Origin of the sequence: Pantoea sp. UBA5035 (assembly GCF_002415245.1) — a bacterium.
Taxonomy (GTDB): Bacteria; Pseudomonadota; Gammaproteobacteria; order Enterobacterales; family Enterobacteriaceae; genus Pantoea; species Pantoea septica.
Window position 1 is genome coordinate 1 of the sequence record NZ_DICD01000008.1, and the last position, 54,208, is coordinate 54,208.

Genomic DNA, 54,208 nt, shown 5'->3' on the forward strand with positions numbered 1-54,208 from the left:
GGTTCTCACTGCACGCTTACGATTTAATCCGTGGCTTCATGTGATCACCTGTCGAAGAACACGTAGCCAGACTTGGAAACCGTGATTGCTGATTTCACTGAGCTTGAGGCTGCAGCTGCCGGCTTGTCGTCCTGCCAGCGGCTGCCGTTGAGATAGGTTGCGGGATGGAGGTTGTCAAAACCGAACTGCTTGCCCTGCCGGCCGGCGATATCTTCTGCCAGCATCTGAGCAAACTGCTCCGGCGTTCCGCCTGACTCTTTCCGCCACTCCTGATACTTCGACCTGAAAGCTGACATAGCCTTCTGCTTGCCCTTTTTCACCATGCCTGCACACCAGAAGATTTTCTCGAATGCTTCGTCGGCTGCCTGATTCTTTCCTGCAGGCTTAGCGACCTTTTCGCATGTCGACCGAACCTGTTCGGGCAAAGTGTTTTTAATGTCTTTCTTGTCTTTTGTAATATTGTCTTTTGTGGTTACCCGATTCGGGTGAGAGCGATTACCTGATTCGGGTAAAGATTCCTTACCTGATTCGGGTAAATTTACCTGATTCGGGTGAACTGGTTTTTCCCAGTCTCCGATGACTTTGTTAATGCCAGTCAGCCTGCCGTTCTGGCTGAGGATATTACGCTTAACGAGAGCGCTTTTCGCTGCTGAACATTTGTGTGGCAACATCCCTGTCAGCTGTGACAGCTGCTCATTGCTGATCCAGTCAACCTTCTTGTTGAAGCCGTATGTTTTGCGCATGACGGCCATGAATACCAGAAGCTGATGTTGGGTTAGTCCTGCAAGCATGACGGCTTCGAGGAGTTCATTGGCGATGCGCGTGAATCCATCTTCAATATCTGCCACGCGACGCTCTCTTGCCTCGATGTGAGGCGTTAGATCATGTACTTCAGCCAGATTGCTCATTGCCCTTTCCCCTTCGCTTTGGCCTCTTCCAGAATGTGCTTCAGCTTCTCCGCGACAGTCGGGTTGAAGCCTTTGCAGAACTCGATGCGGGCAAGGTTTTTGCGCATTTCTGCCTGGCGTAAAACGTGTTTCTTTGGCATAATCATCTCCGGGATATGCATCGTGGTTGTTGCCCCACCCTACGCCTCAAAGAGTTCATTGCTCTTTGGGGCGTTTCCTTTTGCGAGAAGCTGCGCCACCTGCCGGGCTAAATGAGCCATCTCGTCATCCACGACACCCCATTCCAGTACTGCCAGAAGCATCGAGAACTTCGGTATCCAGTCTCGTTTCCAGCGGCTTATCTGCGCCTTATCGACACCAACAGCAGCTGCTGTCTTTTCAGTGCCTAACAGGGCGATTTTGTTGAGCAAGGCGCTTTCAATGCGCAATGCCTCGTTGCGTTTCTTTGCATGATCCATTTCGTATGATTCCTTGGTGATAAGTTGTTGTTCAGACGTGACAAAGCCGCAGCTATTGCCACGAACGTTTTGTTGTTTCGTTTGAGTTAGTCGCCACGTTCTCGGTGGCTTCCGTAGGACTTCATGTCCGTTGTAAAAAGAGCGGGTACTGCTAAGCGGCTTTACTTTTTGAAGGTGGGAAAACATCATCTAGAGAACAATGGCATCCCAGCTTCTTTAGGCCTTCAACAATCAGTCGACAATCGTTGAGTCCAGGGGTACGGATATTCAGCTCATAGTTGGCAATTCGTGACTGTCCCCAACCAATCGCCGAAGCAAGAACAGCCTGCGAAACTCCGATTTTCTTTCGCTGCTGTGCAATGTTGTTCATTGCGTTCTCCTTGGCGTTAAACAGAACACCATTACACACAAAATGTGATTAACAGTCAACCTCAATTCGTGTACGGAGTGCAATCACGAACCGTGGTAAATTTATTGGATGAAAACAATGCATGAATTAATCGGGGAAAGGATTAAGTCCCTGCGTGAAGCAAAAGGACTTAGCCAGGTACAGCTAGCCAAACTTTGCGGTTGGGCGGCTCCGTCTCGTCTGGGGAATTATGAGTTAGGCACACGTAAGGTAAGTGCTGACGACGCGGTAATCCTTGGTTCTGCCCTTGGCGTATCACCAGCCAAGATCATGTTTGGTGATGAGTCTGATTCAGTTTTCAAACAATATGAATATCCATTGTTCGCGCACGTCCAGGCTGGCCCATTTGCCGAGGTCGGCAGCTACACGGCCAGTGACGCTAAGGCATGGGTGCCAACGACGAAGAAAGCCAGTGAGAAAGCGTTCTGGCTTGAGGTAAAGGGACATTCAATGACGGCACCACAGGGTGTGCGCCCGAGCTTTCCTGAAGGGATGCTGATACTGATTGATCCGGCTGAACCGGTAGAGTCGGGTGATTTCTGTATTGCATCTGCGAACGGTGACTCAGAAGTAACGTTCAAGAAGTACGAGCTGGACAGTGGCGTTAGTTACCTGGTGCCGCTGAACCCTGCATACAGGATTCTGGACTGCGACCACAGTATCCGCATCATTGGCAAGGTGGTTAAGGCTCAGTGGCCGGAAGAGACGTTTGGGTGATGAAATGAAGATTGGATACATCTTCCCTGCTGTTTGTGGGATAGCAGGGATAGCACTCCTGGTATGGTTCATTGCCAGCGGCGCCTGGATGCCAGGTGCTTAGGCCGGAAGATACGTTTGGGTAAAATGAGGCTGAAGGGTTACAGGCCAATAAGCCTGATTGACTACAGCATCACTTGTATTCATAATCACACTTGAGATTACTAATTAGGTAGTCTGGGAGGTTGAGTATGTACAGCGAAAATAAAGCAGCTCAAATGGCTGGTTACCTACTGTTGAAACGTGGTGGGCGCATGGCATATATCAAACTCATGAAACTGCTTTACCTGGCTGATCGTGAGTATATGATCAGTTATGGCGACTCAATGACTGGTGACCGCGCAGTGTCCATGAACAATGGTCCTGTATTGTCACGAACCTATGACCTGCTTAAGTCAGGCAGCCCTCTTGAAGAATCACCTTGGGATGACTGGATAAAAGGTGAATCGAATTATGAGGTTTCAGTCAAAAAGCCAGTTCATGGGCTTGAAGACGATGATGCTTTCGATGAGCTAAGCCGAGCTGATATAAAAATTCTGGATAAAGTTTTCTCAGAGTTTGGTCATTATAAGCGCTTTGAGCTTTGTGAATTAACGCACCGAATTTGTTCTGAGTGGCAAGATCCTCACGGGTCGTCTGTTGCGATCAATCCAAAATCCATTTTCATGGCTGGCGGGAAATCTGAAGCGGAAGCCGAAGCTCTCCTTGATAGAATGAGAGCGCGCGACCAACTCAAAAAATTCAGCAGTGAGCTAGCATGACAGTTTACTCACCATACAGGAAAGGCACCGTATTGGCCCCTGTTGGTGGGTCTAAACATCTACATATCATTTGTAACGATCCAGTGTACCATCCTGTCCATGGTTGCGAATGCGTACTGGTCGTTAATATCACCACGGTATATCCGGCTCCAGTACACCACGATCCAGCATGTATTTTACGTGCTGGAGAGCACCCATTTGTGCATCATGACAGTTATGTTTTCTATGCCGATGCTATTGTATGGAAAGTCCCTAATGTGGTTTCTAGGGAAGAAAGCGGAGAATTGGAAAAACACGCTGATATGGAAGAAAGCGTTTTTCAGCGTGTACTATCAGGATTCGAATCTTCTGATTTTACACCTAACAAGGTGCTAAAGTTTTATCGCCAACACTGCAAATAAACCCGGCCACAGCGCCGGGTTTTTTATTGCGCCGATCCCCATATGACCGCCACCCTATCTCGTTGATATACCAGTAGAAGATCTCAATACCTTCAGTTTTGCCCGCCACACCGATCCCTATGGTTAACGATGTCATTAATGGTAAACGGTTTACCAATGGTGAACTCGTTGCCACTCCTGCACCCGCCACCGCACCGGGTTTTTCATGCCCACCCCTAAAGCTATCTCCTGCCGTGCCGATAACACTAATGTCCAGAGAGACACGGCCTCAGGGCCGGAACAAGCTGATTGTCCGCATCACTCTTGCCCGCCGTGTGCGGGCTTTTTTTGCCGCTTACGCTTGCAGGTAAAAAAATATCGGCCAATAATGAAAGTGAAATATATCCATCACTTTGCTTGTTGCTCGACAAGTTACCGCCAGCGCTGGTCTGGCGGTTTTTTTTGCCCGCAATCCTGACCTGCACCGTCAGTGCGTCGTCGACAGCAGAGCCAGCGCCATCTGCACTACTATGTCATCTGCTTTATCAGCATAAAGACCTGTTATCTTCTCCTTTATTGCCAGATTAGTTATCGCCCGCCCCTCCCTCAGCAGCTCCATAGTCCCCCTACCAAGAACCTCTCCCACCTCAGGCATCATCTTCCTGTGCAAGTCAGCCACATCTTTGTTTCTCATGCCACCAACCTCCTCCTGTTAAGCCATGAAATCTTAGCACTGAGTCGAGCGCTGTACGGGTTTTTTGCGGCTGTAGAAAAATAAATACACAAAAAAATCACACACATAGCGTGTCATATTAAATTTATACACAATTTGTGATTGACCATTAAATCACAATATGTGAATATCTCTCCATCAGCAGGACGCTGGCGCAGTACGAAACGGATAGCAGCTCTTTGTAACAACGAGCGGGAAGCTCTACGGAAGGTGCCGAGAACGCACCGAACTCAAACAGTGGTTACTGAGTGCATTGTTGCGACAGTGCAGCCAGTAACTAACCGGAGGATTTATGGCGAACATCGTCTATGGCAAATCACTTAACCCTGTTGGAAAAGATAACGCGAAGTCACGCCGCAACGCTCGCCGGGCTGAAGAGGCTATTAAGGCGCGTGAGATTGAAGCGATTCTGGCGAGCGCATTTAGTCAGGAAGCGCCGCAGCGTCGCGTGGAACTGAGCCGCGCTGAGATTGCCTGCAAACGGCCGGCAGCTGACCGCGTAGTTAAAGCGGTTGAAACCGAGACCGAATATCACAAGCAGATTCTGGCAGGCGCCGCGAAATACATGGGCGGTGAAGTACAGGACGGGATGTGCTTACCGCAAGTCGCTGTCTACGCAGCTGGCTATCGCAAATCTAAAGATATCGTAACTGCGAGGTGAGAAATGCTGGTTGTTGGCGGAAAATACCCAACCAAGAATGGGCTTACATTTGAAGTTCAGCGCGATGATTCGGAGCTATTCACCGTTTATCAGTTCTTTGGCGTCGTAACAAAACCAGATGGCCAACTAGACCGGATAGCCTTTTACACAGCAGGCGGTCGTTATAAGGAATCGCCCTGCGAATACGACTTAATTTTGAACTAACAGGCTGCCACCCGCAGCCTTTTTACTGGAGCCCACCATGATCAACATGGTGGCGGGTTATTTAGGAGGGTGAGATGAGTGAATTTAAGGGCACGCCGGGGCCTTGGATTGCCATTGAAAAATATATTGATGAGCCACTTAACATCACTGATAGCAATGGATTTAAGGTTGTATCAGCTGAGAGGGTAGCAATATTGGATGGATGGGATGAAAAGGGGTTTCAGCATTGGGGAGATATTGGCGGGCACCGTGAGTTGAACCCAACTGAATATAAAGCAAACTCGCACCTCATTGCCGCAGCACCTGAGCTTCTTGAGGCGCTGCAGGCAATGCTTAACAAGGCATACAAGCAGAACTGGAATGACCAATATCCAGATGAAATAGAGACGGCTCAGGCTGCTATAGCCCGAGCATTGGGCCAGTAACCACTACAGGAGAGAGAGTATGCAATGCATTGTTTTGCTCAACGTAGATGACCCTGAAGACGCGGAAATCGCTAAGGATGCATTCGGCGACAACCTGGTATTCGACAGTTACAACGAAGCTGATGACTGGTGCGCCCGAAATGCAGCAAGGACCTGGCTGAAAGTCATCAACCTTGATGACGACGACGACGATGACTGATAGCAGCGCAATGGCTTGTCACGACAGGCCATGACGGTGCTAGTCACCAACGCCTTTAGAGGGCTTGAGATAACCAGACAGTAACACTCCCTATGGGCACCGCAATGGTGCCCATCTTTTTGACACCAACCAAATTTAATGAGGTATCCCCATGCGTCTTTCTTTCGCAGGGGCAGCATCGGGCTGCCCACAAAACACTATGTTCGCATTCAAATTAACCGGCGCAGACGTTATGTCGTGGAAGCCGAAGAGCCGCTTACAGAAGCTGGTAGAGCGTCTGATTCAGTCAGTAACACAGCCGGGGAATCCGCAATGAACGCGCCGACAGCAGTTGAGCTGTACCGCAAGCAGCAGGAAGAGCTGGAGCGTCAGCGCCGGGAAGATGAGCGACTGACTGGCTTCGACTTCACCCGCATGCTCCTCCAGAAATTAGGCCTGAGGGCTAAGTGATGAAGCTGAAAATCGAGTGCGGCGAGTTGAAGACTCGCGCCGGATATCGCCCCGGCATGTTGGTTATCGAAGCTGATGAAGTGTCCCTTCTCGACTTCAACGGCAAGCAGCTACTCAACCAGATGGACATTAAAGACGTCATGGAGTGGCTTACAGAGCAGGGTTACACGATTCGTCAGGAGATAGCAGCATGATTGACCCGGATATGTATTTCATCGAGATGATGCAGGCCATTTTAGAGCCTGTGCTCGAGAAGATGACGCCAGAGCAAGCCGCACAGGAAGCGATTGCTGATTACCGTACGGAGCAGCAGGCAGCACAGATGGGGATTAACTGATGGGCACAGCAACGCTAGTTCTCGGCGATTCAGGCACGGGCAAATCGACAAGCCTGCGTAACCTGAATCCTGAAGAGGTCATTCTGGTGAAGGCGGTGGGCAAGCCCCTGCCGTTCAAGTCACGCGACTGGACGCCGTGGGATGCGGCGCAGAAGAAAGGCACGGTAGTTAACACAGATAAGTGGGAATTCATCGTCGGCGTTATCAAAAGGGCGCGCGAGTACGGAAAGCGGATCGTCATCATCGACGACTTCCAGTACGTGATGAGCAACGAGTTTATGCGCCGATCCGACGAGAAGTCATTCGACAAGTTTACGGAGATTGGCCGGCACGCATGGGAGGTTATCAAAGCCGCTCAGGACGCGCCTGATGACCTTCGCGTCTACTTCCTTGCCCACACAGAAGAGACGGCGATGGGTCGCGTGAAGATGAAGACGATCGGCAAAATGCTCGACGAAAAAATCACTGTCGAAGGCATGTTCACTATCGTTCTCCGAACCCTCACCCGCGATGACCAGTTCTTCTTCACCACCAAAAACAACGGCGCTGACACGGTTAAATCACCGATGGGCATGTTCGACGCCAACGAAATCGACAACGACCTGGCTTTCGTGGATGCAACCATCTGCGACTACTGGGGCTTATCCAATGTTCATAACCTGAAGGAATCAGCCGCATGAGTAATGTGATTTTCACCTACAACCACGAAGCAGCATTAACCGCCGGTCAGGGCGGTTTTATCAACGAGAGTGGCGCATACGTTCTCACCATCACCGAGGCGGCGCTCACCACCTCTTCAGGCGGCGCGAAGGCTATCGAGTTCTCTGGCGAATCCGATGATGGTCGCAAAGTGCAGTACCTGAGCGTCTATGTCAGCAAAAAAGACGGCAGCGAGAACACCTTCGGCGTGAATATGGTTCACGCAATCATGGGCTGCGCTGGCGTGAAGCAGCTCACCAACCAGATGAAAGCGGCCGGCCAGTTCGTTGCGCCTGAATTCGCAGGCAAGAAAGTCGGGCTGGTGCTGCAGAAAGTCCTCCGTAGCAAGAATGACGGCTCTGATACCTATGGACTGGAGATTCGCTTGCCGTTTATCGCACAAACTCGCCAGACGCTGCTGGAGAAGGCAGAAGGCAAGAACGCCGAAGCCGTTGACCGCATGGCTGCGGGACTGAAGGACAAAGACGAGCGCAAGAAAGGCTCTGCAAGCGGTAACACAGCAGGCTATCAAGACTACCCGCAGCACGACGACGGTTTCACTCCTTTCTGATTTAACCCTCCACTAAGGCACCTGTATGACTCTTACACCGCTTGAATCGGCGCATTACGCACGCCTGTCAGAAATACAAAAGGAAAGGTTTCTGTGGCGTACAGAGCAGATGACGCCGCATCAGAGGAAGTGTCAGCAGGTTGCCTTAGCCGCGGTAGAAGCAACGCAGGCGGCGAAACGTGGCGAGGAGCACGAGCGCAGGTTGACGCCGGAAAGGAAGATTCAGCTCATGGAAGAGCGCCGGTTGCGTCAGGTAGTCAGAGAGACGGCTGTGCGCCCTCCTCTTCCTCGTATCATCGTCACGAAGCCGGGCGTGCTGTGGATGGATTACCAGAATGAGAGGCGCGGAAGGTTTGGCGCTGTGGTGCAGGACTAACTATTTCGCCGCTCAGCGGCACAGGAGATGACAGATGAGTGGACACTGCGATAACTGCGGCTGCCGTAAGGTTTCCGGCTACTGCACTAATTGCCAGGAGGAAGCGTATATCGCTTTCGAGCAAGCGCCGGATATGGAGTTCAGCGAAGAATTTATGCAGAAGGCATGGGAACAGCAGAAGGAGATTTCCTGATGGGCGCTAAAAAAGTCTGGGATGGCCGTCAGCTGCCGGATGTTGGTGATGAGGTGCTGATTCACCTGGCCAGCGCTGATAGATGGGAACGTCGCGAGGTTTCTGGCTTTAAAATATGGCCTCATTTGGATGGCGACGGAGCTTATCACCGCATCTTCGTAAAAGTCTTCAACGTGCAGGATGGAAAGCGCATACCAAACGAGCGCCTTTTAAAAGATATTCGCCCAATTTTCTGGCGTGAAGGCGACGATTACAACCCAACAGCTGAAGGGGCCAAATGATGCAATTTACGGAAGAGCAGAGAGAGGTGCTTGCTGGGCTGTGCAGAATTGAGATTAAACGCTGGAAGGCTGCATCAGAATCGAATCCCAATATGCGCTACATGGTAGAGCTGATGGAGATCTCCCTGGCGGCGCTGGCGGCTGAGCCTGTCGCCTTCTTGGGCGAAGCAGATGGTGAGTTTGAGTATAACGGGTGTCGCTCATTTTCTTTCTGTCCAGAAAAGGTAACGGAGTTCTATTCAGCGCCGCCAGTTGCCGCGCTGAGGCTGCCGGTAGATGGGCTTCCAGACGTCAGCGAGGAAAGCTATGAATACCGTACCGGCTTCGCTATGGGCTGCGCCTGTTATGCAAAAAGAGTTATTGAGCTGAACGGCACCGCGCCCGCCATCAACCTTGCGGAGCTGGTTCCTGATGAGAATGAGATTGAGCGCATTTACTCCATCTACTGCACACAAACAGTCGGATCTAAAAACGCCCTGCGGCACATCCGCAACGAACTTCTGCGTAAAATTGAGGAGGTGAAATGATTAGTGATGAGAGGATTGAGTATATAGCGACAACGGGCAACGCCCGCGGTAAGGATTCGCAGGAAATGGCAAAGGAGCTGCTGGCGCATCGCAAGGCGCGCGAAGGCTGGAAGCTCGTGCCGGTCGAGCCGACAAAGGAAATGTGGGACGCATATGATGATGCGCCAGACGATATCGACAGTGAATGGGCCGCCATGCTGGCAGCAGCGCCGGAGCCCGAATGAAAAACTGCGAACCCATTAAGCAGCAGCATATGACCGCGTAATGCGGTTTTTTTACGCCCAAATTTCGGAGGTAAGCATGCACCTCTATCTCATCATCATCATGTTTCAGTCTGGCAGCTTAACTCATATCCCGTTTGATAACTCTGCCAGTTGTATCGAATCAGTTAAGACCATCAGCAAGCAAATTCCAGCCAATACAGGCTATGTGACATGCCTGGTAGATAAGGGGAAATGAGTATGAAAATTGATATCGGTGACAAGTACGTCCTGACCGCTGACCAGTTCCAGTTCATCGTACAGGAGAAGAAAATCGTCAAGGAAGGCAAGAACGCTGGCGGTGAATATCTCTCGCTGGTCGGTTACTTCCCGAAGCTCAGCCAGGCGATTGCCGGCCTGATTCATCTCGATGTGCAGATGTCAGATGTGCAGTCGCTGCAGGAGATGGAACAGCATATCCGCCGCGTATCTGAGCAGTGCGAACAGGCATTCAAGGAGGCGGTATGAATTTTCCAGATGCAGCAGATGAAGCAGCAGCAAGAGAGCAGCAGCTGATTGAGGTAGCGCTGGCGAACAGGCCGAAGCCGAGCATGACCTTTACCGGCGTATGCCATAACGGTGATTGCGGCGAGAAGATAGCGAAGGGTTTCTTTTGCTGTTGCGAATGCAGAGAGGACTTTGAGCGCGTGCTGTGGGCGCAGAAGCAGAGGAGCTTGGTATGAAGGTAACCCAGAGCACCATTCAACAGTTGGTTATCACCGACGCTGACAGGCTAGACCCGGTAAAAGTGATGATTGAAAACCTCCGCCCCGGCGCTGGCAGCATCACCATTACCTGCTTCGGCAAGTCATGGACGTCATACTGGGGCTCCATGTCTGACCGCACGATTCAAGAATTCTTCATCGACTGTAACGATTCATACCTTATCAACTGCCTTAGCCGTGGCATTCGATCAGCCATCGAGGGGGAAGATAACGAAGCCAATATTGAATTCGTTAAAAAGGAAATTTTAAAGCTTCGCCGTGAGAAGGAAATTGACCAATTTGAGGCCCGAGAATATTGGGATGAGGCTGATGGAGCGGATGATGTGAAAGACATGGTTTGCAACTGGCACAGCCATTCATCTCTTCGCAAGGTGTTTGGAGATGAACCTTGGCACGCCAGCTGGCCCACCGCACCAAATCCAGATTACGACTACCTCGAAAGAATCGTGCAGGCTGTTCGAGAAGCCATTAAGCAAACCACTGTCGTACCCGCCTAACCCCCAGCCCACCCTATTCACGATCGCGCTCTGCGTGAGGAGTTGTTATGTCTGATGAAGACGCTCTTGAGCTTGCCGCCAAGGCTGCGGGGCATCGCACATTCGGTTTCGACGAACAGGGAAACATACTTATCGACCCGGTGGTTTATACGCCGTGGAACCCTCTGAATAATGATGCAGACGCATTTCATCTGGCCCATCAGATGGACATGAATATCCACTACGGGCCGAAGGTAATTCTGGTGAGTGAACCGGCCGGCGCCTGCAGCTATACGGTCGATATCGATGGACCAGATATCATGAGCCATACGAGAAAGGCGATCACCTATCTCGCCGCCAGTGTTGGCGAATGGCTATGAACACCCTCAGCGACATCTCCCCCGGCGAGTTCACTCTGTGGCTCGCCGTTTTTATTTGCTTAGCCGCGGCCTGGATATGGCCGGATAAGGAGTAGATATGAGCCTTGATGTAATGCCCATTTCAGCATACTGCCAAACCACAGGAGAATCGGAGGAAGCCATTAACAAACGGATACAAAGGAAGATCTGGAGGATGGGGGTTCACGTATTAAAAGTGGACGGCGTCCGGGAGCGCTGGATTGATACAGAAGAGGTGAACCGATGGGCAAGAAGCAGCAAGGATCCGCTTTACCGCGCGGAATAACCGTGCGCCGCCATAAGACTGGCGAAACGCTGCAGCTGACATTTACGTTTAATGGCGTTCTGTGCAGAGAGCCATTGTCGGGAATGGAGGTGAATGCACGAAACATAAAGTATGCCGAGCGATATCTGGGAGAGATACAAAACCGCATCGCGTCGGGGGATTTTAACTACCTGCAGTACTTCCCCCGCTCAAAAAAGGCCGCACTGTTTGGGCATCAGAAGAAGAAAAAGACGGTAAAGGACTACCTCGAGGAGTACCTGGTCATCAGTGAAAACCGCAACCTGTCACCCTCTACTCTGGACGGCTACAGGAAGTGCCTGCGATCGCTGAGGTTGCTCCACAACATCTACGTGACGGAGCTGACGCCAGCTGCGCTTAAAAGCTGGGTATCGACACAGAAAACCAAGCTGAAGACCATCCGAAACCGGCTGTCGTTTTTGCGCAGTGCCATTGATGAAGCGGTGACGGATGGGCTTATCAGTGATAACCCAGTCGCGCACATCAGCGCATCTCGCTACTTCTCTGTTGAGTATGGAAACACAGAGGAATACGAGGTTGACCCATTCACTCCTGCGGAAATAAGCATCATCTATATGCACTGCCTCTATCCACAGTGGAAAGCGACATTCCAGTTTGCGCTGAACACTGGCGTGCGCCCTTCCGAGCTCTGCGCGCTTCGGTGGAGGGATATAGATTTCGAAAGGAAGACAGCGTTTGTGCAGAACGCCGTTGTTGAGGGTGTGGAGAAATCTACCAAGACGCGCGCCGGCACAAGGAAGATAGATTTGAACGAGGAGGCGATCGAGGCGCTCGGCATCATGAAGCAGTTCACGCAGCTTAAGAGCGAGTTTGTTTTCGAAGACCCGCGCACTGGCGAGCCGTGGGCAGGCTCTGATGCTATCCGGCAGAAGGCATGGCGCATCATCATGCGCGAGTCAAAGCTCAGGTATCGCAATCCGTATCAGACACGTCACACGTTTGCGACGATGCATATCAGCTCTGGTGCAAACCTGTTCTGGCTCTGTAAGCAAATGGGACATAAAGGACCGGACATGCTGTTCAGAAATTACGGCTCTTACCTGGTCGATTACGACGGACATCTGTCGAGGCCGGGGATCAAAACCGGAAGTGATTAATGGGGCAATTTGCAGAAAAATGCACGTGTAGTGCACGTGAAAAAGGATCCTTTTATGAAACCATTATCTATCATGAGGTTACGAAGATATGAACGCGGGTTCGAATCCCCCTCTCACCGCCATCATTTCAGAGAAAAGCCTGAACTTACGTTCAGGCTTTTTTCGTTTATATCTCTCAGTAAGAGGGGTATGAGACCCCCGCCGGGGTTCGACAACAGGCGCAGCCCGTTGGACAGCGGAGCCTGCGACGCTGCCCGCAGAGCGAGCGCAGCGAGTCAATCCCCCTCTCACCGCCACAAATTCAAGAAAATACAGGCACGAAATTTTATTGTTCATATTTTTTAATGAGTTTCATTTGTTCTTTTAAAACAGCATATTTTCTCAATTTTTTTGAAAAAGAAATTGCCCAAAAAAGAGATATGAAATTTTCAATAAAAATGTAAGCAAACCTTAAGATTACAATAATAATGATGAACATTAAAATTATTGTGGATATGTTTATAAAGTTCAAAGGGGAATGATAAAGGGTTAAAATTGAATTAAAAACGCTAATACTGTACCACGCCAAAAAAGCAAGAAATAGAGTATAAAAAAATATGTGGCCCGTCACTTTTTTTAATGAACAAACAGGCATTTCATCCCGTTTATAATTGAAAATCTGATTACAGTCAAGGAAAGATAAAAAACCTGTACTATTCATTCGAACATTATTATCATAAATGTAACTAAACAGAACCCTTAATACAGGTAGAGGATAAAATAAACCATACTGCCTAAGTTTTAGCTCCTTTATTAAAATATCATATTCCCCATCAACATCATTAATTTCACTAATTATCTTTAGCGCAATAACCTTATCGTCTACAGACAACCTAATAAAACCAGATGAAAGATTCATTTTGAAAATAAAGACAAAAGGGAAGCAAAGGCGTTTTATTAAGCGAGCCAGCCATAAAGCAGCAGCAACAAATAAAGGACCCGTAATAGCTTTCAAGTGGTCCTCGAACAACCAAGAATCTTTTATAGTATCTATTATATTCATTATATTCATTCCTTTATATTAAGAATCTCACCGCACAGACGTAGCTCCGGAGGCTCTGCCATTTTGATACGCCCAATGCGTACAGGTAACGTCCCCTCCCGCTGGCATAGATTCTTAATAGCGTGCCACTCTTCAGTTTCTGATTCCATATGTGTCGTAACCGAGTCGAAAGCACCCTCGGCAATAATGATGGCAGGCTCTTTATCTGATTCCTTGTCGGCCGTCACTACGTCATGTTCATCAGAAAGTTCGTCTTTCAGTTCAGCCAGACTGGCTTTAAGTTCATTAAGACTACTGGCGGCATCCTCCGGCGCATAAAAAAAGAGGCCGCTAATGAAAGTAGCTTCCATGACTTCCCTAAAACAAAAAGATGTGTCGCCATAAATGAAGCTGCTATGCCCTGCACTTTTCACACCTGATACATTTTTGTTCAGCAATTTATCTTTTGCGGAGTCAATCAATACCTGTTTATTATAAAGGATAACAGGCAGATTTTTAACTTCATGAATGTCGCCGCTAATGCTCCAGCGCTCTTTATCTCCCTTAATGAAGCCGGAAGCGCTACAGCTCGTTTCGATGTCAAACTCCTCGGTTGGGATGCGCTCACGGTTAAAATAGCTTGTAAGATCTTCTCCTTCTTCCATGTCCTGATATTGATAAGCGCGATAAACTGAACTATGGCGGTCAATTCCAATCCATTCGATATCCCAAGTGGCGGGTCCCGATGGTTTTCGGACCTCATCAATATAAGCGCCCACATCTCTGTCCAGATAAGCGGCTAACAACGCCTTCCAGGGTTCTATTGCCAGAAATATGCTTGCCAGCGCTGTTCCTTCCTCTATCAGAACATCGTGGTGGAAAAAACGAAGAAGAAAGAATGGATCGGTACTGGCTACTGCGTTCTGTATCGAGAGCAAGGGAACCGCTGTCGTTTCATCGTATGTGGATTGAAATCGCAATATGGCATCCGAACAGAAAATTAAGTTTCCTTCCATCGATCTCTATCTCCAGATGTTATCAGACCGGGCATTTTACCAAACCAGAAAGCGTTATCGCATACTGGTTTTGCCAGAGTGATGCCCTTGTAAAATAAAACAAGGTGCCATTTGGAAATGTCACCCATAAAAAAACCCGGCTTGCGCCGGGTTTTGCTTGCTACACAGACTTACTCAAATCAATCAACCATACGCATGCAGCGTGTGCTGACAGAGCGCCGAACGCACGCAGTCATCTTTGCCGAAGCGTACAATACCGACCATCTCGTCCTCTTCGAACCGCGCCAGCGCGTCCGCGAGACCGGAAGGCACCCCAGCGGGCAAGTCGCACTGGGTAATATCGCCGTTAACAATCACCGTGACGTTTTCGCCAAGGCGCGTCAGGAACATCTTCATCTGGGCCGCGGTCACGTTTTGCGCCTCATCGAGGATCACCACCGCGTTTTCAAAGGTACGACCGCGCATATAGGCGAAAGGCGCGATTTCCACCTTGCCGATTTCGGGTCGCAGACAGTACTGCATAAAGGAAGCGCCAAGACGTTTAACCAGAACGTCGTAGACCGGCCGGAAGTACGGAGCGAATTTTTCTGAGATATCCCCTGGCAGGAATCCCAGATCTTCATCGGCCTGTAGCACCGGACGTGTGACGATAATCCTGTCGATATCCTTATGTATCAGGGCCTCTGCCGCTTTCGCGGCGCTGATCCAGGTTTTACCGCATCCAGCTTCGCCGGTTGCAAAGATCAGCTGCTTCGATTCTATGGCCTGGAGATAGTGCGCCTGAGCATCGTTCCTGGCGGCGATCGGCGAACGGTCGCGCACATCGCGCGCCATACCGATTGCATCCAGCCCACCCATCTGCACCAGCGAAGTGACCGATTCTTCTTCGCGCTGACGATGACTGCGAGAGTCACTACGAAGCACCCTTCTGGCTTCACGACGCGCTTTGATCACTGCTTTCTGTCTTCCCATAGTCGCACCTTACAGTTGGTTTCATTTCCCGCGTTGGGCCGCTGCCCGCCACGATTAACTGAACGCTTTAGAGGTTTGATTGGCTTCCTTTCGAGCCATGACGTACCGTTGATAAAGATGTGTCGCCGCACCGAGGCGCAAAGGCACACCGGTAAAATCGAAGATAGAGAAACAATTTGATAAAGAAGAAGAGGCTGTCGAAGGCGCGCATGCCCTCGCTGAAGAGTGTGGAACCTGAGGTAAAGCTGTCTGTCCTGTAAAGGACCTTCCCATGCGCGACTCCAGTCTGCGATACAACACGCTTATCCATTAAACTGCACTAATTTTAACAGAGTTGGCAACATTAATTTTACGACCATCCCCAGAATTCAGAAATAACAGCAGCCGGCAGGCAGGCGAAAAAAAGCTTTCTTATAGCAATCAAAGGATTAGATTTTCAGGCGGGAAACAAATATTTTGCACGGCGCGCCGAAACCGCGCCGCCGATGCGGCGGCGCAGGTGTCGTCAGGCTTCCAGCAGCGGCTGCGCCAGATAGTGCTTAGCGTCGGGAACGCCCGGCAAAACAAAGAAGTAGCCGCCGCCGATGGGACGTACATACTCTTCCAGCGCTTCGCCGTTAAGCCGCTTCTGTACCGTGATAAAGCCTTTTTCCAGGTCGTGCTGATAGCAGACGAACAGCAGTCCCATATCGAGCTGCCCTGATGCGGTAGTGCCCGCCGAATAGCTGTATCCGCGGCGCAGCATCAGGCTGCTCTCTGTTTCGGGCGTGCGCGGATTGGCGAGGCGGATATGGGCGTCGAGCGCGATAACCTCGCCCTCCGGATCTTTCGTATAATCCGGCACGTCACGCTCGTGCTGCATGCCCAGCGGCGCGCCGCTCAGCTTGTCGCGGCCGAAGATGGCCTGCTGCTCGCCGAGCGGGGTGCGGTCCCACATCTCAACGCGGAAACGGATAATCCGCGCCGCCTGATAGCAGCCGCGGCGCGTCCATGCCGGCTCGTCCTGATCGGCCGTCACCCACAGCAGCTTATCCATCAGCGGCTTATCCTGCGTGTCGGGATTGGCCGTGCCGTCCTTGAAGCCCAGCAGGTTGATGGGCGTCTCTTTCCCCTGGCTGCGCGCGGCGTGATCGGCGATAAAGCCTTCGCGCCGCCAGCGCACGCCCAGCAGATCGGGCGTGTATTTCACGATATCGCGCAGCGCGTGGATCACCGTGTCCTGGGTGTTGGCGCAGATCTGCAGCAGCAGATCGCCATGGCACTGGGCGGCATCCAGCGAATCGTTGGGAAAGCGCGTCATGCTTTGCAGCTTCTTCGGCTTCAGCGTCTGCAGGCCAAAACGCTCGTCGAACAGCGACGCGCCTACCGAAACCGTCATCGTCAGATTGTCCGGCGCGATCTCCGCGCCCAGAATGCCTGAATCCATCGGCGGCAGCTTAGGATTGGTCACCGCCGGCGCCGGACCGCCGCTGGTCAGAAAGGCGATGCGCGCGGTGAGCAGCTGAAACAAGCGCACCAGATCGGCCTTATCGCTGGCCAGCACGTCGAAGGCGACCAGCATCATCGACGCCTGCTGCGGCGTGGTGATGCCCGCCTGATGCTCTCCATAGAAGGGTTGCACCTGGCGTCGCGCGTCGGGCGCAACCGTACCGGGAGAAAAGCTGTCGGCCGCCGCGTGGAACGGGCAGCCGCCGCTCAGGGCGGCCGCGCCGCCCAACAGCCCCAGCCCTTTTAACAGGCGTCGCCTTGCAGGCTGCGCCTCATCCTGTTGACGACTCATATCAATCGAGACCTAAAGTACCGCGCAGTAAAGAGAGATCTTCCGCCAGCGCGGTAACCGGGCCTTTCAGCGCATTGCGATCCGCGCTGGTGAGCTTCTCGTAGGAGGCGAAGCCCTCTCCTTCGCGATACTTGCCCAGAATGGCATCGACTTTTTTGAAGTTGCCGTCGACTTTCGCCAGCAGCTGCGGATTCGCCTGCTGCAGCTGTGGACGAAGCAGATCGACAATCTTTTGCGCGCCGTCGATGTTCGCCTGGAAATCCCACAGGTCGGTGCGGCTGTAGCGATCTTCTTCGCCGGAGATTTTACTGGAGGCGACCTCTTCGATCAGGCCGGCCGCGCCGCCGACCACTTTCACCGGCGGAAACGCCAGCTCGCTGATGCGAGTCTGCAGATCCTGCACGTCGCGGTTGAGCTGAGTAGCGTAGCCCTCCATGCCTTTGGTGCTGTTATCGCTGAACAGCGCTTTCTCCAGGCGGTGGAAACCGGTGAATTTCGGATCTTCCGCTTTCTTCTCGTAATCGTCTTCGCGCGCGTCGATGCTGCCGTCAAGATCGGAGAAAAGCTCGGCGATCGGCTCGATACGCTCGTAGTGCTGACGGGTCGGCGCATAGAGCGCTCTCGCTTTCTCGATATCGCCCGCTTTCACCGCATGGGTAAAGGCTTCGGTGCTCGCCACCAGCTGCGCCACTTCCTGCGTCACGTAAGCTTTATAGGCGGTGATGGGACCGGCCAGTGCCAGCACGTCGGGTTTGCCCGCTTTCGCGGCTGGCGACGCCTCGCCCTGCACGATGAGTTTGCCTTTCGGATTACTCAGCAGGCCGCAGGTCATCTCATACTCGCCCGGCTCAAGGTTAGCGGTGAGCTTCTGGCTGAAGCCCGGCGCGATATTTTCGCGCTCTTCCACCACCAGCACGCCTTTCAAAATCTCCCACTCCAGCGCTTTCTGACTGTTGTTCTTGATCAGAAACTGAGTTTTGCCTGGCTTGACCGTCAGCTGCATCGGTTCGCACTGGGTATCCGTCACGCTGACGGCGACCTGCGGAATATCGGCGGCCGCAGCGGTTCCCGTCAGCGCCAGCAGCGAAGCCAGCAGGGTTTTGCGGCGAAAGCGAATCATCATAGAGTTATCCCTGTTTAGTCGAGAGTTGGCGCGCCGGACGCGCCGGCAGTAAAAACAGCAGCAGCGCCGGAATAAGATAGAGAAAATAGGCCGCCACTTCGCTGACGCTCGGCGTCTCCTGATAGCCCAGCACGCCCTCAAGCAGCGTGCCCGCCAGCGAATGGGTGGAGAGCACGTTGCTCAGGTCGAAAGCGACCGTCTGAAAATGGTTCCACAGGCCCGCCTCATGAAAGGCGCGCACAGCGCCTGCCGCCAGCCCGGCGGCGACGAACAGAATAAACAGGCTGCTCCAGCGGAAGAAGTGCGCCATATTCAGGCGCACGCCGCCCCAGTAGAGCAGCATGCCCAGCACCACCGCCGTCGCCAGTCCGAGCACGGCGCCCACCGGCGGCGCGTAGCCGACATCCTGGGTAAAGGCCGCCAGCAGAAAGAACACCGACTCCAGCCCTTCACGCGCCACGGCGAGAAACACCATCAGCACCAGCGCCAGCCCGCCGCGTCCGCTCTGATTCAGCGCCTGATCGACCGCCTGCTCAAGCTGCACGCGCATATTGCGCGCCACTTTGCGCATCCAGAACACCATCGAGGTCAGGATCGCCACCGCGACCACGGCAACGATGCCCTCGAACAGCTCCTGCTGCTTCTGCGGGAATTCGCCGGTGGTCTGGTTGATGATGATGCCGAGCGCGAGACAGAGCGCCGCCGCGATAAATACGCCCGCCCACAGCGCGGGAAACCAGCGGGTACGGCCGGTACGCTTCAGATAGCTGGCGATCAGGCTGACGATCAGCGCCGCTTCCAGGCCTTCGCGCAGCATGATAAGAAAGGGAACAAACATCGCCGACCTCTTGAATGTTAAGCAGCGTCAATCGCAGGTAAAGTTAGGTAAAATGCGAACGATACCGATTATCATTATCGCGGAGGAAAAAACAAGTAATGCAGCGAAATTATTTCTCCAGCTGAAGACGCAAAAAAGCCCGCTCCCATGCGGGAAGCGGGCTTGTATGTTGTAATGAATTATTTAGTCAGGTATTCCGCCTCGGCCGCGTCGAAGCGCTGCTGCGCAGCGGCGGACGGCTCGCGGCCCAGCAGGCTAAAGAGCACAATGGCGATGCTGGAGAAGGCGAAGCCCGGAATGATTTCGTACAGGCCCAGCCAGCCGTACTGTTTCCAGATCAGAACCGTCGCCGCGCCGATCACCATGCCCGCCAGCGCGCCGTTGCGCGTCATGCGCTTCCAGCAGACGCCGAACAGCACCACCGGACCAAAGGCGGCGCCGAAACCGGCCCAGGCGTAGCTTACCAGTCCCAGCACGCGGTTATCCGGGTTCGAGGCAAGGGCGATGGCGATCAGCGCTACCAGCAGCACCATGGCGCGGCCGAACCACACCAGCTCTTTCTGGCTGGCTTTTTTGCGCAGGAAGCCTTTATAGAGATCTTCGGTCAGCGCGCTGGAGCAGACCAGCAGCTGGCAGCTGAGGGTCGACATCACCGCCGCCAGGATGGCCGAGAGCAGAATGCCGGCGATCCACGGGTTAAACAGGATGCGCGCCAGCTCGATAAAGACGCGCTCGCCGTTGCCGCTGACGTTAGCCGCTTGATCCGGGTGATTCTGGAAGTAGGCGATGCCGAAGAAGCCGACCGCCACCGCGCCTGCCAGGCAGAGCACCATCCACGCCATGCCGATGCGGCGCGCGGTGCGGATCGAGCGATGCGAATCCGCCGCCATAAAGCGCGCCAGGATGTGCGGCTGGCCGAAGTAGCCCAGCCCCCAGCCCAGCAGCGAAATCACCGCGACAAAATCGAGCCCTTTCAGCATATTGAGGTTTTCAATGCTTTTCGCCTCAATGACCGCCAGCGAGTCGTCCAGTCCGCCAACGGCGACAATCACGATCACCGGCGTCAGGATCAGCGCGAAAATCATCAGGCTCGCCTGCACGGTATCGGTCCAGCTTACCGCCAGAAAGCCGCCCACCAGCGTATAGAGGATGGTCGCCGCCGCACCGGCCCACAGCGCGGTTTCATAGCTCATGCCAAAGGTGCTTTCAAACAGGCGTGCGCCCGCTACCACGCCCGAGGCGCAATAGATGGTGAAGAAGATCAGGATCACCAGCGCAGAGATGACGCGCAGGATTTTGCTTTTATCTTCAAAGCGGCTGGTAAAGAAATCGGGCAGCGTCAGGGCGTTGTCATGGTGCTCGGTTTGCACGCGCAGACGCCCGGCTACGATCTTCCAGTTTAGCCAGGCGCCGATCGTCAGCCCGATGGCGATCCAGCTTTCCGAAATGCCAGAGAGAAAAATTGCGCCCGGCAGCCCCATCAGCAACCAACCGCTCATATCAGAGGCGCCCGCTGACAGCGCGGTAACAAAACTGCCCAGACTGCGGCCGCCCAGAATGTAATCGTCGAAGTTTTTGGTGGAACGGTAGGCGATGAAGCCTATCAGCACCATCCCAAGGATATAAATTACAAAAGTCACCAGCATCGGTGTGCTTACACTCATTCGTCTCTCCACTTTATAGTTGATTTCCCGAGAGAAACCGCACGCTGTGGCCGCGTCGGAACGGGACGGGGCCGCAGGTTTTTTCCAGATTCAGGCGCCTGCTCTTTCCTGAGGCGCGGTATCCTGCCGGAAAGGCGCGATGCGCACAATGGATTTAACACAGGCATTACAGCGATTTCACCTGTTAATCACTAAATTTTGTTAACAGGTTGCACTCGCTCACAGTTCCACAGTTGCACCCCGGTAAACCGCCGACAGTGCAGTGAGTTAGCGTCGCGCAATTGTGGCGAGATTCTTGCAGCAAGTTCCATGCCGCCTTTTGTAGCGTTAACAAATTAATCATTAAAAAGGCTGTTAAGCAGGTCACACTTAACACGGTTGCACAAAGTTGCAACATCAGAGATAGTGCTGGCCACGCAGTGTGAGAGTTAAAGACAGGAGCAGACAGGTCATGGGCACGACAACGATGGGGGTGAAGCTGGATGAGGCCACCCGCGAACGTATTAAACTGGCGGCACAGAAGGTTGACCGCACGCCGCACTGGCTGATTAAGCAGGCGATTTTCAACTACCTCGGCCAGCTGGAGAGCGGCGACGCCCTGCCGGAGGTCCCCATGACGGCGGGCGCGCAGGTAGAGCAGGAAGAGATCGCCCCGGAAGAGACGCATCAGCCCTTCCTCGATTTCGCCGAGCATATTCTGCCGCAGTCGGTGGCGCGCGCCGCGATTACCGCCGCCTGGCGTCGTCCCGAGACCGACGCGGTGCCGATGCTGCTGGAGCAGGCGCGTCTGCCGGCGGCGCTGGCGGAGAAAACCCATCAGCTCGCCTACAGCCTCGCCGACAAGCTGCGGCACCAGAAAGGGGCAACCGGACGCGCCGGCATGGTGCAAAGCCTGCTGCAGGAGTTCTCGCTCTCCTCTCAGGAGGGCGTAGCGCTGATGTGCCTGGCGGAAGCGCTGCTGCGCATTCCCGATAAGCCGACGCGCGACGCGCTGATCCGCGACAAAATCAGCAACGGCAACTGGCAGTCGCATCTGGGCCGCAGCCCTTCCCTGTTCGTTAACGCCGCCACCTGGGGTCTGCTGTTTACCGGACGTCTGGTCTCTACGCACAACGAAGCTAATCTGTCGCGCTCGCTGAACCGTATTATCGGCAAGAGCGGCGAGCCGCTGGTGCGCAAAGGCGTCGATATGGCGATGCGCCTGATGGGCGAACAGTTTGTTACCGGCGAAACCATCGCCGAGGCGCTGGCCAACGCGCGCAAGCTGGAAGAGAAAGGCTTCCGCTACTCCTACGATATGCTGGGCGAAGCGGCGCTGACCGCCAGCGACGCCAAAGCCTACCTGGTCTCCTACCAGCAGGCGATCCACGCTATCGGCAAAGCCTCTAACGGCCGCGGCATTTATGAAGGCCCCGGCATCTCGATCAAGCTTTCCGCCCTGCACCCGCGCTACAGCCGCGCGCAGTACGATCGCGTGATGGAGGAGCTCTACCCTATTCTGAAATCTCTGACGCTGCTGGCGCGCTCTTACGACATCGGCATCAATATCGACGCCGAAGAGGCGGATCGCCTCGAGCTGTCGCTCGATCTGCTGGAGAAGCTCTGCTTTGAGCCGGAGCTGGAGGGCTGGAACGGCATCGGCTTCGTGATCCAGGCCTATATGAAGCGTTGCCCGTTCGTGATCGACTCGCTGATCGATCTGGCGCAGCGCAGCCGTCGCCGCCTGATGATCCGCCTGGTGAAAGGCGCCTACTGGGACAGCGAAATCAAACGCGCCCAGGTGGAAGGCCTCGAAGGCTATCCGGTCTATACCCGCAAGGTCTACACCGACATCTCTTACCTCGCCTGCGCGCGCAAGCTGCTGGCGGTGCCAAACCTGATCTATCCGCAGTTCGCTACTCACAACGCCCATACGCTGGCGGCCATCTATCAGCTGGCGGGCAATAACTACTATCCGGGCCAGTATGAGTTCCAGTGCCTGCACGGCATGGGCGAACCGCTCTATGAGCAGGTGGTCGGTAAAGTGGCGGACGGCAAGCTCAATCGTCCGTGCCGCATCTATGCGCCGGTGGGCACTCATGAAACCCTGCTCGCCTACCTGGTGCGTCGCCTGCTGGAAAACGGCGCCAATACCTCTTTCGTTAACCGTATCGCCGATACCTCGCTGCCGATTGACGAGCTGGTGGCCGATCCGGTGGCGGCAGTGGAAAAACTGGGCGCGAGCGAAGGGGCGATTGGCCTGCCGCATCCGAAGATCCCGCTGCCGCGCGATCTCTACGGCGCGGGACGCAGCAACTCGGCGGGCATCGATATGGCCAACGAACATCGTCTGGCGTCGCTCTCCAGCGCCCTGCTGAGCAGCGCCGCGCAGCCCTGGCTGGCGCAGCCGATTATCGACGGCGAGCTGGGCGACGGCGAAACCCGTCCGGTCATCAATCCGGCCGCGCCGGGCGATATCGTCGGCCAGGTGCGCGAAGCCAGCGAAGCGGAAGTGTCGCTGGCGCTGGATGCGGCGGTGAACGCCGGACCAATCTGGTTTGCGACGCCGCCGGACGAGCGCGCGGCGATCCTCGATCGCGCCGCGCAGTATATGGAAGACGGCATGCAGCAGCTGATCGGCATTCTGGTGCGCGAAGCGGGCAAGACCTATAACAACGCCATCGCCGAAGTGCGCGAAGCGGTTGATTTCCTGCGCTACTACGCCGGCATGGTGCGTGACGATTTCGATAATGAAACGCACCGCCCGCTTGGCCCGGTGGTCTGCATCAGCCCGTGGAACTTCCCGCTGGCGATCTTTACCGGCCAGATCGCGGCCGCGCTGGCGGCTGGCAACAGCGTGCTGGCCAAACCGGCGGAACAGACTCCGCTGATCGCCGCGCAGGCGGTGCGCATCCTGCTGGATGCTGGCGTGCCTGCGGGCGTGCTGCAACTGCTGCCGGGCGACGGCGAAACCGTCGGCGCCCAGCTGACGCGCGACCCGCGCGTGCGCGGCGTGATGTTTACCGGCTCTACCGCCGTGGCGACGCTGCTGCAGCGCAACCTGGCCGGCCGTCTCGATCCGCAGGGCCGTCCGACGCCGCTGATCGCCGAAACCGGCGGTCTGAACGCGATGATCGTCGACTCTTCCGCGCTGACCGAACAGGTGGTGGTCGATATTCTCGCCTCGGCGTTCGACAGCGCCGGACAGCGCTGTTCGGCGCTGCGTCTGCTCTGCATCCAGGAGGATGTGGCGGATCACACCCTGAAAATGCTGCGCGGCGCGATGGCCGAATGCCGCATGGGCAATCCGGAGCGTCTCTCTACCGATATCGGCCCGGTGATCGATGCCGAGGCGAAGGCCAATATCGAGCGTCATATCCAGGCGATGCGCAACAAAGGCAATGCTGTCTACCAGGCGGTGCAGGAGCATCCGCAGGATCGCGCGGAGTGGCAAAGCGGCACCTTTATCAAGCCGACGCTGATCGAGCTCGATCAGGTCAGCGATCTCGATAAAGAGATCTTCGGCCCGGTGCTGCACGTGGTGCGCTTCGCGCGCAGCGCGCTGCCGCAGCTGATCGACCAGATCAACGCCGCCGGCTACGGTCTGACGCTGGGCGTGCATACCCGCATCGATGAAACCATCGCGCAGGTCACCGCCAGCGCTAAAGTCGGCAACCTCTACGTTAACCGCAATATGGTGGGCGCCGTGGTCGGCGTGCAGCCGTTCGGCGGCGAGGGACTCTCCGGTACCGGCCCGAAAGCGGGCGGTCCGCTCTATCTCTACCGTCTGCTGGCCAGCCGCCCGGAAACGGCGCTCAGCGCTACCTTTGAACGCCAGGACGCCGAGCGTCCAGCGGACGGCACGCTGCGCGAGGCGCTGCTGGAGCCGCATAAAGCCCTGACGGCCTGGGCGCAGCAGGACAAACCGGAGCTGGCCGCGATCTGTCAGCGCTACGCCACGCTGGCGCAGGCGGGCACCGTGCGGCTGCTGACCGGTCCAACCGGCGAGCGCAACACCTTCTCGCTGCTGCCGCGCGAACGCGTGCTCTGCCTCGCCGATAACGAGCAGGACGCGCTGGTGCAGCTGGCAGCGGTGACCAGCGTCGGCAGTCAGGCGCTCTGGCCGGACGATGAGCTGCACCGCACGCTGCGCCAGGCGCTGCCGCAGGCGGTACAGGCGCGCATCGCGCTGGCGAAAGATCTGTTTGCCACCCACTTCGACGCGGTGATCTACCACGGCGACGCCGATCAGCTGCGCACGCTGTGCGAGCAGATCGCGGCGCGAGACGGCGCGATTGTGTCGGTGCAGGGCTTCGCCCGCGGCGATACGCAGCTGCTGCTGGAGCGTCTGCTGATTGAGCGCTCGCTGAGCGTCAACACCGCGGCGGCCGGCGGCAACGCCAGCCTGATGACCATAGGTTGATCGCTCTCGCAGGCGAGTGAGACGGCTCGAAGAGCGCCGCTAAAAAAAAGGCACATCGCAAGATGTGCCTTTTTACTATGTGTGTGCTGTGTGGGAATCTTTGCCCAGTTAAGCCTGATTGCTGTTCAGGATGAGCTGGCCGTTACGGTCCAGCGGGATGCGGGTGCCAGGGTCGTTTTCCATGCGGATTTTGCCCTGCTGGTCGCCTATTTTATAGGTCACGTCATAACCCAACATCTTTTCTTGCTTATCGTATACCGTTTTGCAGCGCTGCTCTGAAGTGGTGTAGGTGTCGCGATCCTGCAAACCGCCCTGCACCTGGTTGCCGGCATAGCCGCCCGCCAGTGCGCCTGCGACCGTCGCCACATCGCGTCCCCGTCCGCCGCCGAATTGATGACCCAGCACGCCGCCCGCTACCGCGCCCAGCACCGAACCGGCGATGCGGTTCTCATCCTGTACCGCGCGACGATGGGTCAGCGTTACGTTGCGACATTCCTGACGCGGCTGCTTAATGCTCTCTTTGATTGGCGTCGCTGAAAGCACCTGCGCATACTGCGGACCACGGTCAAATACATCCATGCTGGCAACGGCGGCCACACCCAAAGCTGCTGCAACGCCGATACCGATACCCGCTAACATTGATTTATTCACAGGATTGTCCTCCTGAAGTTGTTACCGTGCATGCGTGCCGCGACGATGTCCCCTGTCGCTATGGCACAGAACGGCGTGCACGACCCGCCGTATCGTTGCAGGAAGTTTTGCAGATGGCCCGAAATTGCAACATCAGATTAATGGAGGAAAACGCACCGGAAGCGGATCAGGACCAGCTTTTCGGAGAGTTCTGAGCAAGGCAGACAACAGGCGTTTAATTAATTTGTGTTATGTGTCAGCAGTTTAACCAGCGCCTGAGAAAAGAAAAGGCGGCTTGCGCCGCCTGGGAATCATTAGTGCAGCTTGAGGCGCGGACGGATCACGCGGTTAAGGCTGCCTACCAGCATCATCAGGCCGGTCTTGAAATAGCCGTGGAGCGCAATCTGATGCATACGATATAAAGAGATGTAGACAAAGCGCGCGATGCGGCCCTCTACCATCATGGAGCCGCGCATCAGGTTGCCCATCAGGCTGCCCACGGTACTGAAGCGCGACAGCGATACCAGCGAGCCGTGATCTTTATAGACGTAGGCCTTCAGCGGCTTGCCGCTACGCTGGGCGAGGATATTCTCCATCGCGCGCGATGCCATCTGATGCGCCGACTGGGCGCGCGGCGGCACGAAGCCGCCCGACGGCAGCGCGCAGGAGGCGCAGTCGCCGATGGCGTAGATATCGTCGTCCAGCGTGGTTTGCAGCGTCTCTTTCACCACCAGCTGGTTGATGCGGTTGGTCTCCAGCCCGCCAATCTCTTTCAGGAAGTCCGGCGCTTTAATGCCCGCCGCCCATACCATCAGATCCGCCTCGATAAATTCGCCACCTTTGGTGTGCAGGCCGTTTTTATCGGCGCTGGTCACCATGGTTTGCGTCAGCACGCGCACGCCCAGCTTGGTCAGCTCGCTGTGCGCTGCGGCAGAGATGCGCGGCGGCAGCGCAGGCAGAATACGCTCGCCCGCTTCCACCAGCGTGACGTTGAGCGCTTCGCTGCTCAAACCCTTATAGCCGTAGCTGTGCAGCTGCTTGACCGCGTTGTGCAACTCGGCTGACAGCTCGACGCCGGTCGCCCCGCCGCCGACGATAGCGATATTGACCTTCTCCAGCCGGCCTTCGCTGGCGGAGAATTTCAGGAACTGGTTCAGCATCTCATTGTGGAAACGCTGCGCCTGGTGCGGGTTGTCGAGGAAGATGCAGTGATCTTTCACGCCCGGCGTGCCGAAATCGTTCGAGGTGCTGCCGAGCGCCATCACCAGGGTGTCGTAGGCCACCTCGCGCTGCGGCACCAGCACTTCGCCGTTGTCGTCGCGCATCTCCGCCAGTTCAATGGTTTTGCGCTCGCGATTGATGTTGGTCAGCGAGCCGAGCTGGAACTGGAAGCCATGATTGCGCGCATGCGCCAGATAGCTCAGCGCGTCGATGCCTTCGTCCATCGATCCGGTCGCCACTTCGTGCAGCAGCGGCTTCCACAGGTGGCTGTGGTTGCGATCCACCAGAATAATCTCGGCCTTTTTCTTGCGGCCCAGCTTGTGACCGAGCTGCGTTGCCATCTCCAGCCCGCCCGCGCCGCCACCGACAATAACGATTTTTTTCATGGATGTAGTCAACAAGACCCCCTCAAAATGTGAACCAATAGTTAATCAATGGTTAAATTAAACCTTAATAAACATAGGGTTGGCGAAGTTAAAATCGCTGCTGAGGGCAGAATAGCATGGGCAGGGAAGATGGTCATACCAAAATTGATTTACATCAATTACTCGGCAGATAACTCAGATTATTACGCAAAACGCGCGGGCGCCTGGATGGCGCCCGCATGCTTAACCTAATGTTTTAAAAGCGTTAATGCGTTGAAGATGCGGGGAGATGTTCCTGAACTTATGGCCTTCGTGCTCATCCCAGACAATTTCGTAGAAAGGGTGCAGCGTCTCTGCGCTGCGCTGGCTATCTAACGCCTCGTCGCGGCGAGACAGAAACACCAGGCAGCGATCGCGGTTCTTTTCGCGAAAGTCGCTGACGCATTTGGTGGCGATGTCGAGATACTCTTCCGGCCGGTCGATTTTTCCCTCCATATTTTCGAAGGGAAAGAGATTGGGATTGAAAATCGCCTGGCGAATGCCGCAGAGAAAGCCGATACGCTCCGCCCAGTAGCCGCCCAGCCCGACGCCGCATATCAGCGGCTGGGCGCCGCCGCCGCGCGTCAGCAGCTTGTCGGTCTCTTTCAGCAGGAACTGCATATCGTGTTTAGGGTGGCGGGTGCTGTAGCCGATCATCCTGACGTCAGGATCGATAAACTGCAGCTGCAGCACCTTTTCATGGTTGCCTGGACTGTTGGAATCGAAACCGTGCAGATAGATAATCATGACACTCCTCAGCGTTGTGCGCGCCGGGAGGAGAGATTACTTCCCTGACGCTTTGTGTTCCAGCCAGCGCGCCTGCAGATTGCTCAGCTGCTGCGCGTTCTGCTTCCAGCGCGCGCTCTGCTGCAGGCTCTGGCGGGTAAAGGTTCCCCGATGGTACAGCCGCGGCACGCGTTCGGCACCGATCGCGATCAAATTATCCAGCACGCTGATCGCGCCTGCGCGGTGGTTGCAGACCAGAATCATGTCGCACCCGGCCGACAGCGACTGCTGCGCGCGCTCCGCATAGCTGCCCATGATGGCGGCGCCCTCCATCGACAGATCGTCAGAGAAGATGACGCCGTCAAAGCCCAGCTCTTCCCGCAGCACCCTCTTCAGCCAGTAAGGCGAACCGCTGGCGGGCAGCGGATCCACCTCAGTATAGATAACGTGCGCCGGCATGACCGCATCCAGCGCGCCCTCGTCGAACAGCGCCTGGAAAATCGCCATGTCGTGACGACGCAGCGTCTCCAGATCGCGCGGGTCGCGCGGCGTCTCTTTATGGGAGTCGGCGCTGACCGCGCCGTGGCCGGGGAAGTGCTTGCCGGTGGTTTTCATGCCCGCTTCATGCATGCCGGCAATAAAGCGGCGCGCCATCGCCAGCGCAATCTGCGGATCCTCATGGAAGGAGCGGTCGCCGATCGCCGCGCTGATATGGCCGAGGTCCAGCACCGGCGCGAAGCTGATGTCGATATCCATGGCGATCATCTCCGCCGCCATCTGCCACCCTGCCTGCTGCGCCAGCTCGCCGCCACGTTGCGCATCGTGCAGCGCCGCGAAAGACTGCATTGCGGGCAGCGTGGTGAAGCCGTCGCGGAAGCGCTGGACGCGTCCGCCCTCCTGATCGACCGCTACCACCAGCCGCGAGCGCGACGCGCTGCGGATCTGGCGCACCAGTTCAGCCAGCTGCGCCGGATCGTGGTAGTTGCGCGCGAAAAGGATCACGCCGCCGACGGTAGGATGCCGCAGGATCTCGCGCTCTTCGGCGTCCAGTTCAAAACCTTCGACATCCAGCATCAGCGGGCCGGGAAGTTGTGTCGTCATAATCAGTTCCTGGCGCGGCGCTCTCGCCGCGCGAATTAAATGGTTTGCCAGCTCTGCCGCGCCAGCTGGCGCAGTGCCGCATCGTCGCTCTGCTCGGCGCGCAGCTGATACCAGCTGGCCATCAGCAGCCGCAGCCAGGGCTGCCAGCGCGCAACCTGCCGCGCCAGCGCGGCTGGCGGCAGGCGCGCCGCCTCGGCATAGGCCACCAGCCAGCTCTCTGCCCGTTCAGGATCGGCGGCGCACAGCGCCGCCAGCTCCAGCGCCACGTCGCCATCGGCGGCGTACTCCCAGTCAATCAGGTGCAGCCCTTCCGCATCCGCGATCAGGTTGCCGGCGTGGACATCCATATGCAGCGGCGCCAGCCGCAGCGGCGCGGGTTCGCCCGCACGCGCCAGCCGACGCAGAGCGCGCTGCCAGCCCAGATGCCGCTGTCGGCACAGCTGCCAGTAGCGCAGCAGCAGCGGCAGCAGCTGCAGGCGGTAGCCCGTCGGCGGCTGGCGATGCAGCAGCAGCAGCAGCGCCACCACCTCGTCGCGCCGCTGGTGAAACGCCTGCGGCGACAGCGGTTCCCCCGCGCGCCACGGCAGCAGCAGCAATTGCGCGTCGCCGAGCAACGGGCGCGGCGTCAGGCCGCATGGATGCAGTTTGCGCAGCAGGCGGGCTTCGCGCTGGCGATCGACAAAGGGGATCGGCGGCTGCGGCGCAGGGCGCGCGACAAACGCGCCCTGCCCGCTTTCCAGTTTACTGCTGTGGCCGGTGAGCCCCTGCAGCGGCGCAGTCCTCTCCAGCGCGACGCCCGGCAGCCGTTTTTCTATGCGCGCCAGCAGCAAGGGATCAATTCTGGGCAACACCTTTGCCTGACCAGACGATCTCGCCGGTCTGCACCAGCATCAGCTGCATCTGCAGCGTCGGCGTTTTCACGTCGCCCTGCGCCGTGCTGTAGAGCACATACTGCGCGTTCAGCGTGCGGGCCAGGCCGATCGCCTTGCTGCGCGAGTTCAGGCTGTCGTCCGGCGACAGGCCCAGCGTCTGCTTGGCCTGCGCCAGCTGATCGCTGGTCACCAGCGTAAACTTGCCGTTGTTGGCCAGCGCGTTTTGAATCGCGTCGGTGGCTTTTTCGCTCTGCAGCGCGCCGTTGGTGCTGTTTTTAATGCGATCCACCATCAGCACGCTGCCCGGCGTGACGCCGTTGGCGGAACGCAGCATCTGCGCCACCAGCGGCTGCACGCTGGCGTCCCAGTTAATGGTTTTCAGCTTCGGCGGCTGCGGCACAGGCTGCGTCGGCTCCGGCACGGGCTGCGGCTGCGGCACGGGCTGCGGCTGGGTAGGTTCGGCGGGCTGCGTCGGTTCAACGGGCGCAGGCTGCTGCTGTTTAATTACGCAGCCGGAAAGAATGAGCGCCATCAGGAGCGCTCCGGAACGAGGGAGTCGGCGAATCACTTAACAATCCTCAGAGATAAAGGTAGAGACGAACCTTGCTGGCCGTCAGGTTGCCCATTTGGGAAGCGGCGACAATGCTGCCGTGCGCCGGAACGGTGACCCGCTGCGCCGGTTCGCCCGGCATAATTTCCAGCCCTTTGTCGTCGTACCAGTAATAACGATAGTGGATCACCACCGGCGTCTCGCGCTGATTATAGAGCACGCTGCGCGCGCGCTGCTGCCCATCTTGCTCGTCCACCACCGGCTCGTCGGTGATGATGCCGGCAGAGAGCACAGAGGACTCCATCACCAGCGACTGCGACGTGTCGATCATCGGTTTATCGCTGCTGCAACCTGCCAGAGTCAGCAGGAGCGGCAGGCCTGTCAGCCATTGACGCATAACTCGCTTCCGTATGGAGGATCAGTCGGCCAGCATTGGACCCAGCGGACGTCCGCCGAGTAAATGCATATGAATGTGATAAACCTCCTGCCCGCCGTGACGATTGCAGTTAACGATCAGGCGATAACCGTCTTGATCGATGCCTTCGGCGCGCGCGATTTTCGCGGCGACGGTAAACAGGCGGCCCAACGCCTGCTCGTGGGCGGGCAGCGCGTCGTTAGCGGTGGGGATCAACACGTTGGGGACAATCAAAATATGGGTCGGCGCTTTGGGAGAGATATCGCGAAACGCAGTGACCAGTTCATCCTGATACACCACGTCGGCAGGGATTTCGCGACGGATGATTTTACTGAAAATCGTTTCTTCAGCCATGGTGCATTTCCTTAAGCCTGATGGACAGTCAATCAGTATGCGTGAGGAATTTGTTTTCTTTCAAGCTCAGGACCACTTTTCCCCGATTAACTGCCTGCCTTTGCGCCATTTTCGTCGCTTCTTTTAACTGTGCGTCGCTTCGCAAATTCCCGCCCCGCCTGAAGTTAAAATGAAACGCCGTTTCATAAATTAGAAACGCGCCGCCCTTTTCTTTGCGTCATTGCCAGCCAGGGGCGACGCCTGTCGAAATTGCGAAGGTTTGCCCCGCGCTGCGGCTCTACTTTCTATCTATTCCGAGTGTGTCGTCCGGATAACAAGGGATGTAATGACTATGGCTATAAAGGAGCATCCGTATGCGCTCACGTAAAATTGGTTTTGGCCACTATCTGGCTTACGGCTCTGGGGATTTCCTCGGCGCAGGCACCACGGCGCTTACCGCCGCCTGGCTGCTCTATTTTTATACCACCTTCTGCGGTTTGACGCCTATCGAAGCGACCTTTATCTTCGCCGCCGCGCGCGTGCTGGACGCGGTGGTCAGCCCGCTAATGGGCTTCCTGACCGATAACTTCGGCTCGACCTGGCTGGGCAAGCGCTTCGGCCGCCGCAAATTCTTTATTCTGCTCGGCATTCCCTGCGTCTTCAGCTACAGCCTGATGTGGATCGGCGATATGAGCTTCTGGTGGTATCTCGCCACCTATCTGCTGTTCGATATGGTCTACACCATGATTCTGGTGCCCTATGAAACCCTGGTGCCGGAGATGACCGACGATTTCAAACAGAAGACTCGCTTTTCCGGCGCGCGTATTGCGCTGGCGCAGCTGTCGGCAATCCTTGCCGCCTTCCTGCCGGGCATTTTAATCGGCGCGCTGGGCAAAGATAATCCGCTCTCCTTTTTCTACGCCAGCCTGGTATTTTCCATTATCTGCGCGCTGGTGCTGACGCTGGTCTGGCTCTTTACCTGGGAGCGCGATCCCGGCGATTTCTCCGAGGAGTCGCGCCGCGCTGAAGAGGAGAAGCGGCAGCTGTCGCTGATGCAGAGCCTGAAGCGTCTCTATGTCGAACTCGCCTCTACGCTGCGCATCCGCATCTTTCGTCAGCATCTCGGCATGTATCTGGGCGGCTATATCGCGCAGGATGTCTTTAACGCCGTCTTCACCTGGTATGTGGTGTTCGTGCTGATGCAGAGCGCACAGATCGCTTCCAACCTGATGGGCACCATGGCGGTGCTGCAGTTTGTCGCCGTGATGGGCATGATCCCGCTCTGCATCCGCATGGGGCCGGCGCCAGCCTACCGTCTGGTCGTCACGCTGTTCGGCATTGCTGCCCTCTCTTACGCCGGCCTCTGGTATGCGGGCATGAACGACAGCTTCTCGCTGCTGCTGCTGATCTCCGCGCTGGCAGGTCTGGGACGCGGCGGCATCAACTATGTGCCCTGGAATATCTACACCTATATCGCTGACGTCGACGAGGTAATTACCGGTCAGCGCCGCGAGGGAATTTTCGCTGGTATTATGACCCTGACCCGCAAAGCCTCCCAGGCAGGGGCGGTGATGCTGGTCGGCATCGTGCTGCAACTCTCCGGCTTCGTCTCCGGGCAGGCGACGCAGCCGCCGGGCGTCAGCCATACCATTCTCGGCATTCTCAGCCTCGGCACGCTGTGTGTACTGGCATGCGGCTTCCTGGTTTCGCTGCGCTTTAAACTCAATCTGCAGACCCATACCGTGCTGCGCGAAGAGACGCTGAAGATGCGCGAAGCTGACCGCGTCCTGCCAGAGCGCATCACGCCGGAAGCGCGGGACATCGTCGAAACCCTGGCCGGCATGCCTTATGAGAATCTGTGGGGCAACAACAACATCGGCTTCCTTAACCGGCATAAACCGGCCGCGCCGCCGCTCAAGGCCGCGCGTCCGATCGCTTCTTCCCTTACTACGACCTTGAAACGATAGGAATGAACCATGACTGTATTTCCTGTGAAACAGAGTGCTCTTTTGTGCCAACCAGAATTTCTGCTGCCGCGCCGGGAGCTGTTGCAACTGATTCACAAGCTGACGCAAAACCTGGTGAATATCACCGACGAGACGGGAGAATTTTTGCTGCGCCTCGATGACGGACGCGTGATTGATACCAAAGGCTGGGCAGGCTGGGAGTGGACCCACGGCATCGGGCTCTATGGCATGCTGCACTATTACCAGCAAACCGGCGACCAGCAGACGCTGAGCATTATCGACGACTGGTTTGCCGCGCGCCTTGAGGAAGGCACGCCGACCAAGAACGTGAATACCGTCGCGCCTTTCCTGACGCTGGCTTATCGCTACGAAGAGACCGGCAACGCCGCCTGGCGGCCGGTGCTGGAGCGCTGGGCGGAATGGGTGATGTATGAGATGCCGCGCACCGAACAGGGCGGCCTGCAGCATATCGTCTACAACAATGAAAACCATCAACAGCTCTGGGACGATACGCTGATGATGAGCGTGATGGCGCTGGCGAAAATCGGCCAGCTGCTGAATCGTCAGGAATTTATCGAAGAGGCGAGCTATCAGTTCCTGCTGCATACGCAATATCTGATGGATCGTCAGACCGGGCTCTGGTTCCACGGCTGGAACTTCGAGGGCCGCCATAACTTCGCCAATGCGCGCTGGGCGCGCGGCAACAGCTGGCTCACCATCGTTATTCCCGATTTCCTGGAGATGATGAACTGGCCGGAACAGCATGCGACGCGCCGCTTCCTGCTGCAGGTGCTGGAGAGCCAGGTGAAAGCGCTGCGCGCCTGCCAGCATTCGAGCGGCCTGTGGCATACGCTGCTGGACGATCCAGATAGCTATCTGGAAGCGTCGGCAACCGCAGGCTTCGCCTACGGCATTATCAAGGCGGTGCGCAAGCGCTACCTCAGCGCGGATTATCTGCCCACCGGCCTGAACGCGCTGCGCGGCGTGATCGCCAATATCGACGAGGACGGCGAACTGAAACAGGTTTCATTCGGCACCGCGATGGGCAGCGATCTCGACTACTACCGCAACGTACCGCTGACCTCGATGCCCTACGGTCAGGCGATGGCGCTGCTGTGCCTGACGGAGTATTTACGCGTTTACCTCTGAGAGCAAAACGCAGATAAAAAAAAGCCCCGCATCTGCGGGGCTTTTTTCTTACATACGCATTACATGCTGCGAATGTATTCATCCATATCGGTTTTCAGGTTATCGGACTTGGTGCCGAAAATCGCCTGAACGCCAGAGCCTGCTACCACCACGCCACGGGCGCCGAGGTTTTTCAGCTCGTTTTGGTTAACCTTGCTGACGTCCGCCACGCTGACGCGCAGACGAGTAATACAGGCATCCAGGTTGGTGATGTTCTCTTTGCCGCCGAAGGCAGAAACCAGCTTGCCCGCCATTTCGCTGCCGGTGGCTGAAGAGGACTCAGTGGTGGTCTCTTCACGGCCTGGGGTTTTCAGGTTCAGCTTCACAATCAGCACGCGGAAAATGGTGTAGTAAACCAGACCGTAGATAATGCCGACGATCGGGAAGAGCCAGATTTTGCTGCTGTTGCCGCTCAGTACAATAAAGTCGATCAGGCCGTGCGAGAAGCTGGTGCCGTCACGCATGCCGAGCAGGATACAGATCGGGAACGCCAGACCGGCCAGAATTGCGTGGATCACGTAGAGGATCGGCGCAACGAACATAAACGAGAATTCGATCGGCTCGGTAATCCCGGTCAGGAACGCGGTCAGCGCGGCGGAGATCATGATGCCGCCCACTTTGGCGCGGTTTTCAGGCTTCGCTGAATGCCAGATGGCGATGGCCGCCGCCGGCAGGCCGTACATTTTGAACAGGAAGCCGCCAGAGAGTTTGCCCGCAGTCGGATCGCCCGCCATATAGCGCGGAATATCGCCGTGGAACACCTGACCCGCCGCGTTGGTGAACTCGCCGATCTGCATCTGGAAAGGTACGTTCCAGATATGGTGCAGGCCGAAAGGCACCAGCGCACGCTCAACGACGCCATAGATACCAAACGCCACAACCGGGTTCTGATAGGCTGCCCACTGCGAGAACTCCTGAATCGCCGAGCCAATTGGCGGCCAGATAAAGGAGAGCAGCACGCCCAGCACGATCGCCGCCAGGCCGGAGATAATCGGCACAAAGCGCTTACCGGCGAAGAAGCCGAGATATTCCGGCAGCTTGATACGGTAGAAGCGGTTGAACATATAGGCCGCTATCGCACCGGCGATAATGCCGCCCAGTACGCCGGTATCCGCCAGATGGTGCGCAGCAATCTCCTCAGCGGAGAGATGCAGCACCAGTGGCGCGACCACCGCCATGGTTTTCACCATGATGCCGTACGCCACCACCGACGCCAGCGCGGAGACGCCGTCGTTGTTGGTAAAGCCGAGCGCCACGCCGATAGCGAAGATAAGCGGCATGTTAGCAAACACCGAACCGCCCGCTTCCGCCATCACGTGGGAAACGACGGCCGGCAGCCAGCTAAAGTTTGCCGAACCAACACCTAATAAAATGCCGGCGATCGGCAAAACCGATACCGGCAGCATGAGCGATTTACCGACCTTTTGCAGGTTCGCAAATGCGTTTTTGAACATAGCCTGAAGCTCCTGAGTATGAGTGCGATTTTGCGCAGTGCGCTGGGTCGCGGGGGAGGATCCGCAACCCGTTTGACGGTGACCGCCTTTTAATTATTACGAAGGGTAAAATAAATCAGCCAGCGTTACTTTGACGACTATCACGTTTCCTGGATCGGCTTGCCCTGATATCAGTATATTCTGACTGACAGCGCCCGTTTTGCCGCCATAAAAGAGCAGCCCTGCGATAAAAAGCAGGGCAATCAGTCGGTATTACCGAATTATTACAGGCTTTGAAATAAAACCTTAACCGCCGAGCCGGCTCAACGGCACCTGGAAAAGCGTCGAGAAGTTTTGCGTAGTCGAAGCGGCCAGCGTCTCGATATCGACCCCTTTCAGCACGGCAAGGTATTCCGCCACGTCGCGCGTATAGGCTGGCTGGTTCTCTTTGCCGCGATACGGTACCGGCGCCAGATAGGGAGAGTCGGTCTCCACCAGCATGCGATCCAGCGGCACATAGCGCGCCGCTTCGCGCAGCTGTTCGGCGTTACGGAAAGTAACAATACCGGAAAACGAGATATAGAAGCCCATATCAAGCAGCTTCGCCGCCGTCGCCTGATCCTCGGTAAAGCAGTGCAGCACGCCGCCGCAGCGTTCAACCTGCTCTTCGCGCAGAATCGCCAGCGTATCGTCGCGCGCGTCGCGCGTATGCACGATAATCGGCTTGTTCAGTGCGATGCCGGTACGGATATGTTCGCGGAACGACGCCTGCTGCTGCGCTTTGGTTTCCTGTTGATAATAGTAGTCGAGGCCGGTTTCGCCCAGCGCCACCACGCGCGGATCGGCGGCCAGACGACGAAACTCCTCGACGTCGTAGGGCTCTTCCTGATTCAGCGGGTGCACGCCGACCGAGAGCGCGATATTTTCACGCTCGCCCACCAGCGCCTTCAGGGTATGAAAACCCGGCAGCGTGGTGGCGATCGCCAGCATAAACTTCACGTCGCGCGCGGCGGCTTTGGCCAGCACATCGTCGAGGTCGCGATGGTTCTTTTCATAATCCAGGCCATCAAGATGGCAGTGTGAATCCACAATAAACATAAAGTGTCTCGTTTGGTCGTTAAGCGACTACGCCAGGCTTGCGTTGATCGGCCCAGCTCAGAAGTCGGTCGGTTAACAGGAGTTCGCGGTTAACGGCGGCCACGTGGATCAGCTGTTCCCGGCACTGCATCCACGCGCGCGCGCTCTCATCCAGCGCGCGGGCGGAAAAGGTGTCCGCCAGCAGCGCGACCACATCTTCGCGATCGGGGTTGCTTAGCCAGCGCACGGCGCCCTGCTGCCATTTGATCGCATCCACCAGTAGCGCCATCAGCCAGCTGATGCGCGCGGCGACATCCTCGGCATTAAGCAGCGGCAGCAGCAGCAAAATATCCTGCCGCAGCGCGGCGGGCAGCGCGTCGCACAGGTTCTGGCGCGCCTGCCAGCGCGCCGGCTCCAGCAGCTGCAGCGCCGCCGCCGGGGCGCCCGCGCTGAGGCGCAGCGCGGTCTGCAGCGCGACAGGCTCGTGCGGCAGCTGCTTGCTCAGCCACTGCAGGCTCTGCGCCTCGTCCGGCGGCGCCAGCGAGAGCGCCATACAGCGGCTGCGCAACGTGGCCAGCAGACGCGACGATTCGCGGCTGCCTAAAAAGAACCAGCTGTTGGCCGGCGGCTCTTCCAGGGTTTTCAACAGCGCGTTAGCCGCCGATTCGCTGAGCTGCGCGGCATCGGGCAGCCAGACCACTTTCGCGCCGCCCTGCTGGGCGAAATGGTAGAGCTTCTCGGTCACCTGGCGCACCGCGTCGATACCCAGGGTGCTTTTGCCCTTCTCCGCCTCCAGGCGATACCAGTCGGGATGCGTCTGCGCCTGCATCAGCTGACAGCCGTGGCACTGGCCGCAGCTTTTTAGCCCATCCTTCTGCTGGCACATCAGCCAGCGGCTGACGCCCCACACCAGCGCCTCCTCGCCCATGCCGTCAATCGCCTGGATCAGCAGCGCGTGATGCGCGCGCCCCGCCTGATGCTGGCCGATAATGTAGCGGTAAGGCTGATTCAGCCACGGATACCAGTTCATGCCTGCCGATCCAGCCAGCGCGTCAGGGTCGTTTTAATCGCCTGGGTGACGCTGTCGAGCGGCTGCGTGGCATCTACGGTCAGGATGCGCTCGTCTTCGGCAGCCAGCGCCAGATAGCGCTCGCGAGTGCGCTCGAAAAAGCGCAGCGACTCCTGCTCGATGCGATCCAGCTCGCCGCGCGCGCGGGCGCGCTGCAGGCCGATTTCCGGCGTGACGTCGAGGTAAAGCTGAAGATCGGGGTGAAAATCGCCCAGCACGGCGTCGCGCAGCGTGCGCATCAGCGCGGCGTCCAGCCCGCGTCCGCCGCCCTGATAGGCCTGCGAAGAGAGGTCGTGCCGGTCGCCGATGACCCAGGCGCCGCGCGCCAGCGCAGGCTTGATCACGGTATCCACCAGCTGCACGCGGGCGGCGTAGAGCATCAGCAGCTCCGCTTTGTCCGTGACCTGTTCGCCCTCAATGCCCTGCTTCACCAGTACGCGCAGCTGCTCCGCCAGCGGCGTGCCGCCCGGCTCGCGGGTAAAGACGATATCCTCAACGCCCCGCTCGCGCAGCACGGCGACTACCGCCTCGCGCGCCGTGGTTTTTCCGGCGCCTTCCAGGCCTTCAATGACGATAAACTTACTTTTCATCTTTTTCCTTCAGCGTTTGCCGGTAAGCCTGTACCGCCTGATTATGACTGGCAAGGTTGGTGGTAAAGGTATGACCGCCCTTGCCGTCGGCGACAAAATAGAGGTAATCGGTTTTTTCGGGATGCGCGGCCGCTTCCAGCGAGGCTTTGCTCGGCGCGGCGATGGGGCCAGGCGGCAGACCGTTTATGGTATAGGTATTGTAATCGGTCGGCGTCTCAAGGTCTTTACGCGTCAGCGTGCCCGTATACTTCTCGCCCATGCCGTAAATCACCGTCGGATCGGTTTGCAGCTTCATACCGGTGCGCAGCCGGTTGATAAACACCGAAGCGACGCGCGCGCGTTCAGCGCTGACGGCGGTCTCTTTTTCAATCACCGACGCCATGGTCACCATCTCCTGCGGATTTTTATAGGGCAGGTCCGGCATGCGATTTTTCCAGATCTGATCCACCAGCGCCGTCATGCGGGCGTGCGCGCGCTGCAGCAGCGCGATATCGCTGGTGTTGGCGGTATAGAGATAGGTATCCGGATAGAAACTGCCTTCCAGCGCCTGTGGATCGATGTTCAGCGTCTTCGCCAGCGTGGCGAACTGGTCATCTTTCAGCTGGTGTTTGATATAGGGCGCGGAGCGCAGCTCGGCAAGCCAGTCGATCAGGCGTTGGCCCTCTACCAGCCGCAGCGGGAACTGCGCCTCTTTGCCGCTGGCAAGCAGCTGCAGCAGCGCGCGCACCGTCATCCCCTTCTCCAGCCGGTAGGTACCCGCTTTGAAGCGCGCCAGATCCGGCTCGAGCTTCAGCAGTGGACCGAACCAGACGCTTTGCGGGATCAGATGCTGGCTCTCCAGCTGCGCCTCCAGCGCCACCCGGCCGGTGCCCGCTGGTAAGGTATAGATCGTTTCCTGGTCAATGGTTAACGGCGTCGCGGCGAAGCGCTGGATTTGCCAGTAGCTGAAGGCTGCCGCCAGCACCAGAACCGCCGCGACGACGGCGAAAATTTTTTTCGTTCGACTCATTTTGCTTCCATTAAATAGCAGCTGTACTGAAACCGGCGGTAGAGCGCGCGCTCGCTGAACGCCTTGTCGTCCAGCTGTCGTACCGGCAACACCGGCATCAAGGCATTGCAGATAACGATTTCGTCGGCCGCCTGCAGCTGCGCCGCTTCACAGCGCGCCACATCGCAATGCAGACCTGCAGCGGCCATCTGCGCCATCAGATAGCGCCGCATCACGCCGTCGACGCCAGCGTGCGTCAAATCGGGCGTAAAAATGCGTTCGCCCTGCCGCCAGAATAAATTGGCCGCACAGCATTCCACCACGTAGCCCGCAGTGTCAAGCACCAGCGCCTCGTCGGCATCGCTCTGCTCGAGATGCGCGCGAATCATTACCTGCTCCAGGCGATTCAGGTGCTTGATGCCCGCCAGCAGCGGGTTCTGCGCCAGCCGCACCGGACTGGTCTGCAGCCTGACGCCCAGCGTTTGCAGCGGCTGATAGTGGTGCGGCCAGGGCGCAACCGAGACGATGCGCGTGGTGCCGCTGCTGCCATTACGGCTGTAGCCGCGTCCGCCAGCGCCGGCACTGAGAATGACTTTCAGGACCGCCTGGGCGTGTGGCTGCGCGGCTGTGCGCATCTCCTTTTCCAGCAGAGCCCAGTCGACGTCGGGCATCATCAGGCGTTCGCATCCCTCGCGCAGACGGCGCAGATGCGCCGCCAACAGCTGAATGTGGCCGTTATGCACCGCTGCCGTGGTAAAGCAGCCGTCGCCGAACTGCGTCGCGCGATCGCTGACAGGCAGCGTGCGCTGCTCCGTTCCATTTATCCACATAGGGCTCTCCCGCAGGCAAAAACGCTATGGTAGCGCGTTGTGGTGTGATAATCCGTTTCAGAGCCTTTCCAGATAGAAAAAAGGCCCGCATTTGCGGGCCTTTTGCCAGAACGTGAATCGTCAGATCTTACGGAAAATCAATGAGCCGTTCGTGCCGCCGAAGCCGAAGGAGTTACACAGCGTGTACTCCAGACCGCTAACCTGACGCGCCGTGTGAGGCACGAAGTCAAGATCGCAGCCTTCATCCGGGTTATCCAGGTTGATGGTCGGCGGAACGGCCTGGTCGCGCAGCGCAAGAATCGAGTAGATTGACTCTACCGCGCCTGCCGCGCCCAGCAGGTGGCCGGTCATCGATTTGGTCGAGCTGACCATAACGGTTTTCGCCGAGGCGCCGAAAATGGTTTTCACCGCCTGCGCTTCCGCTTTGTCACCCGCTGGCGTAGAGGTGCCGTGCGCGTTGACGTAGCCGATCTGCTCTGCCGACAGCTGCGCGTCGCGCAGCGCGTTTTCCATCGCCAGCGCGGCGCCAGCGCCGTTTTCCGGCGGCGACGTCATGTGGTAAGCATCGCTGCTCATGCCGAAGCCGACAATTTCCGCATAGATTTTCGCGCCGCGTTTTTTCGCGTGCTCATACTCTTCCAGCACGATAATGCCCGCGCCGTCGCCCAGCACGAAGCCGTCACGATCTTTATCCCACGGACGGCTTGCCGCCTGCGGGTTATCGTTGCGCGTAGAGAGCGCGCGCGCTGCGCCAAAGCCGCCCACGCCCAGCGGGGTGCTGGCTTTCTCTGCGCCGCCCGCCAGCATCACGTCAGCATCGTTATAGGCGATGATACGCGCCGCATGACCGATGTTGTGCACGCCGGAAGTACAGGCAGTGGCGATAGAGATGCTGGGACCTTTCATGCCATACATAATCGTCAGATGGCCGGCGATCATGTTCACGATGGTCGAAGGTACAAAGAACGGACTGATTTTGCGCGGACCGCCGTTGACCAGCGAGGTATGGTTCTCTTCGATCAGACCCAGTCCGCCGATGCCGGAACCAATTGCCGCGCCGATGCGTCCAGCGTTTTCATCGGTCACGACTAGACCCGAATCCTGCATAGCCTGCACGCCGGCAACAATGCCGTATTGGATGAAGTCATCCATCTTGCGCTGATCTTTGCGCGAGATGATTTCATCACAATTGAAATCTCTTACGATGCCAGCAAAACGGGTTGCGTAGGCACTCGTATCAAAATGGTCGATCAGGTTAATGCCGCTCTGACCGGCAAGGAGAGCACTCCAGGTAGACTCTACGGTTTTGCCGACAGGAGACAACATGCCAAGACCGGTCACAACTACACGACGCTTAGACACGTTCGTCCTCCAGGGAGGGGGAATAAAAACTCTAAGGAACTAGCATAAAACTCAGGCGGTCGAGCGACCGCCTGAAGATATTCATTAGCCTTGGTGGCTATTGATGTAGTCGATCGCTGCCTGAACGGTAGTGATTTTCTCAGCTTCTTCGTCTGGAATTTCAGTATCAAACTCTTCTTCCAGAGCCATTACCAGCTCAACGGTGTCAAGAGAATCAGCACCCAGGTCTTCAACGAAAGATGCAGAGTTTGTTACTTCGTCCTCTTTCACACCCAGCTGCTCAGCAATGATTTTCTTAACGCGTTGTTCGATATCGCTCATACTATTTAATTTCCTATCAAAACTCGCTTTCGCGATGGTTTTCGTAGTGTATAAAATGTTGAAAAAGATGCAACAAAATCCCGGCTGGTCGAACCACGATTTTACGCTATTTTGCGGTTTTTACCGCAAACAATGCAAATGATTTCGTGATTATCAGACCATGTACATGCCGCCATTGACGTGCAGCGTCTCACCCGTGATGTAGGCTGCTTCGTCAGAGGCTAAGAATGCAACAGCATTGGCGATTTCCTGCGCGTCGCCTAAACGACCTGCGGGAACCTGCGTCAAAATGCCGGAACGTTGATCTTCGCTCAGTGCACGCGTCATGTCCGTCTCGATAAAGCCCGGAGCCACGACGTTTACGGTAATGCCACGTGACGCAACTTCGCGCGCCAGTGATTTGCTAAAGCCAATCAAACCCGCCTTGGCTGCTGCGTAGTTTGCCTGACCCGCGTTGCCCATGGTGCCAACAACGGAACCGATGGTAATGATACGACCCACGCGTTTTTTCATCATGGCGCGCAATACCGCCTTGGAAAGGCGGAAAACCGACGTCAGGTTGGTATCCAGGATATCCGCCCATTCGTCGTCTTTCATGCGCATCAACAGATTGTCACGCGTAATGCCTGCATTATTGACCAAAATGTCTACTTCGCCAAATTCTGCGCGAACCTTCTCCAGCACGCTGTCGATCGATGCGGGATCGGTCACATTCAGCAGCAGACCTTTGCCGTTATCGCCGAGGTAAGCGCTGATGGCTTCTGCGCCGCTTTCGCTGGTCGCGGTGCCGATAACTTTAGCGCCGCGCGCGACCAGCGTTTCAGCGATCGCGCGGCCAATGCCGCGGCTCGCGCCTGTTACCAGCGCAACTTTACCTTCAAAGCTCATGTTTATCCTCTTATTCCTGTTCAAGTGCTGCAGAAAGCGACGTTGGGTCGTTGACCGCTGCCGCCGTCAGGCTGTCCACAATGCGTTTGGTCAGACCCGTCAGCACTTTGCCCGGCCCCATTTCCAGCAGCTGGGTAACGCCCTGCGACGCCATAAATTCTACGCTCTCGGTCCAGCGAACCGGGCTGTAAAGCTGGCGCACCAGCGCGTGGCGGATCGCCGCCGCGTCGCTTTCGCATTTTACGTCAACGTTATTCACCACCGGAACGGACGGCGCGTTGAACGCAATCTCTTCCAGCGCTACCGCCAGCTTGTCTGCGGCAGGCTTCATCAGCGCGCAGTGCGACGGCACGCTGACCGGCAGCGGCAGCGCGCGCTTGGCGCCTGCGGCTTTACAGGCTGCGCCTGCGCGTTCTACCGCTTCTTTATTTCCAGCGATGACCACCTGGCCCGGCGAGTTAAAGTTAACCGGCGAGACCACCTGGCCCTGCGCGCTCTCTTCGCAGGCTTTGCGAATCGAGGCGTCGTCGAGGCCGATAATCGCCTGCATCGCGCCGGTGCCTTCCGGCACCGCTTCCTGCATCAGCTTGCCGCGCAGCTCCACCAGCTTGATGGCGTCGGCGAAATCAAGCACGCCGGCGCACACCAGCGCGGAGTATTCGCCGAGGCTATGGCCGGCCATCAGCGTCGGCTGCGCGCCGCCCTGCTGCTGCCAGACGCGATAGATCGCTACGGAAGCGGCCAGCAGCGCAGGCTGCGTCTGCCAGGTCTTGTTCAGCTCTTCAGCCGGGCCAGCGCTAACCAGCTGCCACAGATCGTATCCCAGCGCGTCAGACGCTTCGCGGAAGGTCGCTTCCACCAGCGGATAAGTTGCCGCCAGCTCAGAGAGCATGCCGACGGTCTGCGATCCCTGACCGGGAAAAACAAAGGCAAATTGCGTCATCTTTCTTTCCTGTGAATCAAAAGCGAACCAGTGCGGAACCCCAGGTGAACCCGCCACCAAAGGCTTCCAGCAGAATCAGTTGTCCGGGTTTGATACGGCCGTCGCGCACGGCTTCATCCAGCGCGCTGGGCACCGACGCCGCCGAGGTATTGCCGTGACGATCCAGCGTGACCACCACTTTATCCATGCCCATGCCGAGTTTTTTCGCCGTCGCGCTGATGATGCGCAGGTTAGCCTGATGCGGCACCAGCCAGTCGAGCATTTCGCGATCGAGATTATTGGCCTGCAGGGTTTCGTCAACGATGTGCGCCAGTTCGGTTACCGCCACCTTGAACACTTCGTTGCCGGCCATGGTGAGATAGGCTGGCTCGTCCTGGTTGGCGCGATTCTGGTAAGGCAGCGTCAGCAGCTGACCGTAGCGGCCGTCGGCGTGCAGATGCGTAGAGATAATGCCCTGCTCTTCGCTCGCGCCTAATACCACCGCGCCCGCGCCGTCGCCGAACAGAATAATGGTGCCGCGATCGTTGGGATCGAGGGTGCGCGCCAGCACGTCGGAGCCAATCACCAGCGCATGCTTCACCGCGCCGTTTTTAATGTACTGGTCCGCGACGCTCAGCGCATAAGTAAAGCCTGCGCAGGCGGCCGCGAGGTCGAAGGCGGCGCAGTCGTTGGTGCCCAGCATCTGCTGGATCATGCAGGCCGAGCTGGGAAAAGCGTGGCTGGACGAGGTGGTGGCGACGATAATCAGTCCGATGTCGTCTGCCTCTACGCCCGCCATCTCCAGCGCGCGCTGCGCAGCCGCGAAGCCCATGCTGGCGACGGTTTCATCCGGCGCGGCAATGCGGCGTTCGCGGATGCCGGTGCGGGTTACGATCCACTCGTCCGACGTCTCCACCATTTTTTCCAGATCCGCATTCGAACGCACCTGGCTAGGCAAATAGCTGCCCGTACCGATAATTTTGGTAAACATCTAGGCTTTGTCACTCCTGGCTAATACAGCATCAAGACGCGCGGCGATTCGTTCGGGAACCTGCCGTCGCACCGCCTGCTCTGCCTGTTCTATCGCCACGGCAAAGGCGCGTTGATTGGCCGCGCCATGGCTTTTGATCACTGTTCCGCGCAATCCTAACAGACAAGCGCCATTGTACTGGTCGGGGTTGAGATGCCCGAAGCGCTTAGCCAGACGTTTCTGAATCCAGCGCCCCAGCAGCTTCAGCCACCATGACCGTTTTTTCCCCTCCCCTGAAGACTTCAGCAGGGAAAGGAACATTCTTACCACGCCTTCCATGGTTTTCAGCGTGACGTTGCCGACGAAACCGTCACACACCAGCACATCTGTCTTGCCGGTAAGCAGGTCGTTGCCTTCCAGGTAACCAATATAGTTAATCTGCCCGGACGCTTTCAGCATGCTGGCGGCGGCGCGTATGCTCTCCAGCCCTTTGGTCTCTTCCTGACCAATATTGAGCAGCGCGACGCGGGGATTGGGGATCGCTAACACCTCTTCCGCCATCACCGCGCCCATTACGGCAAACTGCACCAGCATCTCGCTGTCGGAGTCCACGTTGGCGCCTAAATCGAGCACCACCGTTTTGCCGCGCTGCTGATGCGGCAGCACGGTCATTAACGCCGGGCGCTCAATGCCGTCCAGCGGTTTTATCATTAATTTCGCCAGCCCCATCAGGGCGCCGGTGTTGCCAGCGCTGACGCAGGCCTGCGCTCGTCCCTCTTTCACCAGCTCCAGCGCAATACGCATTGAGCTGCCGCGACTGGCGCGGATAGCCTGAGAGGGCCGCGCATCGCTTGCAATAACTGACTCCGCAGGAATGACCTGCAAACGTTCTGTTAACGAGGAATCCGCTTTGGCAAGCAATGGAGTGATGTCGTCGGGAATGCCGACCAGAAGAAGATTGAGATGCGAATGAGAGGCCAGTGCCTGCAACGCTGCAGGCACTGTCACGCAGGGACCGAAATCCCCGCCCATGGCATCAATAGCCAGGGTCAAACGTGTCAAAGTATCACCTTGCTAAGCGCAAGTCTTACTTGGTGATAACCTTGCGACCGCGGTAGTAACCATCCGCAGTGATGTGGTGACGCAGATGCGTTTCGCCAGAAACTTTATCTACAGACAGAGTTGCAGTGGTCAGCGCATCGTGCGAACGACGCATACCACGCTTAGAACGGGTGGGTTTATTCTGTTGTACGGCCATGGACCTTACTCCTATTACTTACGCTTTAAACTGGCTAATACGGCAAATGGGTTTGGTTTTTCCGCCTCTGCAGGCAATTTGCCAAAGACCATGTCCGCCTCGGACACTTCACAGTGTTCAGAATCATGCACCGGAACGACCGGCAGCGCGAGAATGATTTCATCCTCTATCACCGCCAGCAGATCGACTTCGCCAAAATCATCGACGTCGATCGGCTCGTAGGCTTCCGGCAGTGCCTCGGCCTGCTCATCGGTTGAGACAGGACTGAAGCAATAGCTTACGTGGACAGCGTGAGGGAATGTCTGGTTGCAGCGCTGACAGCGCAATGTAACCTGCACGTCCGCTGTACCTTGCAGTACGGCGAGGCGCTGGCTGTCAACCGCAAACGACATGGTACATTCCACGTCACTGTCCACACTAACAACTGATTCGGCTACGCGCTCCACCTGTTCAGGGGTGTAAACGCCCTGATAATCCAGGCGTTTTTGAGCGGCGCGGACCGGATCCAGCGTCAGGGGTAATTTTACCTTTTGCATAGGGCGCGCATATTAACTTTGTAACGTCATAGAGTCAAAGAAAAAGGCCGTTTCACAGCATCTTTCACCAGTTATTCGCATCCAGTGCGGCGCACAGTTTAAAATGAGTGTCACCAATTCGCCATTACTATTGTGAAAAAATGCCTGACTCTCTTCTTTTAGCCTCAACCTCGCCGTTTCGTCAGGCGCTGCTGGGCAAACTCGGCCTGCCTTTTATTACCGCTGCGCCAGACGTTGACGAAACGCCGCGCGCAGGCGAAGCCGCCGACGCCCTGGTGACGCGCCTCGCCGTGGCCAAAGCGCAGGCGCTGGCCGCCGACTATCCCGACAGCTGGATTATCGGCTCGGATCAGGTATGCGTGCTCGACGGCGCCATCACCGGCAAGCCGCACACGCCCGAGCGCGCCTTTGCGCAGCTGCGTCAGGCGAGCGGCAACGCCATCACCTTTTATACCGGGCTGGCGCTCTACCAGCCGCGCAGCAGGACGCTGATGCAGTGCTGCGAGCCCTTTGTGGTGCACTTCCGCTCTCTCAGCGATGCGGAGATCCGCGCCTATATAGAGAAGGAGCAGCCTTTGCAGTGCGCCGGAAGTTTCAAGAGCGAAAGGCTGGGCATTTGCCTGTTCGAGCGGCTGGAGGGGCGCGATCCAAATACCCTGGTCGGGCTGCCGCTGATTGCGCTCAGCGGCATGTTGCGGGCGGTCGGCATCAATCCGCTGGAGTGACGCCGAAAGCGCGTCAGCTTTTTTGCTGACGCAGCGCCTGCAGGCAGCGCTTGAGCTCGTTATCGAGCGGCGCCTCTAAACGCAGCGTTTCGCCGCTGCCGGGATGGGTAAAGGTCAGGGCGGCGGCGTGCAGGAACAAACGGCGCAGTCCGGTTGGAGCCAGCTGGCTATCGAACTCGCGCTCGCCGTAGCGATCGTCGAAGGCGATAGGATGTCCGGCATGCAGGGTATGCACGCGAATCTGATGGGTGCGGCCCGTGACCGGACTCGCCTTGACCAGCGTGGCGAAGGCGAAGCGCTCTTCCACTTTAAAGCGCGTTTCCGACGGTTTCCCTTCGCTGCTGACGCGCACCACGCGCTCGCCGCTCTGCAGGATATTCTTCAGCAGCGGCGCCTGTACGCTCTTGAGGTGCGACGGCCAGCTGCCGCGCACCAGCGCCAGATAATCCTTCTGCATCCCCTTTTCGCGCAGCTGCTCATGCAGCGAGCGCAGCGCCGACCGCTTCTTGGCGACCAGCAGCACGCCGGAGGTGTCGCGATCGAGGCGATGCACCAGTTCGAGGAAGCGCGCTTCGGGACGCAGCGCGCGCAGCCCTTCGATCACGCCGAAGCTCAGCCCGCTGCCGCCGTGCACCGCCGTGCCGGAAGGCTTATTGAGCACCAGAATATGATCGTCTTCGAAGATGATCGCCTCCGCCAGCGCCGCAACTTTCTCCAGCTTCGGCGACACCGCCTGCTCTTCTCGCTCGGCGACGCGCACCGGCGGGATGCGCACCTCGTCGCCCTCTTCCAGCTTATATTCCGGCTTAATGCGTTTTTTATTCACCCGCACCTCGCCTTTGCGCAGGATGCGGTAAATCATGCTTTTCGGCACGCCTTTAAGCTGGGTGCGTAAAAAGTTATCGATGCGTTGTCCGGCATTTTCAGCCGAAATGGCGACAAGCTGTACGCCAGGATTCTCTGTTTTCATGGCGGCGATTCTAAATAGTGTCCTGTGATAGCGCCACCCCTTTTTCTGTGCTTAACTCTCCTCTTGTCGCGCGAAAAAGCGCAGCGTGCGCTGGCTTTTTCAGCAGCCTGCTCATTCGTCCGACATATTAAGGTGTTATGCATCACTAATCTTCATCTGGCGGTAAAAGTCGCCTTGCTATATGAAGGTTAGCAATGGAATAATGCTTGAGTTTCTCGTCTGATGCATTTCAGGCCAGAAAAAGAGCTAATTAGTCATTTTGCCGAATGAAACGCACACGCAGCAATGGCGTAAGACGTGATTTTTATTCAGGCACTTAGCGGGCTGCGGGTTGCGGCCTGGACGGAAGTTTGAAATGCAGGAGTTATCAATTTCTCTCAGGCATTTTAGCGCAACGGCGCTGTTTTTCCTTATGAAAAACAGGCCACCGACGTTATTTGCGCCCCTCGCGCAGTCGACAACCGGGAGGTTGACGTAAGGCACTTAGTCACGGGGCCATCGGTCAGAACTCGTCCAGGGTAACTATGCCCGCAGCTTTATCACTCATGTGAGAATAACGAGTCAGAAACGATGAAAAGAATGTTAATTAATGCAACTCAGCAGGAGGAGTTGCGCGTTGCCCTGGTTGATGGACAACGCCTGTACGATCTGGATATTGAAAGCCCCGGACACGAACAGAAAAAAGCCAACATCTACAAAGGTAAGATCACCCGCATTGAACCCAGCCTCGAAGCTGCGTTTGTCGATTACGGCGCCGAGCGCCACGGTTTTCTCCCCCTGAAAGAAATCTCCCGCGAATACTTCCCATCCAGCTATAACTCGCAAGGCCGTCCGAATATCAAAGAGGTGCTGCGCGAAGGTCAGGAAGTGATCGTTCAGATCGATAAAGAAGAGCGCGGCAACAAAGGCGCGGCGCTGACCACCTTTATCTCTCTGGCGGGCAGCTATCTGGTGCTGATGCCGAACAATCCGCGCGCGGGCGGTATCTCCCGCCGCATCGAAGGCGACGATCGCACCGAGCTGAAAGAGGCGCTCTCGTCGCTGGAGCTGCCGGACGGCATGGGTCTGATCGTTCGCACCGCAGGCGTCGGCAAATCCGCCGAGGCGCTGCAGTGGGACCTGAGCTTCCGTCTGAAACACTGGGAAGCGATCAAAAAAGCCGCTGAAAACCGCCCTGCGCCTTTCCTGATCCACCAGGAAAGCAACGTTATCGTGCGCGCCTTCCGCGACTACCTGCGCCAGGACATCGGCGAAATCCTGATCGACAACCCGAAAGTGCTCGAGCTGGCGCGCCAGCATATCGCCGCCCTCGGTCGTCCCGATTTCAGCAGCAAGATCAAGCTCTACACCGGCGAGATCCCGCTGTTCAGCCACTATCAGATCGAATCGCAGATTGAGTCCGCCTTCCAGCGCGAAGTGCGCCTGCCGTCAGGCGGCTCGATCGTTATCGACAGCACCGAAGCGCTGACCGCCATCGACATCAACTCGGCGCGCGCCACGCGCGGCGGCGATATCGAAGAGACGGCGTTCAACACCAACCTGGAAGCCGCCGATGAGATCGCGCGCCAGCTGCGCCTGCGTGACCTGGGCGGTCTGATCGTTATCGACTTTATCGATATGACGCCGGTGCGTCACCAGCGCGCGGTGGAAAATCGCCTGCGCGAAGCGGTGCGTCAGGATCGCGCGCGCATTCAGATCAGCCATATTTCGCGCTTCGGCCTGCTGGAGATGTCGCGTCAGCGCCTCAGCCCGTCGCTGGGCGAGTCGAGTCATCACGTCTGTCCGCGCTGTAGCGGCACCGGCACCATCCGCGACAATGAATCGCTGTCGCTGTCGATTCTGCGCCTGATTGAAGAAGAAGCGCTGAAAGACAACACCAAAGAGGTGCACGCCATTGTCCCGGTGCAGATCGCCTCTTACCTGCTGAACGAAAAACGTGAAGCGGTGAACGCAATTGAGAAGCGCCAGGGCGGCGTTCGCGCGATTATCGTGCCGGACGATCGCATGGAAACGCCGCACTACTCCGTGCTGCGCGTGCGCAAAGGCGAAGAGACGCAGACCCTCAGCTATCACCTGCCGAAGCTGCATGAAGCTGAAATGGCGATGCCGTCGGAAGAGGAACACGCCGAGCGCCGTCGTCCTGAACAACCTGCGCTGGCCGCCTTTGTAATGCCTGACGCGCCGCCGGCGCCGGCCGAGACCCCAGCCGAGCAGCCTAAAGCCGTTGAGCCGCAGCCTGAAGCCAAACCGGCCGCCGCCGCGCCAGCCGCCGCCAGCGGTACCGGCTTCTTTAGCCGTCTGCTGAAAAAACTGTTCGGCGGCGACGAGCCCGCCCCGACGCCAGCCGCGGAACCGACGCCGGCGCCGCAGGCCAGCAGCGAAGAGAGCGACAACGACAGTAGCGCCAAGGAGCGCGGCGATCGTCGCAACAATCGCCGCAACAACAACCGTCGCGAGCGTACGCCGCGCAACGGCGACAGCCGCGAGCCGCGTGAAAACCGTGAACCGCGCGAAAGCCGCGAGCCGCGTGAGAATCGCGAACCGCGCGAAAGCCGTGAGCCGCGTGAAAATCGCGAACCGCGCGAAAGCCGCGAACCGCGCGACAACGCCGATGCGCGTCGCAACAAGCGCCAGTCACCGCAGAACGAAGCGCGCGAAGAGCGCAGCCCGGTTCTGAGCGACGAAGCGCGCCAGCAGCGCGAAGAGCAACAGCAGCAGCGTCGCGAACAGCGCGCCGAGCGCCAGCGTCGTCGCCAGGAAGAGAAGCGCGCGCAGCAGGAAGCGAGCAAAGCCGTTGAAACCGCCGCCGTCGCTGACGTCGTCGAGACCCCGGAAGCGCAGGAAGATGAGCGCGTTCAGGTCATGCCGCGCCGCAAGCCGCGCCAGCTGACGCAGAAAGTGCGTATCGGCGGCGAGACGGAGCAGCCGACAGCGGAAGCTGTGGACACGCAGCCAGAGGCCGTACGCAATGCGCCGCAGATCGAAGAGCCAGCGCAGTTCGAGCAGGATGAGACGGAAAACCGCGACAACGGCAATATGCCGCGCCGTTCGCGCCGTTCGCCGCGCCACCTGCGCGTCAGCGGACAGCGTCGCCGTCGCTATCGCGACGAGCGTTATCCGACCGAGTCAGCCATGCCGCTGGCTGCCGCCGCAGCGTCGCCAGAAATGGCATCCGGCAAGGTCTGGGTACGCTATCCGGTCGCTCAGCCGGTAGAGATGCAGGAGCCGCAGCAGGATGCGCCGGACTACAGCCAGCAAGAAACCGCAGGCGCTATCGCCCTGCCGGTTGCCGCTGTCGAAGCCGCGCCGTCCATCGAAGCCGCGCCGCAGGCTGACGTTGCGCCGCAGATCAATGCCGCTGAAGCGCAACCGGCTGATGAGGTGCAGCAGGCTGAACCTCAGGCGGAAACACCGGTCACGCTGGTTAATACTGATAACACCGCGCCGATTGAGGCGCCGGTAAATCATGAACCTGCCGTGATCCCGGCCGCCGACGAAGCCGTAGCGGAAGCGATCGCCGAGCAGGCTGTTCCAGCTGCGCCGGCTGTTGAAGAAGCAACGCCAGCCGCCGACGCCACCGAGATCGCTGCTGAATCAGCGCACGACGTGACGCCGGAAGCAGAAGCGCAGGTTGAGGAAGTGCTGAACGCGCCGGTTGCGGCAGAGAGCACGCCTGAGCCGATTAGCGAGCCGCATGCGCCCGTTCCGGCACGCGACGCCGCGCCACAGGAATCCGCCGTCCGCTTTGCGCATCACGCCTCCGCGCCGATGACCAAAGCACCGGCGCCAGCCTGGCAGCCGGAGCCGGCACGCCACAGCGACTGGGTGCGCGCGCCGTTCGCCTTCGAAGGCAAAGGCGCAGCGGGCGGTCACAGCGCCACGCATCAGGCGACCGCTCCGGCGACCCGACCTGAGAGCGCGTAACGACCTGACGCGACCTACAAAAAACCCCGGCTTGCCGGGGTTTTTTATTTCTGACGGATAAAAAAAAATCCCACGATGCCGGTCAGGGTCGTGGGACAAAATGAGCATGTCCGGTTCAGGCATGCTCGAATCAGGTTTTGTCAGGCGTTGAGCTGGAACAGCGACATCTTGGACATGTCGGTAAAGGTTTTATAAGAGGCCTGAAGCGCCGTCTGCTGCATGGTATAGCTGGAGATGGCCGAGGTGTAGTCGGTGTCGACCAGGTCGCTCATTTCGCTGCTCAGGATAACGTCGCGATTGCCGCCCTGCCCATCCAGCGTGCTCAGTTCAGAGAGCTGGGTGCCGATCTCGGAGCGCACGGTCAGAACATTGTTCAGCGCATTGCCAAGGCCGCGGTTGGTTTTATCCATCGCATCCTGAAACGTCTTTTTAGCGGCGTCGTCGGCGTCCGCCAGCGGCGTTTTCAGCGCGGCGATGGCGCTGTCGAGCATATTGAAGATATTGGTTTCGCTGGCGCTGCCGTCCGGCTCTTTTTTGGCGTTGCCGGTGATAGACATAAAGATGTCATCACCGGTGTGCCCCACGGTCATGGTGCGGCTGGTATCCACTTTCTGCGTAATGGCGTCGCTGCCGCCCGCATAGGTGACCGCGCCGCTACCGTTGTCGACGAAAGGCGCGCTGTCGGTTTTATAGCCGGCGAAGATATAGCGGCCGTTGCCATCTTTGCTGTTCGCCAGGTTCAGCAGCTGCGAGCGCAGGCCCTCCAGCTGAGTGGCGATAGAGCCGCGGTCGTCGTCGCTCAGCGTGCCGGTCGAGCCGTTTACGATCAGCGTCTGCGCATCCTGGATAGTGCTGGTCACGCCGGTGAGCGTGTTCTCTTCCATCGACAATCCCTGAGTCGCAAAGGTGCGCGCCAGTGAGTACTGGCTGCTCTGCGCCTGGGTCTGCGCCAGCACGACCGAGCGCGACGCGGCGATAGGATCGTCCGAGGGATTGTTGACGCGGCGGCCGCTGGAGAGCTGCTCGCCCACTTTCAGCCAGGAGGATTGCGAATCGCTGATGCCGCGCACCTGCTGGTCAAAAATCATATTGGTACTGAGTCGCATGGTTCTTTTCCTTAGCGGATATTAAGCAGCGCGTCGAAAATCGAGCTGGCGGTTTGCAGCACCTGCGCGTTCGCCATGTAGTACTGCTGATACTTGGTCAGGTTGGCGTACTCTTCATCGAGGTTGACGCCAGATACCGACTGCTGGCGATCGGTCAGCTGCGTCACGACGTTTTTCTGCGTGGTGCTGGCGGTTTCCAGCGTGCTGGTTTTGTTGCCGACGGTGCTGACGATGCTGGCGTAAGCCTGCGACAGCGTCGCGTTGCCATTCACCACCTTCGCATCCTGCAGCGCCAGCAGCTTCTGGGCGTTGCGGTTGTCGCTCTCGCCGCCCGCCGCGCCCGCCGCAGCGATCTGCGACTCCTTGGTAATCGCGACCGACATGCCGCTGATAACGTTCTGCACCGG

65 protein-coding genes (1 of these 65 cut by a window edge) are annotated in these 54,208 nt (G+C 57.4%); 28 read left to right on the forward strand and 37 right to left on the reverse strand.

Translation table 11 applies throughout. The features are described 5' to 3' along the window. Positions 1-44 precede the first annotated feature (44 nt). The 4 genes from B3229_RS04770 to B3229_RS04785 form a co-directional block, all read right to left on the reverse strand. On the reverse strand, positions 45-908 hold the full coding sequence (locus tag B3229_RS04770) for a replication protein (protein ID WP_286869849.1): 864 nt from the start codon (positions 906-908) through the stop codon (positions 45-47). Further along, positions 905-1,048: a hypothetical protein gene (locus B3229_RS04775; protein ID WP_286869854.1), complete on the reverse strand. Its 144-nt coding sequence runs from the start codon at positions 1,046-1,048 to the stop codon at positions 905-907. The genes B3229_RS04770 and B3229_RS04775 overlap by 4 nt, the downstream gene beginning before the upstream one ends. Before the next feature lie 39 nt (positions 1,049-1,087). Continuing rightward, on the reverse strand, positions 1,088-1,366 hold the full coding sequence (locus B3229_RS04780) for a lambda phage CII family protein (protein ID WP_033748108.1): 279 nt from the start codon (positions 1,364-1,366) through the stop codon (positions 1,088-1,090). Positions 1,367-1,517: 151 nt separating this feature from the next. After that, entirely contained in the window at positions 1,518-1,736 is a 219-nt protein-coding gene (locus B3229_RS04785) for a helix-turn-helix transcriptional regulator (protein ID WP_072010384.1), read from the reverse strand. 108 nt (positions 1,737-1,844) lie between these two features. Between B3229_RS04785 and B3229_RS04790 the strand changes: the two genes are divergently transcribed. The 4 genes from B3229_RS04790 (at position 1,845) to B3229_RS04805 (ending at position 3,693) form a co-directional block, all read left to right on the forward strand. After that, positions 1,845-2,492 carry a LexA family protein gene (locus B3229_RS04790; RefSeq protein ID WP_033748110.1) on the forward strand — a complete coding sequence of 216 codons (648 nt, stop codon included), beginning with the start codon at positions 1,845-1,847 and terminating at the stop codon, positions 2,490-2,492. Between the two features lie 4 nt (positions 2,493-2,496). Further along, entirely contained in the window at positions 2,497-2,595 is a 99-nt protein-coding gene (locus tag B3229_RS04795) for a YoaK family small membrane protein (protein ID WP_143807664.1), read from the forward strand. Positions 2,596-2,722: 127 nt separating this feature from the next. Continuing rightward, positions 2,723-3,292: a Panacea domain-containing protein gene (locus tag B3229_RS04800; protein WP_033748113.1), complete on the forward strand. Its 570-nt coding sequence runs from the start codon at positions 2,723-2,725 to the stop codon at positions 3,290-3,292. Next, positions 3,289-3,693 (forward strand): hypothetical protein, encoded by a 405-nt coding sequence (locus tag B3229_RS04805; protein WP_072010385.1) that lies wholly within the window; start codon positions 3,289-3,291, stop codon positions 3,691-3,693. Before B3229_RS04800 ends, B3229_RS04805 begins: the two co-directional genes overlap by 4 nt. A 466-nt stretch (positions 3,694-4,159) precedes the next feature. Here B3229_RS04805 and B3229_RS04810 read toward each other — a convergent pair whose 3' ends face one another. Beyond that, positions 4,160-4,366: a hypothetical protein gene (locus tag B3229_RS04810; protein ID WP_033748118.1), complete on the reverse strand. Its 207-nt coding sequence runs from the start codon at positions 4,364-4,366 to the stop codon at positions 4,160-4,162. 331 nt (positions 4,367-4,697) lie between these two features. Here B3229_RS04810 and B3229_RS04815 point away from each other — a divergent pair, with 331 nt between their 5' ends. The 19 genes from B3229_RS04815 (at position 4,698) to B3229_RS04905 (ending at position 12,609) form a co-directional block, all read left to right on the forward strand. Continuing rightward, positions 4,698-5,066, forward strand: coding sequence for an antitermination protein (locus B3229_RS04815; protein WP_286869869.1), 369 nt, complete (start codon positions 4,698-4,700; stop codon positions 5,064-5,066). Positions 5,067-5,344: 278 nt separating this feature from the next. Next, a complete protein-coding gene (locus B3229_RS04820; protein ID WP_286869872.1) occupies positions 5,345-5,695 on the forward strand; it encodes a hypothetical protein in 351 nt (116 codons plus the stop codon). Positions 5,696-5,714: 19 nt separating this feature from the next. After that, the gene (locus B3229_RS04825; RefSeq protein WP_286869875.1) at positions 5,715-5,894 is read left to right on the forward strand and encodes a hypothetical protein; all 180 of its coding nucleotides are present in this window, start codon (positions 5,715-5,717) and stop codon (positions 5,892-5,894) included. Between the two features lie 312 nt (positions 5,895-6,206). Beyond that, a complete protein-coding gene (locus B3229_RS04830) occupies positions 6,207-6,344 on the forward strand; it encodes a hypothetical protein (RefSeq protein WP_286869878.1) in 138 nt (45 codons plus the stop codon). Continuing rightward, complete coding sequence (locus tag B3229_RS04835) at positions 6,341-6,538, forward strand: hypothetical protein (RefSeq protein WP_286869880.1); 198 nt, start codon at positions 6,341-6,343, stop codon at positions 6,536-6,538. Before B3229_RS04830 ends, B3229_RS04835 begins: the two co-directional genes overlap by 4 nt. After that, positions 6,535-6,681: a hypothetical protein gene (locus B3229_RS04840; RefSeq protein WP_286869883.1), complete on the forward strand. Its 147-nt coding sequence runs from the start codon at positions 6,535-6,537 to the stop codon at positions 6,679-6,681. Before B3229_RS04835 ends, B3229_RS04840 begins: the two co-directional genes overlap by 4 nt. Continuing rightward, complete coding sequence (locus B3229_RS04845) at positions 6,681-7,361, forward strand: ATP-binding protein (RefSeq protein ID WP_286869885.1); 681 nt, start codon at positions 6,681-6,683, stop codon at positions 7,359-7,361. The genes B3229_RS04840 and B3229_RS04845 overlap by 1 nt, the downstream gene beginning before the upstream one ends. After that, complete coding sequence (locus B3229_RS04850) at positions 7,358-7,951, forward strand: DUF669 domain-containing protein (protein WP_286869887.1); 594 nt, start codon at positions 7,358-7,360, stop codon at positions 7,949-7,951. Before B3229_RS04845 ends, B3229_RS04850 begins: the two co-directional genes overlap by 4 nt. Positions 7,952-7,976: 25 nt before the next feature. After that, complete coding sequence (locus B3229_RS04855; protein WP_286869889.1) at positions 7,977-8,327, forward strand: hypothetical protein; 351 nt, start codon at positions 7,977-7,979, stop codon at positions 8,325-8,327. A gap of 34 nt (positions 8,328-8,361) precedes the next feature. Then, positions 8,362-8,520: a hypothetical protein gene (locus B3229_RS04860; RefSeq protein ID WP_286869890.1), complete on the forward strand. Its 159-nt coding sequence runs from the start codon at positions 8,362-8,364 to the stop codon at positions 8,518-8,520. After that, positions 8,520-8,801: a hypothetical protein gene (locus tag B3229_RS04865; protein ID WP_286869892.1), complete on the forward strand. Its 282-nt coding sequence runs from the start codon at positions 8,520-8,522 to the stop codon at positions 8,799-8,801. Before B3229_RS04860 ends, B3229_RS04865 begins: the two co-directional genes overlap by 1 nt. Further along, positions 8,798-9,328: a hypothetical protein gene (locus B3229_RS04870; RefSeq protein ID WP_286869893.1), complete on the forward strand. Its 531-nt coding sequence runs from the start codon at positions 8,798-8,800 to the stop codon at positions 9,326-9,328. The genes B3229_RS04865 and B3229_RS04870 overlap by 4 nt, the downstream gene beginning before the upstream one ends. Further along, the gene (locus B3229_RS04875; RefSeq protein ID WP_286869895.1) at positions 9,325-9,552 is read left to right on the forward strand and encodes a hypothetical protein; all 228 of its coding nucleotides are present in this window, start codon (positions 9,325-9,327) and stop codon (positions 9,550-9,552) included. The genes B3229_RS04870 and B3229_RS04875 overlap by 4 nt, the downstream gene beginning before the upstream one ends. Positions 9,553-9,789: 237 nt before the next feature. Next, positions 9,790-10,056 carry a DUF5405 family protein gene (locus B3229_RS04880; protein ID WP_286869897.1) on the forward strand — a complete coding sequence of 89 codons (267 nt, stop codon included), beginning with the start codon at positions 9,790-9,792 and terminating at the stop codon, positions 10,054-10,056. Further along, on the forward strand, positions 10,053-10,271 hold the full coding sequence (locus B3229_RS04885) for a hypothetical protein (RefSeq protein WP_286869900.1): 219 nt from the start codon (positions 10,053-10,055) through the stop codon (positions 10,269-10,271). Before B3229_RS04880 ends, B3229_RS04885 begins: the two co-directional genes overlap by 4 nt. Beyond that, positions 10,268-10,810: a hypothetical protein gene (locus B3229_RS04890; protein ID WP_286869902.1), complete on the forward strand. Its 543-nt coding sequence runs from the start codon at positions 10,268-10,270 to the stop codon at positions 10,808-10,810. The genes B3229_RS04885 and B3229_RS04890 overlap by 4 nt, the downstream gene beginning before the upstream one ends. A 47-nt stretch (positions 10,811-10,857) precedes the next feature. Next, positions 10,858-11,169, forward strand: a complete 312-nt coding sequence (locus B3229_RS04895) for a hypothetical protein (RefSeq protein WP_286869904.1) — start codon at positions 10,858-10,860, stop codon at positions 11,167-11,169. Positions 11,170-11,266: 97 nt separating this feature from the next. Continuing rightward, the gene (locus B3229_RS04900) at positions 11,267-11,473 is read left to right on the forward strand and encodes an excisionase (RefSeq protein ID WP_072010431.1); all 207 of its coding nucleotides are present in this window, start codon (positions 11,267-11,269) and stop codon (positions 11,471-11,473) included. After that, positions 11,431-12,609: an Arm DNA-binding domain-containing protein gene (locus B3229_RS04905; RefSeq protein ID WP_286869908.1), complete on the forward strand. Its 1,179-nt coding sequence runs from the start codon at positions 11,431-11,433 to the stop codon at positions 12,607-12,609. The genes B3229_RS04900 and B3229_RS04905 overlap by 43 nt, the downstream gene beginning before the upstream one ends. Before the next feature lie 325 nt (positions 12,610-12,934). Here the strand turns inward: B3229_RS04905 and B3229_RS04910 are convergent, their stop codons facing one another. The 7 genes from B3229_RS04910 to putP form a co-directional block, all read right to left on the reverse strand. Beyond that, positions 12,935-13,651 carry a hypothetical protein gene (locus tag B3229_RS04910; RefSeq protein ID WP_286869909.1) on the reverse strand — a complete coding sequence of 239 codons (717 nt, stop codon included), beginning with the start codon at positions 13,649-13,651 and terminating at the stop codon, positions 12,935-12,937. A gap of 5 nt (positions 13,652-13,656) precedes the next feature. Further along, positions 13,657-14,646, reverse strand: a complete 990-nt coding sequence (locus tag B3229_RS04915; protein ID WP_286869910.1) for a hypothetical protein — start codon at positions 14,644-14,646, stop codon at positions 13,657-13,659. Positions 14,647-14,829: 183 nt separating this feature from the next. Next, entirely contained in the window at positions 14,830-15,618 is a 789-nt protein-coding gene (gene phoH, locus B3229_RS04920; protein ID WP_048785246.1) for a phosphate starvation-inducible protein PhoH, read from the reverse strand. 505 nt (positions 15,619-16,123) lie between these two features. Continuing rightward, positions 16,124-17,398: an iron uptake transporter deferrochelatase/peroxidase subunit gene (efeB, locus tag B3229_RS04925; RefSeq protein WP_286869912.1), complete on the reverse strand. Its 1,275-nt coding sequence runs from the start codon at positions 17,396-17,398 to the stop codon at positions 16,124-16,126. Position 17,399: 1 nt separating this feature from the next. Continuing rightward, positions 17,400-18,521 carry an iron uptake system protein EfeO gene (efeO, locus tag B3229_RS04930; protein WP_277269464.1) on the reverse strand — a complete coding sequence of 374 codons (1,122 nt, stop codon included), beginning with the start codon at positions 18,519-18,521 and terminating at the stop codon, positions 17,400-17,402. Positions 18,522-18,525: 4 nt separating this feature from the next. Next, the gene (gene efeU / locus B3229_RS04935; protein ID WP_048785122.1) at positions 18,526-19,359 is read right to left on the reverse strand and encodes an iron uptake transporter permease EfeU; all 834 of its coding nucleotides are present in this window, start codon (positions 19,357-19,359) and stop codon (positions 18,526-18,528) included. A gap of 179 nt (positions 19,360-19,538) precedes the next feature. Next, a complete protein-coding gene (gene putP, locus B3229_RS04940; RefSeq protein WP_286869916.1) occupies positions 19,539-21,023 on the reverse strand; it encodes a sodium/proline symporter PutP in 1,485 nt (494 codons plus the stop codon). A 451-nt stretch (positions 21,024-21,474) separates the two neighbouring features. Here putP and putA point away from each other — a divergent pair, with 451 nt between their 5' ends. Then, entirely contained in the window at positions 21,475-25,425 is a 3,951-nt protein-coding gene (gene putA, locus B3229_RS04945; RefSeq protein WP_286869919.1) for a trifunctional transcriptional regulator/proline dehydrogenase/L-glutamate gamma-semialdehyde dehydrogenase, read from the forward strand. 108 nt (positions 25,426-25,533) lie between these two features. Here putA and B3229_RS04950 read toward each other — a convergent pair whose 3' ends face one another. The 8 genes from B3229_RS04950 to hinT form a co-directional block, all read right to left on the reverse strand. Beyond that, on the reverse strand, positions 25,534-26,076 hold the full coding sequence (locus B3229_RS04950; protein WP_033750889.1) for a glycine zipper 2TM domain-containing protein: 543 nt from the start codon (positions 26,074-26,076) through the stop codon (positions 25,534-25,536). Positions 26,077-26,369: 293 nt separating this feature from the next. Further along, positions 26,370-27,674, reverse strand: coding sequence for an NAD(P)/FAD-dependent oxidoreductase (locus B3229_RS04955; RefSeq protein WP_096072946.1), 1,305 nt, complete (start codon positions 27,672-27,674; stop codon positions 26,370-26,372). 210 nt (positions 27,675-27,884) lie between these two features. Next, positions 27,885-28,427 carry an alpha/beta hydrolase YcfP gene (gene ycfP, locus B3229_RS04960; RefSeq protein ID WP_048785115.1) on the reverse strand — a complete coding sequence of 181 codons (543 nt, stop codon included), beginning with the start codon at positions 28,425-28,427 and terminating at the stop codon, positions 27,885-27,887. 36 nt (positions 28,428-28,463) lie between these two features. Further along, positions 28,464-29,507, reverse strand: coding sequence for a beta-N-acetylhexosaminidase (gene nagZ / locus B3229_RS04965; protein WP_286869925.1), 1,044 nt, complete (start codon positions 29,505-29,507; stop codon positions 28,464-28,466). Between the two features lie 35 nt (positions 29,508-29,542). Next, a complete protein-coding gene (gene thiK / locus B3229_RS04970) occupies positions 29,543-30,355 on the reverse strand; it encodes a thiamine kinase (RefSeq protein WP_410477771.1) in 813 nt (270 codons plus the stop codon). After that, complete coding sequence (lpoB, locus tag B3229_RS04975; RefSeq protein ID WP_048785110.1) at positions 30,342-30,947, reverse strand: penicillin-binding protein activator LpoB; 606 nt, start codon at positions 30,945-30,947, stop codon at positions 30,342-30,344. Before lpoB ends, thiK begins: the two co-directional genes overlap by 14 nt. Positions 30,948-30,957: 10 nt before the next feature. Continuing rightward, complete coding sequence (locus tag B3229_RS04980; protein ID WP_033750903.1) at positions 30,958-31,326, reverse strand: YcfL family protein; 369 nt, start codon at positions 31,324-31,326, stop codon at positions 30,958-30,960. A gap of 21 nt (positions 31,327-31,347) precedes the next feature. Beyond that, positions 31,348-31,698, reverse strand: a complete 351-nt coding sequence (hinT, locus tag B3229_RS04985) for a purine nucleoside phosphoramidase (RefSeq protein WP_033750906.1) — start codon at positions 31,696-31,698, stop codon at positions 31,348-31,350. Between the two features lie 353 nt (positions 31,699-32,051). Between hinT and B3229_RS04990 the strand changes: the two genes are divergently transcribed. Together B3229_RS04990 and B3229_RS04995 are read left to right on the forward strand one after the other, a co-directional pair. Then, positions 32,052-33,644, forward strand: coding sequence for an MFS transporter (locus tag B3229_RS04990; RefSeq protein WP_286869929.1), 1,593 nt, complete (start codon positions 32,052-32,054; stop codon positions 33,642-33,644). Positions 33,645-33,653: 9 nt separating this feature from the next. Beyond that, positions 33,654-34,793 carry a glycoside hydrolase family 88/105 protein gene (locus B3229_RS04995; protein WP_048785106.1) on the forward strand — a complete coding sequence of 380 codons (1,140 nt, stop codon included), beginning with the start codon at positions 33,654-33,656 and terminating at the stop codon, positions 34,791-34,793. A gap of 59 nt (positions 34,794-34,852) precedes the next feature. Here B3229_RS04995 and ptsG read toward each other — a convergent pair whose 3' ends face one another. The 14 genes from ptsG to yceD all read right to left on the reverse strand — a co-directional run bounded on the left by ptsG (position 34,853) and on the right by yceD (position 47,076). Further along, positions 34,853-36,286, reverse strand: a complete 1,434-nt coding sequence (gene ptsG / locus B3229_RS05000) for a PTS glucose transporter subunit IIBC (protein ID WP_033750915.1) — start codon at positions 36,284-36,286, stop codon at positions 34,853-34,855. Between the two features lie 285 nt (positions 36,287-36,571). Further along, positions 36,572-37,363: a metal-dependent hydrolase gene (locus tag B3229_RS05005; RefSeq protein ID WP_286869932.1), complete on the reverse strand. Its 792-nt coding sequence runs from the start codon at positions 37,361-37,363 to the stop codon at positions 36,572-36,574. Positions 37,364-37,382: 19 nt separating this feature from the next. After that, the gene (holB, locus tag B3229_RS05010; protein ID WP_286869934.1) at positions 37,383-38,372 is read right to left on the reverse strand and encodes a DNA polymerase III subunit delta'; all 990 of its coding nucleotides are present in this window, start codon (positions 38,370-38,372) and stop codon (positions 37,383-37,385) included. Further along, a complete protein-coding gene (tmk, locus tag B3229_RS05015) occupies positions 38,369-39,001 on the reverse strand; it encodes a dTMP kinase (RefSeq protein ID WP_048785099.1) in 633 nt (210 codons plus the stop codon). The genes holB and tmk overlap by 4 nt, the downstream gene beginning before the upstream one ends. Next, entirely contained in the window at positions 38,991-40,010 is a 1,020-nt protein-coding gene (gene mltG, locus B3229_RS05020; RefSeq protein WP_286869937.1) for an endolytic transglycosylase MltG, read from the reverse strand. Before mltG ends, tmk begins: the two co-directional genes overlap by 11 nt. Further along, positions 40,007-40,819: an aminodeoxychorismate lyase gene (gene pabC, locus B3229_RS05025; RefSeq protein ID WP_286869938.1), complete on the reverse strand. Its 813-nt coding sequence runs from the start codon at positions 40,817-40,819 to the stop codon at positions 40,007-40,009. The genes mltG and pabC overlap by 4 nt, the downstream gene beginning before the upstream one ends. Positions 40,820-40,939: 120 nt before the next feature. Next, positions 40,940-42,181, reverse strand: a complete 1,242-nt coding sequence (gene fabF / locus B3229_RS05030; RefSeq protein ID WP_033750934.1) for a beta-ketoacyl-ACP synthase II — start codon at positions 42,179-42,181, stop codon at positions 40,940-40,942. Positions 42,182-42,265: 84 nt separating this feature from the next. After that, positions 42,266-42,502 carry an acyl carrier protein gene (gene acpP, locus B3229_RS05035; RefSeq protein WP_025901771.1) on the reverse strand — a complete coding sequence of 79 codons (237 nt, stop codon included), beginning with the start codon at positions 42,500-42,502 and terminating at the stop codon, positions 42,266-42,268. Positions 42,503-42,655: 153 nt separating this feature from the next. Further along, complete coding sequence (fabG, locus tag B3229_RS05040) at positions 42,656-43,390, reverse strand: 3-oxoacyl-ACP reductase FabG (RefSeq protein ID WP_033750943.1); 735 nt, start codon at positions 43,388-43,390, stop codon at positions 42,656-42,658. Between the two features lie 10 nt (positions 43,391-43,400). Then, the gene (gene fabD / locus B3229_RS05045) at positions 43,401-44,333 is read right to left on the reverse strand and encodes an ACP S-malonyltransferase (RefSeq protein WP_286869943.1); all 933 of its coding nucleotides are present in this window, start codon (positions 44,331-44,333) and stop codon (positions 43,401-43,403) included. Between the two features lie 16 nt (positions 44,334-44,349). Further along, positions 44,350-45,303 carry a beta-ketoacyl-ACP synthase III gene (locus tag B3229_RS05050; protein ID WP_286869945.1) on the reverse strand — a complete coding sequence of 318 codons (954 nt, stop codon included), beginning with the start codon at positions 45,301-45,303 and terminating at the stop codon, positions 44,350-44,352. After that, positions 45,304-46,344, reverse strand: a complete 1,041-nt coding sequence (plsX, locus tag B3229_RS05055) for a phosphate acyltransferase PlsX (protein ID WP_065426301.1) — start codon at positions 46,342-46,344, stop codon at positions 45,304-45,306. It lies immediately after the preceding gene. A 25-nt stretch (positions 46,345-46,369) separates the two neighbouring features. Then, on the reverse strand, positions 46,370-46,540 hold the full coding sequence (rpmF, locus tag B3229_RS05060; RefSeq protein ID WP_017348070.1) for a 50S ribosomal protein L32: 171 nt from the start codon (positions 46,538-46,540) through the stop codon (positions 46,370-46,372). 14 nt (positions 46,541-46,554) lie between these two features. Continuing rightward, entirely contained in the window at positions 46,555-47,076 is a 522-nt protein-coding gene (gene yceD, locus B3229_RS05065) for a 23S rRNA accumulation protein YceD (protein ID WP_033750954.1), read from the reverse strand. A 140-nt stretch (positions 47,077-47,216) separates the two neighbouring features. Between yceD and B3229_RS05070 the strand changes: the two genes are divergently transcribed. Beyond that, positions 47,217-47,801 carry a Maf family protein gene (locus B3229_RS05070; protein ID WP_286869947.1) on the forward strand — a complete coding sequence of 195 codons (585 nt, stop codon included), beginning with the start codon at positions 47,217-47,219 and terminating at the stop codon, positions 47,799-47,801. A 13-nt stretch (positions 47,802-47,814) separates the two neighbouring features. On the opposite strand, the gene rluC is transcribed toward B3229_RS05070, so the two are convergent. Then, complete coding sequence (rluC, locus tag B3229_RS05075) at positions 47,815-48,771, reverse strand: 23S rRNA pseudouridine(955/2504/2580) synthase RluC (RefSeq protein ID WP_033750959.1); 957 nt, start codon at positions 48,769-48,771, stop codon at positions 47,815-47,817. Positions 48,772-49,341: 570 nt separating this feature from the next. On the opposite strand from rluC, the gene rne reads away from it, so the two are divergent. Continuing rightward, positions 49,342-52,695 (forward strand): ribonuclease E, encoded by a 3,354-nt coding sequence (rne, locus tag B3229_RS05080; RefSeq protein WP_286869950.1) that lies wholly within the window; start codon positions 49,342-49,344, stop codon positions 52,693-52,695. A gap of 140 nt (positions 52,696-52,835) precedes the next feature. Here the strand turns inward: rne and flgL are convergent, their stop codons facing one another. After that, the gene (gene flgL, locus B3229_RS05085; RefSeq protein ID WP_033750963.1) at positions 52,836-53,801 is read right to left on the reverse strand and encodes a flagellar hook-associated protein FlgL; all 966 of its coding nucleotides are present in this window, start codon (positions 53,799-53,801) and stop codon (positions 52,836-52,838) included. Positions 53,802-53,812: 11 nt separating this feature from the next. Continuing rightward, on the reverse strand, positions 53,813-54,208 hold the end of the coding sequence (flgK, locus tag B3229_RS05090) for a flagellar hook-associated protein FlgK (RefSeq protein WP_048784497.1). It continues 1,245 nt past the right edge of the window; only the last 396 of its 1,641 coding nucleotides appear in the window; its start codon lies off the right edge, out of view; the stop codon is at positions 53,813-53,815.

What these genes read in the sequence shown, in the direction of transcription:
- B3229_RS04770 (WP_286869849.1), bottom strand. Translation starts at nt 908, where the DNA reads ATGAGCAATCTGGCTGAAGTACATGATCTAACGCCTCACATCGAGGCA.
- B3229_RS04775 (WP_286869854.1), bottom strand. Translation starts at nt 1,048, where the DNA reads ATGCCAAAGAAACACGTTTTACGCCAGGCAGAAATGCGCAAAAACCTT.
- B3229_RS04780 (WP_033748108.1), bottom strand. Translation starts at nt 1,366, where the DNA reads ATGGATCATGCAAAGAAACGCAACGAGGCATTGCGCATTGAAAGCGCC.
- B3229_RS04785 (WP_072010384.1), bottom strand. Translation starts at nt 1,736, where the DNA reads ATGAACAACATTGCACAGCAGCGAAAGAAAATCGGAGTTTCGCAGGCT.
- B3229_RS04790 (WP_033748110.1), top strand. Translation starts at nt 1,845, where the DNA reads ATGAAAACAATGCATGAATTAATCGGGGAAAGGATTAAGTCCCTGCGT.
- B3229_RS04795 (WP_143807664.1), top strand. Translation starts at nt 2,497, where the DNA reads ATGAAGATTGGATACATCTTCCCTGCTGTTTGTGGGATAGCAGGGATA.
- B3229_RS04800 (WP_033748113.1), top strand. Translation starts at nt 2,723, where the DNA reads ATGTACAGCGAAAATAAAGCAGCTCAAATGGCTGGTTACCTACTGTTG.
- B3229_RS04805 (WP_072010385.1), top strand. Translation starts at nt 3,289, where the DNA reads ATGACAGTTTACTCACCATACAGGAAAGGCACCGTATTGGCCCCTGTT.
- B3229_RS04810 (WP_033748118.1), bottom strand. Translation starts at nt 4,366, where the DNA reads ATGAGAAACAAAGATGTGGCTGACTTGCACAGGAAGATGATGCCTGAG.
- B3229_RS04815 (WP_286869869.1), top strand. Translation starts at nt 4,698, where the DNA reads ATGGCGAACATCGTCTATGGCAAATCACTTAACCCTGTTGGAAAAGAT.
- B3229_RS04820 (WP_286869872.1), top strand. Translation starts at nt 5,345, where the DNA reads ATGAGTGAATTTAAGGGCACGCCGGGGCCTTGGATTGCCATTGAAAAA.
- B3229_RS04825 (WP_286869875.1), top strand. Translation starts at nt 5,715, where the DNA reads ATGCAATGCATTGTTTTGCTCAACGTAGATGACCCTGAAGACGCGGAA.
- B3229_RS04830 (WP_286869878.1), top strand. Translation starts at nt 6,207, where the DNA reads ATGAACGCGCCGACAGCAGTTGAGCTGTACCGCAAGCAGCAGGAAGAG.
- B3229_RS04840 (WP_286869883.1), top strand. Translation starts at nt 6,535, where the DNA reads ATGATTGACCCGGATATGTATTTCATCGAGATGATGCAGGCCATTTTA.
- B3229_RS04845 (WP_286869885.1), top strand. Translation starts at nt 6,681, where the DNA reads ATGGGCACAGCAACGCTAGTTCTCGGCGATTCAGGCACGGGCAAATCG.
- B3229_RS04850 (WP_286869887.1), top strand. Translation starts at nt 7,358, where the DNA reads ATGAGTAATGTGATTTTCACCTACAACCACGAAGCAGCATTAACCGCC.
- B3229_RS04855 (WP_286869889.1), top strand. Translation starts at nt 7,977, where the DNA reads ATGACTCTTACACCGCTTGAATCGGCGCATTACGCACGCCTGTCAGAA.
- B3229_RS04860 (WP_286869890.1), top strand. Translation starts at nt 8,362, where the DNA reads ATGAGTGGACACTGCGATAACTGCGGCTGCCGTAAGGTTTCCGGCTAC.
- B3229_RS04865 (WP_286869892.1), top strand. Translation starts at nt 8,520, where the DNA reads ATGGGCGCTAAAAAAGTCTGGGATGGCCGTCAGCTGCCGGATGTTGGT.
- B3229_RS04870 (WP_286869893.1), top strand. Translation starts at nt 8,798, where the DNA reads ATGATGCAATTTACGGAAGAGCAGAGAGAGGTGCTTGCTGGGCTGTGC.
- B3229_RS04875 (WP_286869895.1), top strand. Translation starts at nt 9,325, where the DNA reads ATGATTAGTGATGAGAGGATTGAGTATATAGCGACAACGGGCAACGCC.
- B3229_RS04880 (WP_286869897.1), top strand. Translation starts at nt 9,790, where the DNA reads ATGAAAATTGATATCGGTGACAAGTACGTCCTGACCGCTGACCAGTTC.
- B3229_RS04885 (WP_286869900.1), top strand. Translation starts at nt 10,053, where the DNA reads ATGAATTTTCCAGATGCAGCAGATGAAGCAGCAGCAAGAGAGCAGCAG.
- B3229_RS04890 (WP_286869902.1), top strand. Translation starts at nt 10,268, where the DNA reads ATGAAGGTAACCCAGAGCACCATTCAACAGTTGGTTATCACCGACGCT.
- B3229_RS04895 (WP_286869904.1), top strand. Translation starts at nt 10,858, where the DNA reads ATGTCTGATGAAGACGCTCTTGAGCTTGCCGCCAAGGCTGCGGGGCAT.
- B3229_RS04900 (WP_072010431.1), top strand. Translation starts at nt 11,267, where the DNA reads ATGAGCCTTGATGTAATGCCCATTTCAGCATACTGCCAAACCACAGGA.
- B3229_RS04905 (WP_286869908.1), top strand. Translation starts at nt 11,431, where the DNA reads ATGGGCAAGAAGCAGCAAGGATCCGCTTTACCGCGCGGAATAACCGTG.
- B3229_RS04910 (WP_286869909.1), bottom strand. Translation starts at nt 13,651, where the DNA reads ATGAATATAATAGATACTATAAAAGATTCTTGGTTGTTCGAGGACCAC.
- B3229_RS04915 (WP_286869910.1), bottom strand. Translation starts at nt 14,646, where the DNA reads ATGGAAGGAAACTTAATTTTCTGTTCGGATGCCATATTGCGATTTCAA.
- phoH (WP_048785246.1), bottom strand. Translation starts at nt 15,618, where the DNA reads ATGGGAAGACAGAAAGCAGTGATCAAAGCGCGTCGTGAAGCCAGAAGG.
- efeB (WP_286869912.1), bottom strand. Translation starts at nt 17,398, where the DNA reads ATGAGTCGTCAACAGGATGAGGCGCAGCCTGCAAGGCGACGCCTGTTA.
- efeO (WP_277269464.1), bottom strand. Translation starts at nt 18,521, where the DNA reads ATGATGATTCGCTTTCGCCGCAAAACCCTGCTGGCTTCGCTGCTGGCG.
- efeU (WP_048785122.1), bottom strand. Translation starts at nt 19,359, where the DNA reads ATGTTTGTTCCCTTTCTTATCATGCTGCGCGAAGGCCTGGAAGCGGCG.
- putP (WP_286869916.1), bottom strand. Translation starts at nt 21,023, where the DNA reads ATGAGTGTAAGCACACCGATGCTGGTGACTTTTGTAATTTATATCCTT.
- putA (WP_286869919.1), top strand. Translation starts at nt 21,475, where the DNA reads ATGGGCACGACAACGATGGGGGTGAAGCTGGATGAGGCCACCCGCGAA.
- ycfP (WP_048785115.1), bottom strand. Translation starts at nt 28,427, where the DNA reads ATGATTATCTATCTGCACGGTTTCGATTCCAACAGTCCAGGCAACCAT.
- nagZ (WP_286869925.1), bottom strand. Translation starts at nt 29,507, where the DNA reads ATGACGACACAACTTCCCGGCCCGCTGATGCTGGATGTCGAAGGTTTT.
- B3229_RS04980 (WP_033750903.1), bottom strand. Translation starts at nt 31,326, where the DNA reads ATGCGTCAATGGCTGACAGGCCTGCCGCTCCTGCTGACTCTGGCAGGT.
- hinT (WP_033750906.1), bottom strand. Translation starts at nt 31,698, where the DNA reads ATGGCTGAAGAAACGATTTTCAGTAAAATCATCCGTCGCGAAATCCCT.
- B3229_RS04990 (WP_286869929.1), top strand. Translation starts at nt 32,052, where the DNA reads ATGCGCTCACGTAAAATTGGTTTTGGCCACTATCTGGCTTACGGCTCT.
- B3229_RS04995 (WP_048785106.1), top strand. Translation starts at nt 33,654, where the DNA reads ATGACTGTATTTCCTGTGAAACAGAGTGCTCTTTTGTGCCAACCAGAA.
- ptsG (WP_033750915.1), bottom strand. Translation starts at nt 36,286, where the DNA reads ATGTTCAAAAACGCATTTGCGAACCTGCAAAAGGTCGGTAAATCGCTC.
- B3229_RS05005 (WP_286869932.1), bottom strand. Translation starts at nt 37,363, where the DNA reads ATGTTTATTGTGGATTCACACTGCCATCTTGATGGCCTGGATTATGAA.
- holB (WP_286869934.1), bottom strand. Translation starts at nt 38,372, where the DNA reads ATGAACTGGTATCCGTGGCTGAATCAGCCTTACCGCTACATTATCGGC.
- tmk (WP_048785099.1), bottom strand. Translation starts at nt 39,001, where the DNA reads ATGAAAAGTAAGTTTATCGTCATTGAAGGCCTGGAAGGCGCCGGAAAA.
- mltG (WP_286869937.1), bottom strand. Translation starts at nt 40,010, where the DNA reads ATGAGTCGAACGAAAAAAATTTTCGCCGTCGTCGCGGCGGTTCTGGTG.
- pabC (WP_286869938.1), bottom strand. Translation starts at nt 40,819, where the DNA reads ATGTGGATAAATGGAACGGAGCAGCGCACGCTGCCTGTCAGCGATCGC.
- acpP (WP_025901771.1), bottom strand. Translation starts at nt 42,502, where the DNA reads ATGAGCGATATCGAACAACGCGTTAAGAAAATCATTGCTGAGCAGCTG.
- fabG (WP_033750943.1), bottom strand. Translation starts at nt 43,390, where the DNA reads ATGAGCTTTGAAGGTAAAGTTGCGCTGGTAACAGGCGCGAGCCGCGGC.
- fabD (WP_286869943.1), bottom strand. Translation starts at nt 44,333, where the DNA reads ATGACGCAATTTGCCTTTGTTTTTCCCGGTCAGGGATCGCAGACCGTC.
- B3229_RS05050 (WP_286869945.1), bottom strand. Translation starts at nt 45,303, where the DNA reads ATGTTTACCAAAATTATCGGTACGGGCAGCTATTTGCCTAGCCAGGTG.
- rpmF (WP_017348070.1), bottom strand. Translation starts at nt 46,540, where the DNA reads ATGGCCGTACAACAGAATAAACCCACCCGTTCTAAGCGTGGTATGCGT.
- yceD (WP_033750954.1), bottom strand. Translation starts at nt 47,076, where the DNA reads ATGCAAAAGGTAAAATTACCCCTGACGCTGGATCCGGTCCGCGCCGCT.
- B3229_RS05070 (WP_286869947.1), top strand. Translation starts at nt 47,217, where the DNA reads ATGCCTGACTCTCTTCTTTTAGCCTCAACCTCGCCGTTTCGTCAGGCG.
- rluC (WP_033750959.1), bottom strand. Translation starts at nt 48,771, where the DNA reads ATGAAAACAGAGAATCCTGGCGTACAGCTTGTCGCCATTTCGGCTGAA.
- rne (WP_286869950.1), top strand. Translation starts at nt 49,342, where the DNA reads ATGAAAAGAATGTTAATTAATGCAACTCAGCAGGAGGAGTTGCGCGTT.
- flgL (WP_033750963.1), bottom strand. Translation starts at nt 53,801, where the DNA reads ATGCGACTCAGTACCAATATGATTTTTGACCAGCAGGTGCGCGGCATC.